This is a genomic window from Streptomyces sp. NPDC087901 (assembly GCF_044742205.1).
Lineage (GTDB): Bacteria > Actinomycetota > Actinomycetes > Streptomycetales > Streptomycetaceae > Streptomyces.
The window spans coordinates 170,556-225,562 of sequence record NZ_JBIUUC010000002.1; the positions used below are offsets into that span (position 1 = coordinate 170,556).

55 protein-coding genes (2 of these 55 cut by a window edge) are annotated in these 55,007 nt (G+C 70.9%); 33 read left to right on the top strand and 22 right to left on the bottom strand.

Going from position 1 to position 55,007, the window contains the following annotated elements; translation table 11 throughout:
- From ACIOEW_RS06320 to ACIOEW_RS06360, 9 genes are all read left to right on the top strand, one after another.
- On the top strand, positions 1 to 277 hold the 3' portion of the coding sequence (locus tag ACIOEW_RS06320) for a GntR family transcriptional regulator (RefSeq protein ID WP_362549119.1). The gene continues 563 nt to the left of window position 1, outside the view; only the last 277 of its 840 coding nucleotides appear in the window; the start codon falls outside the window, past its left edge; its stop codon occupies positions 275 to 277.
- Between the two features lie 127 nt (positions 278 to 404).
- On the top strand, positions 405 to 1,577 hold the full coding sequence (locus tag ACIOEW_RS06325) for a lactonase family protein (protein ID WP_401961824.1): 1,173 nt from the start codon (positions 405 to 407) through the stop codon (positions 1,575 to 1,577).
- Positions 1,578 to 1,661: 84 nt separating this feature from the next.
- The gene (locus tag ACIOEW_RS06330; RefSeq protein ID WP_362549113.1) at positions 1,662 to 1,913 is read left to right on the top strand and encodes a hypothetical protein; all 252 of its coding nucleotides are present in this window, start codon (positions 1,662 to 1,664) and stop codon (positions 1,911 to 1,913) included.
- Positions 1,910 to 2,287 carry a helix-turn-helix domain-containing protein gene (locus ACIOEW_RS06335; RefSeq protein WP_401961826.1) on the top strand — a complete coding sequence of 126 codons (378 nt, stop codon included), beginning with the start codon at positions 1,910 to 1,912 and terminating at the stop codon, positions 2,285 to 2,287. The genes ACIOEW_RS06330 and ACIOEW_RS06335 overlap by 4 nt, the downstream gene beginning before the upstream one ends.
- Positions 2,288 to 2,463: 176 nt before the next feature.
- Positions 2,464 to 2,973, top strand: a complete 510-nt coding sequence (uraD, locus tag ACIOEW_RS06340; protein ID WP_362549107.1) for a 2-oxo-4-hydroxy-4-carboxy-5-ureidoimidazoline decarboxylase — start codon at positions 2,464 to 2,466, stop codon at positions 2,971 to 2,973.
- 29 nt (positions 2,974 to 3,002) lie between these two features.
- Positions 3,003 to 3,395 (top strand): hydroxyisourate hydrolase, encoded by a 393-nt coding sequence (gene uraH, locus ACIOEW_RS06345; RefSeq protein WP_362549104.1) that lies wholly within the window; start codon positions 3,003 to 3,005, stop codon positions 3,393 to 3,395.
- A gap of 7 nt (positions 3,396 to 3,402) precedes the next feature.
- Positions 3,403 to 4,326, top strand: a complete 924-nt coding sequence (gene pucL / locus ACIOEW_RS06350; RefSeq protein ID WP_362549101.1) for a factor-independent urate hydroxylase — start codon at positions 3,403 to 3,405, stop codon at positions 4,324 to 4,326.
- A gap of 156 nt (positions 4,327 to 4,482) precedes the next feature.
- Positions 4,483 to 5,880, top strand: a complete 1,398-nt coding sequence (locus ACIOEW_RS06355; RefSeq protein ID WP_401961829.1) for an 8-oxoguanine deaminase — start codon at positions 4,483 to 4,485, stop codon at positions 5,878 to 5,880.
- A gap of 304 nt (positions 5,881 to 6,184) precedes the next feature.
- The gene (locus tag ACIOEW_RS06360; RefSeq protein ID WP_401961832.1) at positions 6,185 to 7,633 is read left to right on the top strand and encodes a nucleobase:cation symporter-2 family protein; all 1,449 of its coding nucleotides are present in this window, start codon (positions 6,185 to 6,187) and stop codon (positions 7,631 to 7,633) included.
- An 83-nt stretch (positions 7,634 to 7,716) separates the two neighbouring features.
- On the opposite strand, the gene ACIOEW_RS06365 is transcribed toward ACIOEW_RS06360, so the two are convergent.
- The 3 genes from ACIOEW_RS06365 to ACIOEW_RS06375 all read right to left on the bottom strand — a co-directional run bounded on the left by ACIOEW_RS06365 (position 7,717) and on the right by ACIOEW_RS06375 (position 10,052).
- Complete coding sequence (locus tag ACIOEW_RS06365) at positions 7,717 to 8,580, bottom strand: chitosanase (RefSeq protein ID WP_401961833.1); 864 nt, start codon at positions 8,578 to 8,580, stop codon at positions 7,717 to 7,719.
- A 171-nt stretch (positions 8,581 to 8,751) separates the two neighbouring features.
- Positions 8,752 to 9,063 (bottom strand): SH3 domain-containing protein, encoded by a 312-nt coding sequence (locus tag ACIOEW_RS06370; RefSeq protein WP_362549089.1) that lies wholly within the window; start codon positions 9,061 to 9,063, stop codon positions 8,752 to 8,754.
- Between the two features lie 188 nt (positions 9,064 to 9,251).
- A complete protein-coding gene (locus ACIOEW_RS06375; protein WP_401962943.1) occupies positions 9,252 to 10,052 on the bottom strand; it encodes a chitosanase in 801 nt (266 codons plus the stop codon).
- Between the two features lie 108 nt (positions 10,053 to 10,160).
- Between ACIOEW_RS06375 and ACIOEW_RS06380 the strand changes: the two genes are divergently transcribed.
- The gene (locus tag ACIOEW_RS06380) at positions 10,161 to 10,844 is read left to right on the top strand and encodes an alpha/beta hydrolase (RefSeq protein ID WP_362549083.1); all 684 of its coding nucleotides are present in this window, start codon (positions 10,161 to 10,163) and stop codon (positions 10,842 to 10,844) included.
- A 22-nt stretch (positions 10,845 to 10,866) separates the two neighbouring features.
- Here ACIOEW_RS06380 and ACIOEW_RS06385 read toward each other — a convergent pair whose 3' ends face one another.
- Positions 10,867 to 11,472, bottom strand: a complete 606-nt coding sequence (locus ACIOEW_RS06385; RefSeq protein WP_401961837.1) for a TIGR03086 family metal-binding protein — start codon at positions 11,470 to 11,472, stop codon at positions 10,867 to 10,869.
- Positions 11,473 to 11,776: 304 nt separating this feature from the next.
- Between ACIOEW_RS06385 and ACIOEW_RS06390 the strand changes: the two genes are divergently transcribed.
- Entirely contained in the window at positions 11,777 to 12,769 is a 993-nt protein-coding gene (locus tag ACIOEW_RS06390; RefSeq protein WP_401961839.1) for a fibronectin type III domain-containing protein, read from the top strand.
- Positions 12,770 to 12,788: 19 nt separating this feature from the next.
- Here ACIOEW_RS06390 and ACIOEW_RS06395 read toward each other — a convergent pair whose 3' ends face one another.
- The 4 genes from ACIOEW_RS06395 to ACIOEW_RS06410 are packed head-to-tail and all read right to left on the bottom strand — an operon-like array spanning position 12,789 to position 17,051.
- A complete protein-coding gene (locus tag ACIOEW_RS06395) occupies positions 12,789 to 13,817 on the bottom strand; it encodes a LacI family DNA-binding transcriptional regulator (RefSeq protein ID WP_401961841.1) in 1,029 nt (342 codons plus the stop codon).
- A 53-nt stretch (positions 13,818 to 13,870) separates the two neighbouring features.
- Positions 13,871 to 14,752, bottom strand: coding sequence for a carbohydrate ABC transporter permease (locus tag ACIOEW_RS06400; protein WP_350997810.1), 882 nt, complete (start codon positions 14,750 to 14,752; stop codon positions 13,871 to 13,873).
- Complete coding sequence (locus ACIOEW_RS06405; RefSeq protein ID WP_350997807.1) at positions 14,749 to 15,729, bottom strand: sugar ABC transporter permease; 981 nt, start codon at positions 15,727 to 15,729, stop codon at positions 14,749 to 14,751. The genes ACIOEW_RS06400 and ACIOEW_RS06405 overlap by 4 nt, the downstream gene beginning before the upstream one ends.
- On the bottom strand, positions 15,726 to 17,051 hold the full coding sequence (locus ACIOEW_RS06410) for an ABC transporter substrate-binding protein (RefSeq protein ID WP_401961843.1): 1,326 nt from the start codon (positions 17,049 to 17,051) through the stop codon (positions 15,726 to 15,728). Before ACIOEW_RS06410 ends, ACIOEW_RS06405 begins: the two co-directional genes overlap by 4 nt.
- Before the next feature lie 276 nt (positions 17,052 to 17,327).
- On the opposite strand from ACIOEW_RS06410, the gene ACIOEW_RS06415 reads away from it, so the two are divergent.
- The 5 genes from ACIOEW_RS06415 to ACIOEW_RS06435 all read left to right on the top strand — a co-directional run bounded on the left by ACIOEW_RS06415 (position 17,328) and on the right by ACIOEW_RS06435 (position 27,268).
- On the top strand, positions 17,328 to 19,334 hold the full coding sequence (locus ACIOEW_RS06415; RefSeq protein WP_401961845.1) for a beta-galactosidase: 2,007 nt from the start codon (positions 17,328 to 17,330) through the stop codon (positions 19,332 to 19,334).
- A gap of 82 nt (positions 19,335 to 19,416) precedes the next feature.
- Entirely contained in the window at positions 19,417 to 20,568 is a 1,152-nt protein-coding gene (locus ACIOEW_RS06420; RefSeq protein WP_401961847.1) for an arabinogalactan endo-beta-1,4-galactanase, read from the top strand.
- A gap of 188 nt (positions 20,569 to 20,756) precedes the next feature.
- Positions 20,757 to 21,884: a glycosyl hydrolase 53 family protein gene (locus ACIOEW_RS06425; protein ID WP_362549062.1), complete on the top strand. Its 1,128-nt coding sequence runs from the start codon at positions 20,757 to 20,759 to the stop codon at positions 21,882 to 21,884.
- A gap of 83 nt (positions 21,885 to 21,967) precedes the next feature.
- Entirely contained in the window at positions 21,968 to 24,808 is a 2,841-nt protein-coding gene (locus tag ACIOEW_RS06430) for a glycoside hydrolase family 2 TIM barrel-domain containing protein (protein ID WP_401961850.1), read from the top strand.
- Between the two features lie 171 nt (positions 24,809 to 24,979).
- Complete coding sequence (locus tag ACIOEW_RS06435; RefSeq protein ID WP_401961852.1) at positions 24,980 to 27,268, top strand: glycosyl hydrolase family 18 protein; 2,289 nt, start codon at positions 24,980 to 24,982, stop codon at positions 27,266 to 27,268.
- A 103-nt stretch (positions 27,269 to 27,371) separates the two neighbouring features.
- Here ACIOEW_RS06435 and ACIOEW_RS06440 read toward each other — a convergent pair whose 3' ends face one another.
- On the bottom strand, positions 27,372 to 28,019 hold the full coding sequence (locus tag ACIOEW_RS06440) for a hypothetical protein (protein ID WP_401961853.1): 648 nt from the start codon (positions 28,017 to 28,019) through the stop codon (positions 27,372 to 27,374).
- A gap of 139 nt (positions 28,020 to 28,158) precedes the next feature.
- Here ACIOEW_RS06440 and ACIOEW_RS06445 point away from each other — a divergent pair, with 139 nt between their 5' ends.
- Complete coding sequence (locus tag ACIOEW_RS06445; RefSeq protein ID WP_401961855.1) at positions 28,159 to 29,208, top strand: CehA/McbA family metallohydrolase; 1,050 nt, start codon at positions 28,159 to 28,161, stop codon at positions 29,206 to 29,208.
- Between the two features lie 96 nt (positions 29,209 to 29,304).
- On the opposite strand, the gene aceB is transcribed toward ACIOEW_RS06445, so the two are convergent.
- Both aceB and ACIOEW_RS06455 read right to left on the bottom strand, forming a co-directional pair.
- Positions 29,305 to 30,924, bottom strand: a complete 1,620-nt coding sequence (gene aceB, locus ACIOEW_RS06450; protein WP_401961857.1) for a malate synthase A — start codon at positions 30,922 to 30,924, stop codon at positions 29,305 to 29,307.
- A gap of 234 nt (positions 30,925 to 31,158) precedes the next feature.
- A complete protein-coding gene (locus ACIOEW_RS06455; protein WP_401961859.1) occupies positions 31,159 to 31,791 on the bottom strand; it encodes an NTP transferase domain-containing protein in 633 nt (210 codons plus the stop codon).
- Positions 31,792 to 31,997: 206 nt separating this feature from the next.
- Here ACIOEW_RS06455 and ACIOEW_RS06460 point away from each other — a divergent pair, with 206 nt between their 5' ends.
- The gene (locus tag ACIOEW_RS06460) at positions 31,998 to 32,312 is read left to right on the top strand and encodes a DUF5955 family protein (protein ID WP_362549041.1); all 315 of its coding nucleotides are present in this window, start codon (positions 31,998 to 32,000) and stop codon (positions 32,310 to 32,312) included.
- Positions 32,313 to 32,415: 103 nt separating this feature from the next.
- Here the strand turns inward: ACIOEW_RS06460 and ACIOEW_RS06465 are convergent, their stop codons facing one another.
- Positions 32,416 to 33,048 (bottom strand): response regulator transcription factor, encoded by a 633-nt coding sequence (locus ACIOEW_RS06465; RefSeq protein WP_362549038.1) that lies wholly within the window; start codon positions 33,046 to 33,048, stop codon positions 32,416 to 32,418.
- Positions 33,045 to 34,253, bottom strand: a complete 1,209-nt coding sequence (locus tag ACIOEW_RS06470; protein ID WP_401961861.1) for a sensor histidine kinase — start codon at positions 34,251 to 34,253, stop codon at positions 33,045 to 33,047. The genes ACIOEW_RS06465 and ACIOEW_RS06470 overlap by 4 nt, the downstream gene beginning before the upstream one ends.
- A 110-nt stretch (positions 34,254 to 34,363) precedes the next feature.
- On the opposite strand from ACIOEW_RS06470, the gene ACIOEW_RS06475 reads away from it, so the two are divergent.
- The gene (locus ACIOEW_RS06475) at positions 34,364 to 35,455 is read left to right on the top strand and encodes an ABC transporter permease (RefSeq protein ID WP_401961863.1); all 1,092 of its coding nucleotides are present in this window, start codon (positions 34,364 to 34,366) and stop codon (positions 35,453 to 35,455) included.
- A 97-nt stretch (positions 35,456 to 35,552) separates the two neighbouring features.
- Positions 35,553 to 36,239 (top strand): ABC transporter ATP-binding protein, encoded by a 687-nt coding sequence (locus tag ACIOEW_RS06480; protein ID WP_401961865.1) that lies wholly within the window; start codon positions 35,553 to 35,555, stop codon positions 36,237 to 36,239.
- A 69-nt stretch (positions 36,240 to 36,308) separates the two neighbouring features.
- On the opposite strand, the gene ACIOEW_RS06485 is transcribed toward ACIOEW_RS06480, so the two are convergent.
- Positions 36,309 to 37,109, bottom strand: coding sequence for an IclR family transcriptional regulator (locus ACIOEW_RS06485; protein ID WP_362549028.1), 801 nt, complete (start codon positions 37,107 to 37,109; stop codon positions 36,309 to 36,311).
- 326 nt (positions 37,110 to 37,435) lie between these two features.
- Here ACIOEW_RS06485 and allB point away from each other — a divergent pair, with 326 nt between their 5' ends.
- The 3 genes from allB (at position 37,436) to ACIOEW_RS06500 (ending at position 40,355) form a co-directional block, all read left to right on the top strand.
- Positions 37,436 to 38,779 carry an allantoinase AllB gene (allB, locus tag ACIOEW_RS06490; protein WP_401961868.1) on the top strand — a complete coding sequence of 448 codons (1,344 nt, stop codon included), beginning with the start codon at positions 37,436 to 37,438 and terminating at the stop codon, positions 38,777 to 38,779.
- Between the two features lie 2 nt (positions 38,780 to 38,781).
- Positions 38,782 to 39,897, top strand: a complete 1,116-nt coding sequence (alc, locus tag ACIOEW_RS06495) for an allantoicase (RefSeq protein WP_401961871.1) — start codon at positions 38,782 to 38,784, stop codon at positions 39,895 to 39,897.
- Between the two features lie 128 nt (positions 39,898 to 40,025).
- Positions 40,026 to 40,355: a putative quinol monooxygenase gene (locus ACIOEW_RS06500; protein WP_350997567.1), complete on the top strand. Its 330-nt coding sequence runs from the start codon at positions 40,026 to 40,028 to the stop codon at positions 40,353 to 40,355.
- A 29-nt stretch (positions 40,356 to 40,384) separates the two neighbouring features.
- Here ACIOEW_RS06500 and ACIOEW_RS06505 read toward each other — a convergent pair whose 3' ends face one another.
- The 3 genes from ACIOEW_RS06505 to ACIOEW_RS06515 are packed head-to-tail and all read right to left on the bottom strand — an operon-like array spanning position 40,385 to position 42,312.
- The gene (locus ACIOEW_RS06505) at positions 40,385 to 41,215 is read right to left on the bottom strand and encodes an aldo/keto reductase (protein ID WP_401961872.1); all 831 of its coding nucleotides are present in this window, start codon (positions 41,213 to 41,215) and stop codon (positions 40,385 to 40,387) included.
- A gap of 48 nt (positions 41,216 to 41,263) precedes the next feature.
- Complete coding sequence (locus tag ACIOEW_RS06510; RefSeq protein WP_401961875.1) at positions 41,264 to 41,521, bottom strand: hypothetical protein; 258 nt, start codon at positions 41,519 to 41,521, stop codon at positions 41,264 to 41,266.
- Positions 41,522 to 41,565: 44 nt separating this feature from the next.
- Entirely contained in the window at positions 41,566 to 42,312 is a 747-nt protein-coding gene (locus ACIOEW_RS06515; RefSeq protein ID WP_401961877.1) for an SDR family NAD(P)-dependent oxidoreductase, read from the bottom strand.
- Between the two features lie 185 nt (positions 42,313 to 42,497).
- Here ACIOEW_RS06515 and ACIOEW_RS06520 point away from each other — a divergent pair, with 185 nt between their 5' ends.
- Positions 42,498 to 43,121: a dihydrofolate reductase family protein gene (locus ACIOEW_RS06520; protein WP_401961879.1), complete on the top strand. Its 624-nt coding sequence runs from the start codon at positions 42,498 to 42,500 to the stop codon at positions 43,119 to 43,121.
- 17 nt (positions 43,122 to 43,138) lie between these two features.
- Here the strand turns inward: ACIOEW_RS06520 and ACIOEW_RS06525 are convergent, their stop codons facing one another.
- The 3 genes from ACIOEW_RS06525 to ACIOEW_RS06535 form a co-directional block, all read right to left on the bottom strand.
- A complete protein-coding gene (locus ACIOEW_RS06525) occupies positions 43,139 to 43,756 on the bottom strand; it encodes a TIGR03086 family metal-binding protein (protein ID WP_401961881.1) in 618 nt (205 codons plus the stop codon).
- Positions 43,757 to 43,841: 85 nt separating this feature from the next.
- Entirely contained in the window at positions 43,842 to 44,279 is a 438-nt protein-coding gene (locus ACIOEW_RS06530; protein ID WP_401961883.1) for a hypothetical protein, read from the bottom strand.
- 147 nt (positions 44,280 to 44,426) lie between these two features.
- The gene (locus ACIOEW_RS06535) at positions 44,427 to 45,071 is read right to left on the bottom strand and encodes a TetR/AcrR family transcriptional regulator (protein WP_401961885.1); all 645 of its coding nucleotides are present in this window, start codon (positions 45,069 to 45,071) and stop codon (positions 44,427 to 44,429) included.
- Between the two features lie 151 nt (positions 45,072 to 45,222).
- On the opposite strand from ACIOEW_RS06535, the gene ACIOEW_RS06540 reads away from it, so the two are divergent.
- On the top strand, positions 45,223 to 46,146 hold the full coding sequence (locus tag ACIOEW_RS06540; RefSeq protein ID WP_401961888.1) for a DMT family transporter: 924 nt from the start codon (positions 45,223 to 45,225) through the stop codon (positions 46,144 to 46,146).
- 11 nt (positions 46,147 to 46,157) lie between these two features.
- Here the strand turns inward: ACIOEW_RS06540 and ACIOEW_RS06545 are convergent, their stop codons facing one another.
- The gene (locus tag ACIOEW_RS06545; RefSeq protein WP_401961890.1) at positions 46,158 to 46,361 is read right to left on the bottom strand and encodes a hypothetical protein; all 204 of its coding nucleotides are present in this window, start codon (positions 46,359 to 46,361) and stop codon (positions 46,158 to 46,160) included.
- A gap of 146 nt (positions 46,362 to 46,507) precedes the next feature.
- Here ACIOEW_RS06545 and ACIOEW_RS06550 point away from each other — a divergent pair, with 146 nt between their 5' ends.
- The 4 genes from ACIOEW_RS06550 (at position 46,508) to ACIOEW_RS06565 (ending at position 50,330) form a co-directional block, all read left to right on the top strand.
- The gene (locus tag ACIOEW_RS06550; RefSeq protein WP_401961893.1) at positions 46,508 to 47,725 is read left to right on the top strand and encodes a sensor histidine kinase; all 1,218 of its coding nucleotides are present in this window, start codon (positions 46,508 to 46,510) and stop codon (positions 47,723 to 47,725) included.
- Positions 47,722 to 48,453: a response regulator gene (locus tag ACIOEW_RS06555; protein ID WP_401961896.1), complete on the top strand. Its 732-nt coding sequence runs from the start codon at positions 47,722 to 47,724 to the stop codon at positions 48,451 to 48,453. Before ACIOEW_RS06550 ends, ACIOEW_RS06555 begins: the two co-directional genes overlap by 4 nt.
- A 249-nt stretch (positions 48,454 to 48,702) precedes the next feature.
- Entirely contained in the window at positions 48,703 to 49,122 is a 420-nt protein-coding gene (locus ACIOEW_RS06560; RefSeq protein WP_362548979.1) for a PaaI family thioesterase, read from the top strand.
- 11 nt (positions 49,123 to 49,133) lie between these two features.
- Complete coding sequence (locus ACIOEW_RS06565; protein WP_401961898.1) at positions 49,134 to 50,330, top strand: cytochrome P450; 1,197 nt, start codon at positions 49,134 to 49,136, stop codon at positions 50,328 to 50,330.
- 22 nt (positions 50,331 to 50,352) lie between these two features.
- Here the strand turns inward: ACIOEW_RS06565 and ACIOEW_RS06570 are convergent, their stop codons facing one another.
- Positions 50,353 to 51,357 carry a Gfo/Idh/MocA family oxidoreductase gene (locus tag ACIOEW_RS06570; protein ID WP_401961900.1) on the bottom strand — a complete coding sequence of 335 codons (1,005 nt, stop codon included), beginning with the start codon at positions 51,355 to 51,357 and terminating at the stop codon, positions 50,353 to 50,355.
- Between the two features lie 151 nt (positions 51,358 to 51,508).
- On the opposite strand from ACIOEW_RS06570, the gene ACIOEW_RS06575 reads away from it, so the two are divergent.
- The 4 genes from ACIOEW_RS06575 to ACIOEW_RS06590 all read left to right on the top strand — a co-directional run.
- The gene (locus tag ACIOEW_RS06575) at positions 51,509 to 52,261 is read left to right on the top strand and encodes a GntR family transcriptional regulator (protein WP_401961903.1); all 753 of its coding nucleotides are present in this window, start codon (positions 51,509 to 51,511) and stop codon (positions 52,259 to 52,261) included.
- Positions 52,262 to 52,520: 259 nt separating this feature from the next.
- Positions 52,521 to 53,504 carry a sugar ABC transporter substrate-binding protein gene (locus tag ACIOEW_RS06580; protein ID WP_362548968.1) on the top strand — a complete coding sequence of 328 codons (984 nt, stop codon included), beginning with the start codon at positions 52,521 to 52,523 and terminating at the stop codon, positions 53,502 to 53,504.
- Positions 53,501 to 54,553, top strand: a complete 1,053-nt coding sequence (locus ACIOEW_RS06585; protein WP_362548965.1) for an ABC transporter permease — start codon at positions 53,501 to 53,503, stop codon at positions 54,551 to 54,553. Before ACIOEW_RS06580 ends, ACIOEW_RS06585 begins: the two co-directional genes overlap by 4 nt.
- Positions 54,550 to 55,007 carry the 5' portion of an ATP-binding cassette domain-containing protein gene (locus ACIOEW_RS06590; protein WP_401961906.1) on the top strand. It continues 403 nt past the right edge of the window, so only the first 458 of its 861 coding nucleotides appear in the window; the start codon lies at positions 54,550 to 54,552; its stop codon lies beyond the right edge, outside the window. The genes ACIOEW_RS06585 and ACIOEW_RS06590 overlap by 4 nt, the downstream gene beginning before the upstream one ends.

Below are 55,007 nucleotides of genomic sequence, written 5' to 3' on the forward strand. Positions count from 1 at the left end.
GACCCGGGCCGAGGCCCGGCTCCTGGACGTCCCGGAGCTCTCCCCGGCCCTCCTCTTCGAGCGGCTGACCTCGGACACCGCCGGCTGCCCCGTGGAGTACGTGCACTCGCTCTACCGCGGCGACCGCTACCGGATCGTCTCCCGCCTGGCACTCGGACCGGCCGCCGCCGTGGAGCCCGTGGAGGGCGGACACCACCCGGGGATCCCGCCGGGGGACTTCGCCCAACGGGACCCGATCACGTCGTCCACCCGCGGCGACATCCAGTCCGGCGACTGACCCCGATGCCACCCGCCTCCCTGCCGTTGCGCCCTGCGCAATGGCTGGTGCGTCTCTTGTGCGGGCCATCGGGGAAGGCCACTGTGGCTGACACATCCGACGCCACCAACCCCACGAGGTGCCTCGCATGACACCCCCCACCAGCCGCCGCGCCGTCCTCGGGGCACTGCTGACGGGCGGCGCCCTCGCCGCCGCCCCCACGCTTCCCCGCCGCGAAACCCGCCCCGGCCCGGCGCCGCACCCCGCGAAGCCCGGGGCACGCCGGACCGGAACGCTCTTCCTGGGCACCTACACCTCGACCAGCCCGGGCGGCACCGGCATCGGCGTCGCCTCGTACGACACGGCAACGGGCGGCATCACCTCCCGCACTGTCGTCACCGGCGTCGAGAACCCCTCGTACCTCGCGCTGCACCCCACCGGCCGCACGCTCTACGCCGTCGACGAGCAGGAGAACGGCGGCGTCACCGCCGTCGCGCTCGCCGGCAACGGAACCTTCCGCGTGCTGGGGACACGGGACACCGGCGGCGCCGGGCCCTGCCACCTCTCGGTCCACCCCGGCGGGCGGTGGCTGTTCAGCGCCAACTACACCTCCGGCAGTGTCGCCGTGCACCCGCTCGCCACCGACGGATCGGTGGGGGAGCGCACGGACCTGGTCGCCCACACCGCACCCGCGCCCGGACCGGGCCAGGACGGCCCCCACGCCCACCAGATCGTCACCGCCCCCGACGGCGGCCACGTCCTCGCCGTCGACCTGGGCAACGACTCGGTGTACACCTACCGGCTCGACGAGGACCGCGGCACCCTGGAGCAGCTCTCCTACGCCGCGCTGCGCCCCGGCGCCGGGCCGCGCCACCTCACCTTCCACCCGGACGGCCGCCACGCCTACCTGGCGTGCGAGCTCGACAACACGGTCGTCGTCTGCGGATACGACCCCGCCACCGGCGTCCTGACACCGGGCGCTCCGCAGCCCACCGGAACGGGCGGGGGCACCAGCTACCCCGCCCAGCTCCTGGTCACGGGTGACGGCCGCTTCGCCTACCTCGCCAACCGGGGCCACAACAGCCTCACCCGGTACGCCGTCGAGGGCGGCGGGGCCACGCTGCGCCTGCTGGACACGGTGCCGGTGGGAGGCGACTTCCCCCGGCACACCGCCTTCTCGCCGGACGGGACCCTGCTCTTCGCCGCCAACCAGCGGTCCGGCACGGTCACCTCCTTCCGGGTCGACGGGGAGACCGGCGCCCTGACCCCGGCGGGGACCTCGTTCGCGGCGCCGGCCGCGGTCTGTGTGCTGCCGCTGTAGGCCGTGCGGGGCCGCGCCGGTCCGTTAGGGTCGTGCCCGAGCCGCGGGTCGCCCCGGACGCGGCGCGAGCATGAGGGAGACACAGTGCGCTTGAGAGTGGAGTTCACCACCGAGCCCTTCGATCTCGACGAGGCACCGGCCCACGCGGTCGTGGCCCGCGAGGTCATCCAGTCGGCCGAGCTGGACGCGGTGGACGTCGGCCCCTTCGGCAACACGGCGGAGGGCGGCGCCGACGAGGTGCTCAACGCGGTGGACTCCCTGCTGCGCAAGGCCCTGGCATCCGGTGCCACCCGGGTCTCGCTCCAGGTCAACGTCATCGGGGAGGACCCGAAGTGACCTGGCCTGCGGACCACCCCCTCGTCAGCGCCGTCAAGCCGCTCGTCGACGCCATGGGCGCCGAGCTGCTCGGACCCGATCAGGCCCAGGTCGACGACGTCGTGCTGGCCTGGGAGGGCGTCGACGTCATAGCCGTCCGGCTGCCACAGCTCTCCGACTCGCTGGACCACATCCTGGCCGCGATGGAGCGCCGGCACGGCAAGCCGCTGGCCGAGCTGGACCGCAGGACCAAACAGGAGGTCGTACGGACCCTGGAGGCACGCGGTGCCTTCTCGGTGCGGCACGGCGTCGAGACGGTGGCGGGGGCCCTGGGGGTCAGCCGTTTCACCGTCTACAACTACCTGAACAGGGAAAACGGCGCCAAGGGTGAGTAGTTGGGCCATCGGGTGCGTGTAAACAGCACATGAACGTGCGGGCCGTCGTCCGGATCATCGGGCGACGGCTTTTTACATGAACGGAATTTCAACAAAGTGTTGACGTGGTGTTGTGGAGGGCGTTAGCTATCCGCAGCCCGACCGACGCACAGCGAAAAACAGCCACGGAGGCTCCCGTGACTTCGAGCTCCACGCCGGGCCTCGCCCGGTTCAACACCCTGGCGGACGACGAGGCGGCCACCGCGCTGCACGAGGTCTGCGCCAGTGCGGCCTGGGGAAGAGCGATCCTCTCCCGTCGCCCGTACGCCACCGCAGAAGCCCTGTTCTCCGCGAGCGACACCGCCACGGCGGCACTCGGCGCGCAGGACCTGGCCGACGCCATGGCCGGTCACCCGCCGATCGGCCGCCCGAAGCCCGGGGACCCGACCTCCTCCCGTGAGCAGCGGGGGATGGCCGGTGCCACCGAGGAGCTCAAGGCCGAGATGCTCGAACTCAACCTGGCCTACCAGGAGCGGTTCGGACATGTCTTCCTGATCTGTGCCACCGGAGCCACCGGTGAGCAGATGCGCGAAGCGGTGAAGTCCCGGATCGGGAACACGCCCGAGCAGGAACGCGCCATCGTGCGCACCGAACTGGGCAAGATCAACCGCATCCGCCTCACCCGTCTCGTCACGGAAGACTCGTAAGAGCTCGTAACAGAAGGAGAGTGAAGGTCTTGAGCACCTTCGCCACCGCATCGGTGTCCACCCACATCCTGGACACCAGCATCGGCCGCCCCGCCGCAGCCGTCCCCGTCTCGCTCGCCGCCCGCACGGGCAGCGACGGGCAGTGGGTGGCGCTCGGCGGATCCGCGACCGATGCGGACGGGCGCTGCAAGGACCTGCCGGCCCTGCCGGAAGGCACCACCCATGTACGGCTCGACTTCGAGACCGAACCGTACTTCACAGCCAAGAAGCAAGCCGAGGCGCAGCAGGACGCCCCCCGCGTAAGGGACAGCGGCGCGTTCTTCCCGGAGGTGGCGATCACGTTCGCCGTCACGCCGGGCGAGCACTATCACGTACCGCTGCTGCTCAACCCGTTCGGCTACTCCGTATACCGAGGGAGCTAGCAGACACATGCCCACGATTCTCGGCCAGAACCAGTACGGCAAAGCAGAGAACCGCGTCGTCAGGATCACGCGGGACGGCGACACCCACCACATCAAGGACCTGAACGTCTCGGTCGCCCTCTCCGGCGACATGGACGACGTGCACTACTCCGGCTCCAACGCCAACGTCCTGCCCACGGACACCACCAAGAACACGGTGTTCGCGTTTGCCAAGGAGCACGGCATCGAGTCCGCCGAGCAGTTCGGCATCCACCTCGCCCGGCACTTCGTGACCTCGCAGGAGCCGATCAAGGTCGCCCGCATCCGCATCCAGGAGTACACCTGGGAGCGGATCGCCACCTCGGACAGCAACTCCCGGTTCATCGGATCGGACGAGGTCAACCACTCCTTCGCCCGCAAGGGCCAGGAGCTGCGCACCACGCAGGTCACCTTCGACGGCGAGAAGTGGGAGATCATCTCCGGCCTGAAGGACCTCACGGTCATGAACTCCACCAACTCCGAGTTCTGGGGCTACGTCAAGGACAAGTACACGACGCTCAAGGAGGCGTACGACCGCATCCTGTGCACCGACGTCGCCGCCGCCTGGCGCTACAACTGGACCAGCGACGCCGACCGGATGCCCCACTGGGAGAAGTCGTACGAGCAGGCCAGGAAGCACATCCTGCAGGCCTTCGCCGAGACGTACTCCCTCTCCCTCCAGCAGACCCTCTACCAGATGGGTTCGAGGGTCATCAACAGCCGCAGCGAGATCGACGAGATCCGCTTCTCGCTGCCGAACAACCATCACTTCCTGGTCGACCTGGAGCCGTTCGGCCTCAAGAACGACAACGAGGTCTACTTCGCGGCCGACCGTCCGTACGGGCTCATCGAGGCCACCGTGCTGCGCGACGGTGTCGAGCCGCGGATCCCGGTGGACATGACCAACCTCTGACGCGGCGGCGCGCCGGTTCCCGCCCGTCCACGGCGGACGGGACCGGCCGGGCCAGTCTGTCCACACCATCTCGGCACCCACGGCCGCACGGCCGTGGCACTCAAATCCTCCTGGGGTCCTGCCGTGCCCGCATCACTGATGAGAGAAGGAAGCACCATGGCAGCACCGGCAGCGTCCGACCGAGTGGAACGCATCGTCATCGAGAACTGCTCGATCGCGACCGTCGACGCCGACGACACCGAGTACGCCTCGGGTCATGTCGTCGTCGCGGGCAACCGCATCGAGTCCGTCGGCGCCGGCCGGGCACCGGAGGGCCTGGAACACGTCGTACGCAGGATCGACGGCACCGGGCACCTCGTCACGCCCGGTCTGATCAACACGCACCACCACTTCTACCAGTGGATCACCCGTGGCCTGGCCACCGATCACAACCTCTTCGAGTGGCTGGTCGCGCTGTACCCGACCTGGGCGCGCATCGACGAGCCGATGGCCCGCACCGCGGCGCAGGGCTCGCTCGCCATGATGGCCCGCGGCGGTGTCACCACCGCCATGGACCACCACTACGTCTACCCGAAGGGCTCCGGCGACCTGTCCGGCGCGATCATCGGCGCAGCCCGCGACATGGGCGTACGGTTCACACTCGCCCGCGGCTCCATGGACCGCAGCGAGAAGGACGGCGGACTGCCGCCCGACTTCGCCGTGGAGAGTCTCGAAGGCGCACTCGCCGCCACCGAGGCGACCATCGACGCACACCACGACGCCTCCTTCGACGCGATGACCCAGATCGCCGTCGCGCCCTGTTCCCCCTTCTCCGTGTCCACCGAACTGATGCGTGAGGGCGCCGAATTGGCGCGTCGTCGCGGAGTGCGGCTGCACACCCACGGCTCGGAGACCGTGGAGGAGGAGAAGTTCTGCCACGAGCTGTTCGGCATGGGGCCGACCGACTACTTCGAGTCGACCGGCTGGCTCGGGGCCGACGTGTGGATGGCGCACTGCGTCCACATGAACGACTCCGACATCGCCGCGTTCGCCCGCACCGGCACCGGCGTCGCGCACTGCCCGTCCTCCAACGCCCGCCTCGCCGCGGGCATCGCCCGGGTACCGGACATGCTCGCTGCCGGCGTCCCGGTCGGCCTCGGCGTCGACGGCACCGCCTCCAACGAGTCCGGCGAACTCCACACCGAACTGCGCAACGCCCTCCTCATCAACCGCCTCGGCCCGCACCGCGAACGCGCTCTGAACGCCCGTCAGGCCCTGCGCCTGGGTACGTACGGCGGCGCCCAGGTCCTCGGCCGCGCGGACCAGATCGGCTCCCTGGAGCCCGGCAAGCTCGCCGACCTGGTGCTCTGGAAGCTGGACACCCTGGCCCACGCCTCGATCGCAGACCCGGTGACCGCCCTGGTCTTCGGCTCTGCCGCCCCCGTCACCCTCTCGCTCGTCGACGGCAAGCCGGTCGTCGAGTCCAACCGCCTCATCACCGCGGACGAGGACGCCATCGCCCGCGCCACCCGCGACGAGGCCCGCCGTCTCGCGCAGATCGCCGCCGGAGCCTGAGAGGCCGCCGGCCCGGCACCCCCTGTACAGGCCGGCCGAGGGGGACGGCCCTCGGCCGGCCGCCGTGGACCCGAGCGGGGCCCACGGCAACCGGTACGGGAGGCGCGCACCCAGACGTATGCGCCTCCCGCACCGGTGAACCAAGCTGCCCGCACCAGCTGCACGACCTGCCCCACCTGCACCAACGCACCACACGGGGCCCGGTCCGGCGGACACTTCTGGCACATGTCCCGGCGACCGGCCCCGGCACCACCTCCCTGATACCCACGTCGCCCCAGACGTGTACCCGACCGGAGGAACCGCCGTGGCAGCTACGCCCAGGTTTCGCAACGACGCAAGTGCAGCCCCCGCCCCCGACGGTGAGCCGGCAACGGCCCCGTCCGACCGGAAGCATCCGGTCGACGAGACGCTCCCCCCACTGAAGATGTTCACCAGCGGCCTCCAGCACGTGGCCGCGATGTACGCGGGCGTGGTGGCCCCGCCCATGATCGTGGGACCCGCCGTGGGTCTCACCGCCAAGGAGACCGCCTTCCTGATGGGGGCGAGCCTGTTCACCGCGGGGATAGCCACCCTGCTCCAGACGCTCGGCTTCTGGCGCATAGGCGCCCGGCTGCCGTTCGTCAACGGCGTCTCGTTCGCCGGGGTGACGCCGATGGTGGCGATCGGCAAGGACCGCGGACACGACGGCATCGCCGTGATCTTCGGCGCGATCATCGTCGCCAGCCTCCTCGGCTTCGTACTCGCCCCCTATTTCTGCAAACTGGTCCGCTTCTTCCCACCCGTCGTCACCGGCACGGTCATCACCCTGATCGGCGTCTCGCTGCTGCCGGTCGCCTTCAACTGGTCCCAGGGCGGCAACGTCACGGCCGACGACTACGGTTCCACCACCAACATCACGATGGCGGCGGTCACCTTGGTGATCGTGCTTGCCCTGCGGAAACTGCTGCGCGGCTTCCTCCAGCAGATCGCGATCCTGCTCGGACTCGTCGTCGGCACGATCGTCGCGATCCCGGTCGGCATCACCGACTTCGGCGCCATCAAGGACGCCGACGTCGTGGGCTTTCCCACCCCGTTCCACTTCGGAGCGCCGCAGTTCGAGATCGCGGCGATCGTCTCCATGTGCATCGTGATGCTGGTCTGCATGACCGAGTCGACCGCGGACATGCTGGCCCTCGGCAAGATCGTCGGCCGTCCGGCGGACGAGCGGACCATCGAGGGCGGTCTGCGCGCCGACACCCTGGGCAGTGCCGTCAGCCCGCTGTTCAACGGCTTCATGTGCAGCGCCTTCGCCCAGAACATCGGACTGGTCGCGATGACGAAGGTCCGCAGCCGCTTCGTCGTCGCCGCGGGCGGTGGCATCCTCATCCTGCTCGGCCTGTGCCCGGTGGCCGCGTCCGTCATCGCGCTGGTGCCGCTGCCGGTACTGGGCGGCGCGGGCATCGTCCTGTTCGGCTCGGTCGCGGCGAGTGGCATCCAGACGCTGGCCACCGCCGCGCTGGAGAAGGGCGAGAACGCGCTGATCGTGGCGGCGGCCGTCGGCGTCGGGCTGATACCGATCGCGGCGCCGGAGTTCTACCACGCCTTCCCCGAGGACCTCCTGGTCGTCCTCGACTCGGGGATCTCGACCGGCTGCGTCGTGGCGATCGTCCTCAACCTGGCCTTCAACCACCTGGGCCGGAAGCCGGACGCCGAGTCCGAACCGGAGCCCGGGGACCGCGAGGCGGTCAACTCCACGCCGATGGCCGTGCACTGACCGTTCGTCACAGCGCTGTGGCGCGTACGGTTCCGCCCTTGAGGGCGGCCGTACGCGCCACAGCCGATTCCTGCCCGGGTGCGTCAGCCGATGTGGAAGCTGTCGCCGTACACCTTCCAGTCGAGCGGCGGATCCAGGTTCAGATTGCCTTCGTTCAGGAAGACCCGCTGAGCGGTGTCCACCCGGCTGGTGTCCGAGTGGGCCTCCTCCTGCTGCATGGCCCAGACCCGCGCGTCCAGGAAGGCGTTGAGGTAGGTGACCTCGTCGCCGCCCTGGGCCGGCGGCTTCGCCTTCGCGAGCGCGCGCTTGCGGATGGAGCCGAAGCTTGTGCTGTCGCCGCCGTCGCCGTGCATCACGATGGCGTCGTAGTACGCGAACTGGCCGAGCGTGCCCAGCCCGTCGCTCTTGCCCCGGCTGACCGCCGGGTCGAAGTACACCCGGTCGCGCTCGTCGTTCTGTGCCTGCTGGAACGCCGGATCCCCGGCAGCGGTCTCCCAGGCCTCGCTGAAGCCGGGGTCGAGGCCCTCGTGCGAGTCGGTGCCGTCCACGTCACGCAGTGCCGGCAGGTACTCCGCGAGGGCGTTGTCCGGCTCCCGCTCGGTGTACAGCTCCACCAGGTCGAGCATGTCACCGGTGCCGGAACAGAAGCCGATGATGCCCGCCGTGTAGCCGCGGCCGTCGTCGATGTCCTCGATGTAGCCGTACTGGCCCTTCCAGTCCAGTGAGGAGTTCTCCGCGCTGGAGACCAGCTGCATGGCGATGTCCTTCTTCGCCGGATCGTCGAGCCCGGTCGCGGCTGCCTCCTGGTGGTGAACCGCCGTGGGGGCGGGATCGGTGCCGGCGAAGGCCGTGGCGGGTATCGCCGTGAGGGTCAGGCCGAGCGCGACGAGTGCGACGCGCACGGATCGGTTGTTGCGACGTGCGGTGCGCTTGTGGGGAGCGTGCACCAGTCCTCCAAGGGAGTTCGTCGTTCCGATAGTTCTGTTAGGAAGCTTTACTATCAGAGTCGAACGATGGTCGTACACCCCTTCGACGCCGGTGAGTTGGGCGAGTCCCGGAAACGCGAAGGCCCCGCACCGGGCGCCGGGGCGGCCGGTGCGGGGCGGTGGAACTCCGGTTCAGCAGTCCAGATAGGCCACGTGGATCCAGACGCCGGTGGGCCCGCCCCACAGGTCACCCATCACCCAGTTGCCCTGCTGGCCGCGGTAGTCGAGGTTCTGTCCCCGGTTCACCTGGCCCAGGACGGGGTAGTCCGTCCCAGGCCCGCCGCGGAAGTTCACCCCGTTGTCGTTGACCGTGCAGACCTGGGCCGGCGCGGCCTCGGCGCTGTGCGCGGTGGTCGTGCTCGGGGCGGCCTGGGCGGCGGGCGAGACGGCCAGTCCCAGACCGGCGGTCAGAACGGCCGCGGCCAGCAGAATCTTCTTCATCATGTCGCAAGCTCCTCAGTGATCCGGCCCACGAAGCGTGTGCCGTCCGCCCGCCTCAACGGGCGGGCCGGTCCTGCGGACACGGCCGGGGGCCGACGGTCCCCCGGAAGTGAAAGCGCAGGTCACACGTGGTGTGCACCGGCGCACACAGAACCCGGGGTCAACGCTTCGCGCGCCCGTCGATCATGGGTTTACGAACCTTCCGGATCCTTGATCACGTAGCTGTCGTCGTACACCTTCCACCGCAGCGGTGTCTCCAGACCGAACCTGCCCTGGCGCACGAACACCCGCTGGGCCGTCTCGACCCGGCTGGTGTCGGTGTGCGAGGGCTCCTTGCGGATCGCCGCGACCCGGGCGTCGAGGAAGGCGTCGAGGTATGCCGCCTCGTCGCCGCCCTCCGCGGGGGAGGCGTCCGCGGCGAGAGCCTGGCGGCGGATCGTACGGAACCCGACGGTGCCCTCCGTGTCACCGGCCCCGTGCATCACATAGGCGTCGTAGTAGATGAACTGGCCCAGCGCGCCCAGCCCGTCCTCCTTCGCCCGGCTGACCGCGGGGTCGAAGTACGACCGGTCCCGCTCGGTGTCCTGGGCCGTGCGGAACGCCGCGTCACCGCCGGCCGCGGACCATGCCTCGGTGAACGGACGGCCGAGTCCCGTGTGCGCGTCGGTCCCCTCGACCGCCCGCAGGGCGGGCAGGAACCGCTCCAGCGGATTTCCGGGCCGGGCCTTCGCGTACCGCTCGACCACGCTCAGCATGTCGCCGGTCCCGGAGCAGAAGCCGATGATGCCCGCCGTGTACCCGCGGCCGTCGCCGATGTCCTGGATGTACGTGTACTGGGCCTTCCAGTCCAGGGTCGAGTTCTCCGCGCTGGAGACCAGCTGCATGGCGATGTCCTTCTTCGCCGGATCGTCGAGCCCGGCACCGGCGGCCCCCTTGCCGGGCTGGGTGCCGGTCCCATCCCCCGTGCAGCCGGACAGCATGGCGACGGCCATGGCGAGGGCGGCGAGGGAGCTGACCAGGGAACGCGGGGTGAGCTTCACCGTCCCAGCCTGCCAGGCCGTGGGAGTGATCTTCCCTCATTCGGCTGTAGCGTCAGGGGTATGGATGATCAGTCTGTTGTGGATGTCGGCGGTGTACGTCTGGCGTACCGGACCTGGGGCGACCCGTTCGGCTCGCCCGTCGTGCTGCTGCACGATCTCGCCGATTCCGCCGCGAGCTGGGAGGCGGCCGGGAGTCTGCTCGGCCAGGAGTGGCGGGTGTACGCCCTGGACCTGCGCGGCCACGGGGAGAGTGACTGGCCTGACGAGTACGACTTCGAGCTGATGCTCGACGACCTCTTCGGCTTCCTCGAGGCGTGCAAGCTCGACCGTGTCGGCCTGGTCGGCCACGGCATGGGCGGCGTCGTCGCCCATCTGTTCGCCCAGATGCACGCGGACCGGGTGGAGCGGCTGGTGCTGGTGGAGACCCCGCCGCCGTTCCCGGGGGCGGCCGGCCCCGACGTCCCGCCCGACGGGCCGGTCGACTACGACGAGGCCGTGCTCGCGGCCGTACGGAACCAGCTGGCCGACCCCGACCCGGCCTGGGAGGAGGGCCTCGGTGAGATCGTCGCCCCGACGCTCATGCTCGCCGGCGGCCCGGCCAGCACCATGCCGCAGGAGCGGCTGCAGGACATGGCCACGCTGATCCCGGACTGTCATCTGATCACCCTCGGTGGCGGCCACCAGGTGCACCGGGTCCACGCCGACCAGGTCGCTCAGCAGATCACGGAGTTCTTCACCAGCTGACGGGTGGCAGTGGCCCCCGGGCTCAGCCCTCGGGCTGCCAGTCCGGGCGCCGCCCGCTCCGGGCGACCGCCCGGTCCACCAGGGGCGCGTCGTCCGGGACCGGGACCGGCGGGCCGAACGGGGAGGTGGGCGGCGGGTTGTCGCCGAGGTCGGCCAGCAGCGCCATGGAGGTCCGCAGATGCGCCTCCTCGGCCCGGTACGGCTGCCCGGTCGACCTCGCCAGGTCCCAGCCGTGCAGCACCAGCTCATTGAGCGCGACCATGCCGGCCACCTCTCCCGGCAGGTCCACGCTGCCCGCCCGGGTCATGCCCTGCCAGGCATCGGGGGAGCGCCAGGCCGCCACCATCTCGTCGAGGGCCACGGGCAGCGTGCTGCGCCACCCGTCCGCCAGCAGCCCCGACTCCACGGAGGGCGCCGTGTCGGTCGTCGCTCCCAGCTCCTTGCGTGCGGCATCGCGAAACGCCACGGCCAGTCCCTCGACGTGGGCGAGCAGTGCGCCCACCGTGACATCGGGGCACGGGGTCGGTCCGGCCAGCCGGGCGTCGTCGATGGCGTCGAGCATCCCGGCGATCTGCCGGGCGGCGGGTTCGAGGTCGAGGCGGGGTGCGGAGTTCGTCTGCGTATCCATACCTGTGCAGACTGCCCGGACACCCCGAACTCATCGCTCGGCGCACCACGTGTCCCCGCAGAATGATCCGGCCGGGGGACCGGGTGCCGCCGGATCGGCGATCGGACCGTTGGCGTGCGCGAGGAGCCCTGCCGGAGCGCCGTCCGCGAGTCCCGGCACGGCGCCCCGTGCGCGCGGCATCCGGCGACGGCACGTCAGGTGGCGCAAACCGCGGTGCACACCGGCACATTGCGGAACGTTCCGCTCCGTCCCCTTGTCGGCAGCCCCCACACCATGCGATACAGGTCTGGACCATTGCTGTCGGATGGAAGGCACCACCGTGCAACGCCCCCACGCAACAGCCGCGTTGGCCTGCTCCGCCGCCCTGCTCCTCGCCACGCTCACTGCCTGCGGATCGGAGGCCGAGGCGGACACCGGGAAACCGACCGCACCCCACGGGGTGACCGCCCAGGCGAGCAGCGCCACTTCCGCACACGTGATGTGGGAGCCCGCCACGGACGACAGGGCCGTCACCGGCTACGAGGTCTACCGGCAGGGCAGGAAGGTCAAGTCCGTCCCGGCGGCCAAGGTGATGACCGACGTCGACGGGCTGACCGCCTCGACCGCCTACACGTTCACCGTCCGCGCCCGGGACGCCGCCGGGAACCTCTCCGCGCCGAGCACCGCCGCGGCCGTCACCACCCCCGCGCCGACCCCCGCCGACCACGAGGCCCCCACCCGGCCGGTGAAACTGCGCGGCAAGGCCGACGGCAGCAGGGCCGCGACGCTGTCCTGGGGTGGCTCCACGGACGATGTCGGCGTCACCTCGTACGACATCTACCAAGAGGGATCCCGCATCCACAGCGTGCCCGGCACGCAGACCACCGCCCGGCTGACCGGGCTGCGCCCCGGCACCGTCTACACCTTCACGGTCCGCGCCCGCGACGCGGCCGACACGTCGTCGTCCGACAGCAACAGCTTCGACCTCACCACCGCGACCGCCCCCGGTGCGCCCGCCAGTACCGCCCCCACGGACCTGCGGATCACGAGCAGCGCCGAGGGCGAGGAGTACGCCGTGGACCTCGACTGGAAGCAGCCGGAGACCGGCGGGGAGATACCCGCCTACCAGCTCTATCTGGACGGCCGGCTCACCACCACGATCGTCTGGGGCGGCGAACCGCCCGTGGGCCGGGCGAGCTACCGGCTCACCGTCAGCGAGCCGCGCGGCACCCGCCACTCGATGAAGATCCGCGCCAGACTCCCCGACGGGAAGTGGGGCGACTTCTCGGCAGCGCGCACCGTGGTGCTCGGCGGCTGACCGGTCACGGCGCGTGCGGTCACGCGGAGTCGCGGATCACCAGTGACGTCGGGAGTATCACTGCCGCGGTGTCCTCACCGGCGATCTGGGTGAGCAGCATGCGGACCATCTCGGCGCTGATGCGGTCCCAGGGCTGCCGGATCGTGGTCAGCGCCGGGCTGACGGCCGTGGCTGCGGGGGAGTCGTCGAAGCCGCCGACCGCGATGTCGTCCGGGACGGTACGGCCGGCCTGCTGGAGGGTGAAGATGACCCCCTGGGCCATGAGGTCGGATGCGACGAACACGGCGTCCATGTCCGGTGCCCGGGCGAGGAGGAGGCGGGCCGCCTCCTCGCCGCCGGCGCGCCGGTAGTCGCCCTCCGCCACCAGCGCCGGATCGTACGGCAGGCCCGCGCTGTCGAGCACCTCGCGGTAGCCGGCCAGGCGCTCGGTGCCGCCCGGGGTGTCGAGCGGACCGGTGATCATGCCGATGCGGCGGCGGCCGGCCGTGATGAGGTACCGGACCATCTCGCGGGCGCCGTCGCGGTCGTCGGCTGCCACGTAACTGACCTTGGACCCCAGCCCGAGCGGTTTGCCGCAGGCCACCAGGGGGATTCCGGCGTCGCGCAGCTCCACGGCCACCGGGTCGCCGCTGTGGCTGGAGACCAGCAGGACGCCGTCGACGTGGCCCGAGGTGATGTAGCGGGTCAGCCGGCGCCGGTCGTCCTTGGCGGAGGCGAGCATCAGCAGCAACGGGATGTCGTGCCGGGCGAGGTGCTCCGTGCAGCCGCGCAGCAGCACGTTGAAGTTGGGGTCCTCGAAGAACTTCTCCTGCGGCTCGGTCAGGAGGAAGGCCACCGAGTCCGAACGTCCGGTGCTCAGGCTGCGGGCATGCCGGTTGACCACGTACCCGGTCTTCTTGATGGCAGCCTCCACCGCTGTGCGGGCGGCGGGTGAGACGTAGTGGCCCCCGTTCAGGAAGCGGGAGACGGTGCCTCGCGAGATGCCCGCCTCACGTGCCACGTCGTGGATGGTAGGAGGCTTGCGTCGGCCGTTCGCGCTGGGGGTCATGTTCCTCAATTGTGCCGGGTGGTACGGACGGGCTCGGTGGCCGCGCCGGGCGGTCAGGCCTTGACCGAGCCGCTCAGCAGATCCAGCGACCAGTAGCGCTGGATCACCAGGAAGAGCCCGATCAGCGGGAGGACCGCCAGCAGGCAGCCGGTGATGACCAGAGTGTAGAGCGCGGGCTGGGAGGCACCCTGGGAGAGCAGGGTGTACAGCCCGAGCGTGAGCGGGAACTTCGTGTCGTCGGCCAGCATCACGTACGGGAGCAGGAAGTTGTTCCAGATTCCGACGAACTGGAAGAGGAAGACCGTGATCAGGCCGGGCATCATCATCGGCACGGCGATGCGGGAGAAGATCCGCCATTCGCTCGCCCCGTCCATGCGGGCGGCCTCCAGGAGCTCGCCGGGGACGGCGGCCGACGCGTAGATCCTCACCAGATAGACGCCGTACGGCGAGAGGATCGACGGCAGCAGCATCGACCAGTACGAGTCGGCCAGGCCCATCTTGGAGAGCAGCAGGTACTGAGGGACGGTCAGGACGATGCCGGGCACCAGCACGCCCGCGAGGATCGTCTTGAACACGAACTCCCGCCCGCGGAAGGCGAACCGGCCCAGCGCATAGCCGCCCGCGGCCGAAACCGCGGCCGAGAGCAGGGCCCCCAGGCCGGCGTAGAAGGCGGAGTTCGCCATCCACTGCCAGTAGATGCCGTCGCGGTACGCGGTCAGGTCGCTCAGGTTGTCGAGGAAACCGCTGCCGGGGGCGAAGGTGAACGTGCTGAACAGCTCGTCCCGGCTCTTCGTCGCAGCCATGACCACCCAGATCACAGGGATCAGGCAGTACAGGGCCCCGAGCGCCAGGACGATCGTGGGAATCCAGGCGGTGCGCCGGGGGCCGCGGGAGGTCCGGTCCCCGGGCGTGCTGCTGAGGGTGAGGGCGGTCATGCCTGGTCCTCCCGGGTGAAGCGGTCGGAGACGCGCAGGAGAGTGAAGGAGAGCGCGAAGGTGGCCAGTGCGAGGACGACCGCGGTGGCGGAGGCCCCGTACATGTCGGCCTTGCCGAACGCGCTGTCGTAGATGGCCATCAGGGGGCTCCAGGTGTTGGGGACGCCGTTGGTCAGGGGCTGGAGCGTCTTGGGTTCGCTGAACACCTGGAGGGTGGCGATCACCGAGAAGAAGAAGGTGAGGACCAGGGAGGGCAGCACCATCGGGATCTTGATGCGCAGGGCGATCTGGAGGCTGGAGGCGCCGTCGAGACGGGCGGCCTCGTAGACCTCCTGGGGGATCGCGCGCAGCGCCGTGTAGATCACGATCATGTTGAAGCCCGTGCCGCCCCACACCGCGATGTTGGCGAAGGAGAAGTACAGGTTGGTTCCGTCGAACAGGTCCGGCGCCGTCACGCCGAACTTGTCGAGGACGTACACGAACGGGCTGACGGCGGGCAGGTAGAGGAAGCCCCACAGCAGTGCGGCGATGACGCCGGGCACCGCGTACGGCAGGAAGATCATGAGCCGGGAGAAGGGGCCGCCGCGGACCTTCTCGGTGTCGAGCATCAGCGCGAAGACCAGGGCGAGGCCGAGCATGGTCGGGATGACGATCATGCCGTAGCCCAGAGCGCGCAGGACGCTGTGGCCGAATTCGGAGTTGTGGAGCACGGCGGTGTAGTTGGACAGCCCGCTCCAGACCTCGGAGCGGCTTCCGGAACCGAGGCCGAGGCCCTTGACCTGGACCTTGTGGAGGCTGAGCCAGATCGCGTATCCGATGGGCACGATCGTGAAGACGGCGAACAGGACCAGCGTCGGCACCAGGAAGAAGTAGGGCGCGGTACGGCCGGGGCGGCGGACGCGGCGGGGCGCGGCGGGCCCGGCCGCCCGGGGCGCGACCCGCGTACGGGTCGCGCCCCGGGACGGAGCGGTGGTCATGCCGCGGTCACCTCGAAGCCCTGCTTCTTCATGTCGGCGAAGGACTTGTCCTGCATGGCGTCGACCGCGGTGAGGAACTGCGCGCTCTTCCTCGCCTTGGTGGCCTTGCCGAAGCCGTCGTTGAAGGCGCCGTAGGCGGTCTGTACGTTCGGGCCCCAGGCGGACGCGGCGGTCGTCGCCGAGATCTCGGCGGCCGTGTCGTAGAAGTCCTCCTGGTTCGGGAAGAACGCGGGAGTGCTGAGTACGTCGCCGGACTGGCCCTTCGTGGCCGCCGGGTAGATGCCGGCCTCCTTGACCAGGGCGGCCAGCGCCTCCGGGTCGGTGTTCAGCCAGCGCGCGAACTTGGCCGCGGCCTCCGTGTGGTCGGAGTCGGTGGAGACTCCGGTGGAGGAGCCGCCCCAGCTGCCGGTGGCCTTGGCGCCCGTGCCCCACTGCGGCAGCGGTGCCATGCGCCACTTGCCCTTGGTGTCGGGGGCCGAGCTGACCAGGACGCCGGGCGCCCACACGGCGGAGATCCAGGCGAGGTGGGTGCCCGTGTTCAGTGCCTTGTTCCACGCAGGGGTGTACATCGGCTGGTTGTCCATGACGCCCTCCTCGACCAGTCCGCCCCAGAACTCGGCGACCTTCTTGGTGGCGGTGTCGTCGATGCCGACCGTCCACTTGCCGCCGTCGACCGTCCACCACTGGGCGCCGGCCTGCTGGGCGAGGCCCGCGAACAGGCCCGGGTCGTTGGAGGAGAAGGTGGTCAGGTAGGCGTCGGGGACGGCCTTCCTGGCGGCGCGGGCGGTCTCGGCGAACTCGTCCCAGGTCGCGGGGACCTTCAGGCCGTGCTCCTTGAACAGGTCCTCGCGGTAGTAGAACATCAGCGGCCCGGAGTCCTGCGGGATCGCGTAGAGCGCGTCGGTCCCGAGTGTGGTCATGGCCCACGTGCCCTCGGCGAACTCCGACTCGGCGTCCTTGGCGTACTTGGAGATGTCGGCGAGGACGTCGTTGGAGACCAGCGTCGGCAGGGCCTGGTACTCGACCTGGATCAGGTCGGGGGCGTTGCCCGCCTTCTTGGCGGTGATCAGCTTGGAGACGATCTCGCCGCCGCCGGCCTGCTTGGAGACAGTGACCGTGATGTCGGGGTTCTTCTTGTTCCAGATGGCCGCGACCTTCTCCATGCCCGGGGCCCAGGACCAGTAGGTCAGCTTGACCGGGCCGCTGGTCTTGCCGGAGCCGCCGTCGGAGCCGCCGCAGGCGGCGAGGGTGCTGGTCAGTCCGAGGCTCATGGCCCCGGCGAGCATCGTCCGCCTGCTGATCTGGCGACGGTGGATCGACATCTTCTTCTCCCCTGACTGAGAACGAGCCGGCCTCGGAATGTCCCGCGAGCGCGGCAACCGACGTGGGGGACGGGGCTGCGGGCAGGTGACCGATGGGCTGTGCGCGAGGGCCGCGCGGCTCTGTGATCGTGCACAGTAGAAAATTGTTTCGGTCTCTTGTCAATGGATGAAACCTGGGGTTACCTACTCGTTGCTCGGGTGTGTCTCTCACGAAGAAGCCTGTGCACGCTCACAGAATCGCTGCATCACCTCGTCTAATTTGCTGGGAGTCAACGCATGTCCCCCTCCGCTCGACGCGCTCTTTCGCCACTCGCCTACGGGGGTGACTACAACCCCGAGCAGTGGCCACGGGAGGTGTGGGAGGAAGACATGCGACTGATGCGGGAGGCCGGTGTCACCCTCGTCTCCCTCGGCATCTTCAGCTGGGCCCGGATCGAGCCGCGGCCCGGCACCTACGACTGGGAGTGGCTCGACACGATCGTCGGCATGCTCCATGACGCCGGGATCCGGATCGACCTGGCCACCCCGACGGTGGTGCCGCCCGCCTGGTTCTACCGGGCCCACCCCGAGGCACTGCCGGTCACCCGCGACGGCGCCCGCCTCGCCTTCGGTTCACGCGGCGCCATCTGCCACTCCAACGCCGACTACCGGGCCGCGGCCGCACAGATCACCACCAGGATCGCCGAGCGCTACGGCGACCACCCCGCCGTCGCCCTGTGGCACGTCCACAACGAGTACGGCGCCCCCGTCCTGACCTGCTACTGCGACAACTGCGCCGCCGCCTTCCGTACCTGGCTGCAGGGCCGCCACGGAAGTCTCGACGCACTCAACGAGGCCTGGGGCACCACCTTCTGGGGCCAGCTCTACGGCGACTGGGACGAGATCACCCCGCCCCGCACCACCCCCACCGTCTGCAACCCCGCGCAGCAGCTGGACTTCCAGCGCTTCGCCGACGCCCAGGCCCGCGCCAACTTCTGTGCCGAGCGCGACATCCTGCACCGCCTGTCACCCGGAGTGCCCGTCACCACCAACTTCATGGTCGCGCCCAGCCAGTGCGAGGGCGTCGACTACTGGGCCTGGGGCGCGGAGGTGGACCTGGTGTCCAACGACCACTACCTGGTCACCGACGGGCGCCGCACCCACGTCAACCTGGCCCTCACCGCGGACCTGACCCGTTCCGTCGCGGGCGGTGCCCCCTGGCTGATACTCGAGCACTCCACCTCGGGCGTCAGCTGGCAGCAGCACAACCCGGCCAAGGCACCCGGCGAGATGGCCCGCAACTCCCTCGGCCACGTCGCCCGGGGCTCCGAGGGCGCCATGTTCTTCCAGTGGCGGCAGTCCCGCAGCGGTGCGGAGAAGTTCCACTCGGCGATGCTGCCGCACGGCGGCACCGGAACCCGCGTCTGGCGGGAGGTGGCCGACCTGGGCCGACGCGTCGGGGATCTGGCCGGCCTGCGCACCACCCGGACCCGCGCGGACGTGGCCATGGTCTGGTCCTGGGAGTCGTGGTGGGCGCAGAAACTGGAGTGGCGCCCCAGCCAGGACCTGGACGCCCGGGAACGCCTCGACGCCTTCTACGAGGCGCTGTACGACCGGAACCTCACCGTCGACTTCTTCCCGCCCAGCGGACTGGGTGACCTGGACCCCGAGCGCTACCCGCTGCTCGTCGTCCCCCAGTTGTACGCGGCACCCGCCGGTATCGCCGCCGATCTGGAGCGGTACGTCTCACGCGGCGGCACCCTGCTGGTCTCCTTCTTCTCCGGCATCGTCGACGAGAACGACACCGTGCACCCCGGCCCCGTCCCGGGGGCGCTGCGCGACGTACTGGGCCTGACCGTCGAGGAGTTCGACGCACTGCTGCCGGGCGAGAAGCTCACCGTCACCGCCGGTCCGGACACGACGTTCGAGGCGGATCTCTGGTCCGAGTTCGTCGTCCCGAACGTCCCGGACGGCTGTGAGACCGTCGCCACGTTCGCCGACGGCCGCGCCGCCGGACACCCCGCCCTCACCCGTCACGCGCTCGGCGACGGTGCCGCCTGGTACCTGGCCACCCGGCTGACGGGCGCGGACCTGGCGGCCGTGGTGGACCTGGCCGTCTCCGATGCGGGCATCACCCCGGCCGGACTGCCCCACGACGTCGAACTCGTCGTACGCGAAGGCGAGTCGGGCACGTTCCGCTTCGCCATCAACCACACGGATGCCGAGGTCAAGGTGGTCCTGCCGGACGGGACCTGTGCCGCCGTGGCCGCCGGCGCGGTCGAAATCCTCCGCGACCCGCGCTGAGGACCGGGCCCCGCCCTCCTCTCCCCGCTTTCCGTTCTCCGTCATCTCATCAGAGCCCGATTCACTGTGAAGGGACCTCGAAATGCGCAGACGCAGCGTTCTCGCCGCTGGAGCAGCCGGCGCCGCCGCGATGGCCGTACCCGCCCTGGGTGCCGCCCCCGCCTTCGCGGCCGGTTCTCCGGGACCGGCGCACCGCCGCCGCCTGGAGATCCGTGGCCTGGACATCTCCTCGCTGCCCAAGAACGAGGATCTCGGCGCCGTCTACCGCCGTGCCGACGGCCGCCGCGCCGACCTGGTCGACATCCTCGCCGACGCGGGCATCACCCACGCCCGGCTGAAGGTCTGGGTAAACCCGGCCGACGGCTACAACAACAAGGCGAGGATTCTCCCGCTGGCCCGCCGTCTGAAGCGTGCGGGCATCGCGATCTGGGCCGACTTCCACTACTCCGACACCTGGGCCGACCCCGCGCACCAGCCCAAGCCCGCCGCCTGGACCGGACTGGACGCGGCCGGCCTCACCCGTGCCGTCTACGAGCACACCGCCGACGTCCTCGGCGCGCTCAAGCGGCAGGGCACCCCCGCGGACCTGGTGCAGATCGGCAACGAGATCAACGGCGGCATGCTCTGGCCGGAGGGCGACTGGGAGCACTGGGACAACCTCGCCGCCTTCCTCAAGGCGGGTCTGCGCGCAGCGAAGGACACCACGCCGCGCATCCGTACGATCCTGCACCTGGCCAACGGCGGCGACAACGGCCTGTACCGGTGGTGGTTCGACAACGCCGTCTCGCGCGGCGTCGACTTCGACATCATCGGCCTCTCGTACTACCCGTTCTGGCACGGCCCGTTGGAGGGTGCCGCCGCGAACATGGCCGACATCACCGCCCGTTACGGAAAGCCCTGCCTGATCGCCGAGACCGGTTACCCGTTCACGCTGGACAGCGAGGACGCGACCAACGACATCATGAACAGCCCCGCGCAGCTCACCGACGGCTACCCCGCCACGCCGGAGGGCCAGGCCGCCTGGATGCGCGCCGTCGCCGACCTCGCGGCCGCGGTCCCCGGCAAGCAGGGCCTCGGCTACTGCTACTGGGAAGGGGCCTGGACCTACCGCGCGGGCAGCGGCTGGAACGAACAGGACCCGGCGTCGGGCAACGCGTGGGAGAACCTCGCCCTGTTCGGCTTCGATGACCGGGAACTGCCCGCCCTGAAGGCCCTGGGGCGCTACCGCGGCTGACCCGGCCCGGCTGTCCTGCCGGCCCGGCCGGACCGACAGGACAGCCGGTCTCTTCGGCCGTCCCCCGGGACGCCCGCCGGGACCCCCGCACCACCTCGTCCGAACTCTGGACCCCGCGCCCCGAGCCCTGCCCCCGAGCTCTGCCCCCGTACCTCCGCACCCCGCACCCCCGTACCGGAAGGAACCCCATGCGTCGTCGCGCTCTGCTCAAGGCCGCCGTTGCCACCGTGGCCGCCCCTGCCGTTCTCAGTGCCCTCGCGACCCCGGCCTCCGCCGCCACCGCCCTGTCGGTCCGCGGCATCGACATCTCGTCCCTGCCCAAGTCCGAGGCGCTGGGCGGGGTCTACTACTCGTCGAGCGGGACCCGGACCGACGCCGTGGCGCTCATGGCCACCGCCGGCGTCAGCCACGCCCGCCTCAAGGTCTGGGTCAACCCGGCCGACGGGTACAACAACAAGGCGAAGATCCTCCCGCTGGCCCTCAGGCTGAAGGCCAAGGGCATCAAGCTGCTCGTCGACTTCCACTACTCCGACACCTGGTGCGACCCGGCCAACCAGGCGAAGCCGGCCGCCTGGTCGTCGTACTCCGTCGCGCAGCTGTCCACGGCCGTCTACAACCACACCGCCGACGTCCTCGGTGCCCTTGTCGCCCAGGGCACCCCCGCGGACCTGGTGCAGATCGGCAACGAGATCAACGGCGGCATGCTCTGGCCGACCGGCGACTGGAACAGCCTGGACAACCTGGCCACGTTCCTCAAGTCCGGCATCAGCGCCGCCCGCGCCACCACCTCCGGCGTCCGCACGGTCCTGCACCTGTCCAACGGCGGCGACCAGAGCCTGTACCAGTGGTTCTTCGACGCCATGAAGGCACGGGGCGTGGCCTGGGACGTCATCGGCCTGTCCTTCTACCCGTACTGGCACGGCACCCTCGCCGAGCTCTCCGCCAACCTGGCGTTCGTCACCGCCCGGTACGGCACCCCCGCCCTTGTCGCCGAGACCGCCTACCCCTGGACCCTCACCGGCAAGGACGGCTTCGCCAACCTGGTCAGCACCTCCAGCCAGCTCACCTCCGGCTATCCGGCCTCGTCCGCCGGTCAGGACGCCTGGGTCAGGGCGGTCGCCGACACCGTCGCGGCCACCCCGAACGGCATGGGTCTCGGCTACGTCTACTGGGAGGGCTTCTGGACGGCCGTCACCGGCAACGGCTGGGACCCGACCGACTCGTCCTCCGGCAACAACTGGGAGAACCAGGCCCTGATCGACTACAGCAACAAGGCCCTGCCCGCGCTGACCTCGATCGGCTCCTACCGAGCCTGAGCACCCGGAGGGCGCCTCCCGCACGAGGCGCCCTCCCTCGCCCTCACCATGCGGCCCACCCGGCCCACCCGCCAAGGAAGTTCATGTCCTTCTCCTACGTCGAAGACTTCGCCCCGGGCACCGGCACGCTCCCGCCGCGCGCCCGCTACGCCGCATCGGACGCGGACCGCCTCTCGCTGAACGGTGAATGGCGGTTCCGGCTCTCGCCCACGGCGGACTCCGAGGACGAGTCGTTCGCCGTACCCGGCCACGGGGCCGAGGACTGGGCGCGGATCACGGTCCCGGGCCACTGGGTCCTCCAGGGCGAGAACGGCGCGTACGGTCTGCCCGCCTACACCAACCACCTCTACCCGTTCCCGGTGGACCCGCCGCGGGTGCCCACCGAGAACCCGACCGGCGACCACCTGCACACCTTCGACCTGCCGGAGAGCTGGCCGCAGGACGGGGACGCGGTGCTCCGCTTCGACGGCGTGGAGTCGTGTGCTCGCGTCTGGCTCAACGGCGTACTCCTCGGCGACTTCAAGGGCAGCCGGCTGCCGCACGAGTTCGCGGCAGGGCACCTGCTGAAACCGGCCGGGAACGTGCTGGCCGTCCGCGTCCACCAGTGGTCGTCCGGCTCGTACCTGGAGGACCAGGACCAGTGGTGGCTGCCGGGCATCTTCCGGGACGTGACGCTGCTGCACCGTCCGCCGGGCGCGATCGGGGACTTCTTCGTGCACGCCTCGTACGACCACACGGCCGGAACCGGGACGCTGCGGGTGGACAGCGGTGTCGCGGGGCGGGTGACGGTGCCGGAGCTCGGCATCGACGTGGCGACGGGTGAGTCCGTGACCGTGTCCGTCGCGCCGTGGACGGCCGAGACGCCCCGGCTGTACGACGGTGTCCTGGCCGCCCCCGGCGAACGGGTCCCGCTGCGCGTCGGATTCCGTACGGTGGCGGTCGAGGACGGGCTGATCAAGGTCAACGGGCGCGCCGTCCTCCTCCGGGGCGTCAACCGGCACGAGTGGCATGCGCGGACGGGCCGCACCCTCGACCCGGAGACGATGTGCGAGGACGTGACGCTGATGAAGCGCCACAACATCAACGCCGTCCGTGCCTCCCACTACCCGCCGCACCCCGACTTCCTCGACCTGTGCGACGAGCACGGTCTGTGGGTGATCGACGAGTGCGACCTGGAGACCCACGGCTTCGTCGAGCAGGACTGGCGCGACAACCCCGTCGACGACGACCGCTGGACCCCCGCTCTGCTGGACCGGGCCGCCCGCATGGTCGAGCGCGACAAGAACCACCCCTCGGTGATCATCTGGTCGCTCGGCAACGAGGCCGGCACCGGCCGCGGCCTGACCGCCATGGCCGAGCAGATCCGCGACCGCGACCCGGACCGCCCGATCCACTACGAGGGCGACCCGAGCTGCCGCGACACGGACCTGTACTCCCGGATGTACGCCACCCAGGAAGAGGTCGAGCGCATCGGGCGCGGCCTGGACGGCGGCACGGACAAACGCCGCGGGCTTCCCTTCATCCTGTGCGAGTACGCGCACGCCATGGGCAACGGGCCGGGCGGACTGGCCGACTACCAGCGGCTGTTCGAGGCATACCCCCGTAACCAGGGCGGCTTCGTCTGGGAGTGGATCGACCACGGCCTGCGGCACGAGACGTACGGCTACGCCTACGGCGGCGACTACGGCGAGGAACTGCACGACGGGAACTTCGTCTGCGACGGGCTGCTCTTCCCCGACCGCACCCCGTCCCCCGGCCTGGCCGAGTTCAAGGCGGTGATCGCCCCGGTCCGGATCGGGCCCCCCGCCGAGGGACACGACTCCGTACGGATCTCCAACCTCTACGACTTCCGCGACCTTTCGCACCTGGCCTTCGAGTGGTCCTACCTGGTCGACGGGGAGACGACGGCCGGCGGCCCGCTCCCGGTACCGGCGCTCGCCCCGGGCGCGAGCGCCGACGTGCCCCTCCCGCCGCGGCCCGCGCCGGGCACCGCGGCAGGCGAGCAGATCTGGACCGTGCGGGCCCTGGAGGACGGCCATGAGGTGGCGTCCGGCCAGGTGACGGCCGTGGCTCGCGGCCCGCTGCCGCCCGTGCACGGCGCCCGCCCGCGGCGGGAGACCAGCCGGATCACGCTCGGCCCGGCCACGTTCGACGCCCGCACCGGTGGCCTGCTCACGATCGGGGGAATCGAGCTGCGATCCGGCCCCCGCCTGGACGTGTGGCGCGCCCCGACGGACAACGACAACGGCGCGGACTGGCAGCCCCGCCTCCAGTACGGGCTGCACTGGCGCAAGCTGGGCCTGCACCGGATGCACCACCGTCTGGATGCGGTGGAGGTGACGGACGAGGCGCTGACCGTACGCACCAGGGTCGCTCCGGCCGCCCGTGATCTCGGCCTGGCCACGGTCCACCGGTGGACCTCGGACGGTGACCGGCTCCGCCTGACGGTGCACGTCACCCCCGAGGGCGACTGGAAGGTGCCGCTGCCCCGGCTCGGGGTACGCCTCGGCCTGCCCGGCTCGGCGCACGCGGTGCGCTGGTACGGCGGCGGCCCCGGCGAGGCGTACCCGGACAGCCGGGCGGCGTCCCGGCTCGCGCGCCGGGACAGCGACGTGGACGCGTTGCAGACGACGTACGTCCGGCCGCAGGAGAACGGCGCCCGTGCCGACGTGCGCTGGGCGGAGATCGGTGGCCTGCGGGTCGAGGGCGAGCCGGAGTTCTGGTTCTCCGCGCGCCGCTGGACCAGCGAGCAGCTGGACGCGGCCCGGCACCTCAGCGACCTGGTGCCGGGCGACACGGTGTGGGTCCACCTGGACCACGGCCTGACGGGCGTCGGATCGCAGGCCTGCGGCCCCGGCCCGCTGCCGCAGGACCTGTTGCGGGCGGAACCGGCACAGTTCTCCTTCACGTTCCGGGAGTTGTGAACACGGGTCCGGGCGGTCGGAGGTGAGGGCGGGCACCGCAGGCGGCGATAAATGGTCTGTACCTATTGACGAGTTGGTCCAGACCAATTAGTTTCCCCTGTGCTCCATGGCACCAAGTGCACTTGCTCCCCCCGAGGACCGCCTCACCGGTCCCAGTCCCCAGGGAGAACCATGTTCGAGCACATGCCCCTCAGACGGAGAACGGCGACCGCACTGCTCGCCGTTCTCGCCCTCCTCCTCGCGCTGCTGTCCCTCCAGACGGGCCCCGCGCACGCGGCGGGCAAGCTGACGGCGACCTTCACCTCGGCCGACAACGGCCCGTGGTGGAAGGGGACCTACGTCCTGCGCAACGACACCGACACGGCCGTCACCGGCTGGAGCCTTGAATTCGACCTGCCCGCCGGGGTCGCGATCAGCTCCTCGTACAACGGCACCGTCACCACCCAGGGCAGCCACCTCACCGCGGTCAACGCCCACTACAACGGCACGGTCGCCGCACACAGCACCACCGAGCCGTACAGCTTCTGGTTCGTCGCCACCGGCCCGATCACGGCGCCGACCGGCTGCCGGATCAACGGCGACAAGTGCGACGGCTCCGCGGATGCCCCGCCCGGCGCGCCCGGCGGGCTGAAGCGGACGGACGTCACCGCCCGCACCGTCTCACTGTCCTGGACGGCCGCCGCCGCGGGGGACTTCCCCGTCGCCTCGTACGACATCCTGGCCGGCGGCAAGGCCGTCGGCTCGGCCACCGCGACGACCTCCGCCACCGTCACCGGCCTCGCCCCCGGCACCGCCTACTCCTTCACCGTCCGGGCCAAGGACACCCGGGGCAACACCTCCGCCGAGAGCGCCCCGCTGGCCGTCACCACCGTCGACCCGGCCAGCGACACCTCCCCGCCGACGGCCCCGGGCGCCCTGCACGCCACCGCGACCGACTCCTCGTCCGTCACGCTGGCCTGGACCGCCGCGACGGACAACCAGCGGGTCGCCGCGTACGACCTCTACCGCGGCTCCGCCCTGGCCACCACGGTCTCCGGCACCACGACCACCGCCACCGTCGGCGGCCTGTCGCCCTCGACCTCGTACACCTTCACGGTCAAGGCCCGTGACGCGGCCGACAACGCCTCGCCCGCGAGCAACACCCTCACGGTGAAGACCGACGACATCGTCGGCGCGGGCAACTACGCGAAGGTCGGCTACTTCGTCCAGTGGGGGATCTACGGCCGCCAGTACTTCGTCAAGAACCTCCATGACTCCGGCGCCGCCGGGAAGCTAGACATCGTCAACTACGCCTTCGCCAACATCGACCCCAACAACCTCACCTGCCTGAACGGCGTCACCAAGGGCACCACGGCCGACCCGCAGGACCCCGAGCAGGGCACCGGTGCCGGTGACGCGGACGCCGACTACACCCGCCCGTTCAGCGCCGCCCAGTCCGTGGACGGGGTCGCGGACGACGGCTGGGGCAAACTGCGCGGCAACTTCAACCAGTTGAAGAAGCTGAAGAAGCTCCACCCGGGCCTCAAGATCGTGGTCTCGCTCGGCGGCTGGACCTACTCGAAGTACTTCTCCGACGTCGCCGCCACCGATGCCGCGCGCAAGAAGTTCGTCTCCTCCTGCATCGACATGTACATCAAGGGCAACCTGCCCGAGTACGGCGGCGCCGGCGGCCCCGGCACCGCGGCAGGCATCTTCGACGGCTTCGACATCGACTGGGAGTGGCCGGGCACCGGCACCGGACACCCCGGCAACCACTACTCCCCGAACGACAAGAACAACCTCACCCTGCTGCTCGCCGAGTTCCGCAAGCAGTTGGACGCGCTCGGCGGCGGCCACCGCCTCCTCACCGCCTTCACCCCTGCCGACCCGCAGAAGATCGGTGAGGGCTGGGACCTGGGCAGGGTCTTCGACTCCCTCGACGTCGCCAACGTCCAGGGCTACGACTTCCACGGCTCGGGCAGCGACAACTCCTGGGAACCGAACCGCACCGGCCACCAGGCCAACCTCTACACGGACGCGCAGGACCCGTACGACTTCCACTTCAGTGCGGACGCCGCCATCAAGGCGTACACGGACGCGGGCGTCGAACCCCGCAAGCTGACCCTCGGCATCCCGTTCTACGGCCGCGGCTGGCAGAGCGTCACCGACGGCGGAGCGGCCGGCGAATGGCAGCCGGCGGGAGGCGCCGCGCCGGGCCAGTTCGCCGAGGAGGCCGGCACCCGGGGCTACTCCAACCTCATCGGCGCGTACCCGACGATGACGGTCCACCACGACGAACAGTCCGTATCGACTTACGGATATACCGGCAACCAGTGGTGGTCGTTCGACGACACCTGGTCCATCGGCAGGAAGACCGCCTATGTGAAGGACAAGGGTCTGCTTGGCGTCATGGTCTGGGAGATGTCGGGGGACACCCCGCAGGGCACGCTGATGGGTGCGCTCGACACCGGGCTCAAGTAGTGCCACCGGTAACGGGCCGGCCGGCCCGCGGAGTTCCGGCGGACTCCGTGGTCCGGTCACGCGCGAGCGTCCGCCGGGCTCCGGCGTCCGCTCGCGCACACCGTCACAGGATGATGCGGTCCCGCACCCATCGCAGACAGTCCTCGTCCGCGACGGGCAGCTCCTCGCCCGCCGGCCAGGGGTGCACGGTCAGGACCAGGTGGGTCAGATAGCCGTAGGGGCCGCCGTCCTCGCGCGGGGCGAGCACGACGCCGTGCTCGCCCATGCGCCATATACGGCACTGCAGATGGGGCCCCAGACTGAGCCATCCGTCGGAGCGCAGCGTCCGCAGGGGTGGACCGAGCTCGGCGGCGAGGACATCCGCCGCCCGGTCGAGCACGGCGTCGCACTCCGCTTCGGAGGGTGTATCGAGAAGGACCCAGCCCGGAAGTCCGGCCCAGTCCTCGACGAGCTCGACGAGCGAGTCGTGGCCGTATTCGTCGGGATCCGGGGGATTGACGGGATACGCCTCACCGAACGTCAGGACCAGCGTGCACTCCGCGTCGCCCAACGGGGTGCCCTCGTACCACAGGACGTGATGGTGCCTGGTGAGGACCGCGTCGCAGACGAGATCGGTGTACGCCCAGCCGAGTTCCCTCTCGCTGTACTCGTCGAACTCCTCCTCGGGGACGGCCTGCATGGCGGGCATCGCCAGCAACTCCTGTACCACGGTGCTGGAGAGCGGCGAGTGGGCCAGAGAATGCACGGGCATGGGGCGCGGTGCTCCCTTGGGTCGATGCGTGACGGGGCGGGGGCCGAGGGCCGAGGGCCGAGGGCCGACGCGGGGATGATTTCACAGGAGCCGGTCAGGTGTTCGTGCGATCTTCTTCATGAGACGGCAGGGAGAACGCATGTCCGAGTCGGAACCTTCAGAGTCTTCAGCAGCGTCGGTGGCCGGCCGGGGGCGCGGCTGGTACCGAGGTGACTGCCATGTGCACTCGGCCGTCTCGAACGGCGGCGAGCTGACGCCGGAGCAGCTCGTGACTGATGCGCGGGCGGCGGGGCTGGACTTCCTCGCGGCCACCGAGCACAACACGTCCGCGACGCACGGCGCCTGGAGTCGGCTCAGCGGCGACGGTCTGCTGGTGATCCCGGGCCAGGAGGTCGTCACCCGGACCGGGCACTGGCTCGCGCTGGGGATCCCTTCAGGTCACGTGGTCGAGTGGCGCTACGGCGTGCGGGACAACATGATCGACCGGTATCTGGACGAGGTCCACGGAGCCGGTGGGCTCTGCGTCGCCGCCCACCCTCACGCGCCGTACTCCTCAGGCACGTTCATGTACCCGTTCCAGGGCTTCGACGTGGTCGAGGTGTGGAACGGGCCGTGGAGTTCGGACGTGCCGTGGCAGGCGGACAACGAGGCCGCCCTGGCCGAATGGGGGCGAAGCCTGGCTGCGGACATCCACCAGGGACGGTGGCGGCCGGCGATCGGCAACAGCGACACCCACCTCAAGAACCAGATCGGTGTCCCGCACACTGCCGTGTTTGCCGAAGGCCTGAGTCCCGACGACATCCTCGCCGGGATCCGAGCGGGCCGGACCTGGATCACCGATTCGCTCGCCGTCGAGCTCTCGTTCACGGTCTCTGCGGGTGACCGGAGCGCCGGGATCGGTGAACGGCTGGAAGCCGGCGATGGGTCAGCCGTGGTCGCGAGAGCGGAGGTACGCGGTGTGCCGTCGGGCACTGTCAGCTTTCACACCGAGCGAGGGATGGTGCACCGGGCGCCGCTCACCCGCTCGGGACCGGATGCCGTGGAGTGTCGCGTCAGCGCGGCGGATTCGGCGTTCGTCCGCATCGAGGTACGCCATCGCGAAGGGCACATGGCGGCGCTCAGCAATCCGATCATCCTGGACTGGAGTGAACTGGACCGGACTGGACTGAACTGGAGTGGAGTCAGCTGAGCTGAACCGAACGGGGATCAGGTGCATCGGATGCACGATGACACCGCTCCCGGTGCCGACGGACGGCACCGGGAGCGGTCGCGTACGCCAGGGTTGTCAGCGCAGCTGCTCGTACGCCGGCAGCGTCAGGAAGTCCGCGTAGTCCTGGTCCAGGGAGACCTGGAGCAGCAGGTCGTGGGCCTGCTGCCACTTGCCGGCGGCGAAGGCCTCGTCGCCGATCTCGGTGCGGATCGTGGTCAGTTCCTCGGCCGCGATCTTGCGGGCCAGCTCCGCCGTGGCGTGCTCCCCGTTCTCGAAGACCACGTCCGCGTTGATCCACTGCCAGATCTGCGAGCGCGAGATCTCGGCGGTGGCCGCGTCCTCCATCAGGTTGAAGATGGCGACCGCGCCCATGCCGCGCAGCCACGCCTCGATGTAGCGGATGCCGACGGCGACGGCGTTGCGCAGACCGTCGTACGTGGGCTTGGCGTCCAGGGTGTCGACGGCGATCAGATCGCCCGCCGCCACCGAGACGTCCTCGCGCAGCCGCTCCTTCTGGTTCGGCTTCTCACCGAGGACCGCGTCGAAGGAGGCCATGGCGATCGGGACCAGGTCGGGGTGGGCGACCCAGGAGCCGTCGAAGCCGTCGTTCGCCTCACGGTCCTTGTCGGCCTTGACCTTCTCGAACGCGACCTTGTTGACCTCGGCGTCCCGGCGCGACGGGATGAAGGCCGCCATGCCGCCGATGGCGTGGGCGCCGCGCTTGTGGCAGGTGCGGACCAGGAGTTCGGTGTACGCCCGCATGAACGGGGCGGTCATCGTGACCAGGTTGCGGTCGGGCAGGACGAACTTAGGGCCGCCGTCACGGAAGTTCTTGACGATGGAGAAGAGGTAGTCCCAGCGGCCGGCGTTCAGCCCGGAGGCGTGGTCGCGGAGCTCGTAGAGGATCTCCTCCATCTCGTACGCGGCGGTGATCGTCTCGATCAGGACCGTGGCGCGGACGGTGCCCTGCGGGATGCCGGTGTAGTCCTGGGCGAAGACGAAGATGTCGTTCCAGAGGCGGGCCTCCAGGTGCGACTCCGTCTTGGGGAGGTAGAAGTAGGGGCCCTTGCCGAGATCGATCAGGCGCTGCGCGTTGTGGAAGAAGTAGAGGCCGAAGTCGACCAGCGCGCCGGGCACCGGGGTGCCGTCGAGTTGGAGGTGCCGCTCGTCCAGGTGCCAGCCGCGGGGGCGGGTGACGACCGTGGCGAGCTCGTCGGCGGGCTTCAGGGCGTACGACTTGCCGGACTTCGGGTCGGTGAAGTCGATGGCGCGGTTGTACGCGTCGATCAGGTTGAGCTGGCCGAGGATGACGTTCTCCCACGTCGGGGCGGAGGCGTCCTCGAAGTCGGCGAGCCAGACCTTGGCGCCCGAGTTCAGGGCGTTGATGGTCATCTTGCGGTCGGTCGGACCGGTGATCTCCACCCGGCGGTCGTTCAGAGCGGCGGGCGCCGGTGCGACCTTCCAGGAGTCGTCCGCACGGACAGCGGCGGTCTCCGGCAGGAAGTCCAGCGTGGAGGTGCGGGCGATCTCGGCGCGGCGCTCACCGCGCCGGGCGAGCAGCTCATTGCGCCGGGGCGTGAACCGGCGGTGCAGCTCGGCCACGAACGTGAGGGCCGCGGGGGTGAGGACCTCGTCCTGCCGGGGCAGGGGTTCGGCATCGACGATGGCCAGCGAGGACGGCGCTGGTGCGGACATGAGCTGTCACTCCTTCAGCGGGCGGTGCGGGCGACGTCTCACGGTCGCCGGGTCGCCTGAAATGGCACGGCGTGCCATGGCTCCGGGATGCGGCCGTGGGCGCCGTCTGAGGTGCAGAGGGCTTCTGACCAGTGGATAGTAGTTTCCTCATGGTGGAAGTTCAATGGTTTGTTGATGTCGAGACTCTCCGGGTCGACAGAAGTGGGAGCTTGCTGGCGCAGCGTGCCAGTACGTTCACTCAAGGTGGGAGAGGTCCTCCGCCGTGTCGATGTCGTAGGCCTGAGCCACATCCGAACACTCGACGAGCGTGATCGCATCGCGGTGCGCCCGCAGATACGCCCGGGCCCCCTGATCGCCCACCGCGCCCACCGCGATGTCCGCCCACAGATCGGCCCCGAAGAGCACCGGATGGCCGCGCTCCCCGCCGTACGAGGCCGCCGCCAGGCTCGTCCGCGAGCGGTACGCCGCCCGCACCCGGGCCACCGCTTCGGCGCCGATGCCGGGCTGGTCGACCAGGAGGACGACAACCGCGTCCGCACCCGTACCGGTGAGGGCGGTGAGCCCCGCCCGTAGCGAGGAGCCCATGCCCTCGGCCCACTCCGGGTTGACCGTCAACCCGACGCCCGACAGTTCCGCCTTCGCGCGCACCTCGTCGGCCGACGCGCCCAGCACCACCTGTACCGGCCCGCAGCCGCCCGCCCGGAGCGTCTCCACCGCGTGGTCGGCCAGCAGGCGGCCGCGGTGCTCCAGCAGGGCCTTCGGGCGCCCGCCGAGCCGGCGCCCGCCGCCCGCCGCGAGCAGCAGTCCGGCAATGACGGGGGAGGCGGACGGGGAGGGTGAGGAGGGCGCGTGCGGTGTGCTTGTCATGCCGCCTGGATACCCCAGACGGGCCGTTCCCGCACGGACCGGACCGGCCCGCCCGCCCGCGTCAATGTGCGGGACACTCCGAGTTCCGTCCGCGGAGTGGCGCCCGGCACCTGTCATGGCGTTAACTTGCCCGCACCCCCGGACACTTGACCACGGTACGGGGCTTGGTCGAAACACCGGCACAAAGATGTGCGAGGGGGAGTGCTTTGTTGAAGAGCGTGGGGCAGGCGCGGGTGACCAGCAGTGATGAGGACCCGAGAGTGACGGAGTTGCGTACGGCCGTCGCCCGGCTCCGCCGGGAGCTGGCCGGACATCCGGCGGAGTTCCCGGACCGCGCCATCGCCGAGGACGAGCTGGCGGCGCTGGACGCGATGGCGGCCGGCGGCGCGCCCGAGATTCCCCGGCTCCGCCGGTCACTGCTGCTGATCGCGGGGGCGGTCGGTTCGGTCAGCGCGCTGGCGTCGGCGCTCAGGGACGTACGGATCGCCGTCGATCTGTTCGGCGAGCCGCCGCGCCGCTGATTCTGCGGGCTGCCGCGCGTTGACGTGTGAGCGCCGCGCCGCCGATGTGTGAGTCGCCGCGCCGTTGAAGCCGCTGGAGGGGCCGGGGGCCACCTCAGTGGCTTCAGCGGCGGATCAGCCTGCGGGCCGTCGCCGCCGCGACGGCCGCGGTGCGCGAGTCCACGCCCAGCTTGGCGTAGATGTGCACCAGATGGGACTTCACCGTCGCCTGGCTGAGGAAGAGCTTCTTGCTGATCTGCAGGTTCGACAGCCCCTCGCCGACCAGTTGCAGCACCTCCAGCTCGCGCTTGGTGAGCGCCTGGGCCGGCATCCGCATGCGGTCCATCAGCCGGTGCGCGACGGCCGGCGCCAGGGCGGAGCGGCCGGCAGCCGCCGTACGTACCGCGGCGGCCAGCTCCTCCGGCGGGGCGTCCTTGAGCAGATAGCCCGCCGCGCCCGCCTCCACCGCCGCGAGGATGTCGGCGTCGCTGTCGTACGTCGTCAGGATCAGCACCCGGGGCGCGTCCGGCGCCGCGGTGATCGCGGCGGTGGCCTCCGAACCGTGCAGACCCGTACCGAACTGCAGGTCCATCAGGACGACGTCGAACTCACCGGTCGCTGCCAGGGCCACCGCCCGTTCGGCGGTGGCGGCCTCGGCGTCGACGCGGAAGTCCGGCTCTGTGTCCAGTACGGCACGCAGCCCCGCCCGGACCACCGGGTGGTCGTCGGCGAGCAGCAGTCTGATCGGAGGCGTCATGCGGCGTCCTGTCCGGTCCGGCCGACGGGGAGCGGCAGCGGCAGGGTCAGGGCGACGGCCGTGCCGTGGCCGGGCGCCGATTCGACACTCAGGGTGCCGCCCAGCGAACGGGCCCGGGACCGCATGGCCGGCAGGCCGAAGCCTCCCGTTCCGGTGCCCGTGCTCGCGGCGGAGCCGTCCGTGAAGCCGTGGCCGTCGTCGACCACGTCCAGCGCCACCGAGGTGTCCATGAAGCTCAGGGTGATCTCCGCCCGCCGCGCGCCGGCGTGCTGCACCGTGTTGGCGAGCGCCGACTGCGCGGTACGCAGCAGTGCCACCTCGTACGGCGTGGGCAGCTCCACCGGGGTGCCGCTGACCGCGAAACTCACCGCGAGCGCGGGAGCGGTGGTGCGGGCCGAGAGCCGCTCCAGGGCGGCGGCCAGGGAGCCGTTCTCCAGATCGGGTGGAGTCAGGGCGCGCACGAACCGACGGGCTTCGGCGAGATTGTCCTGGGCCGCCTCCCGGGCCTGGCGGACATGGGCCGCGGCGGGGGCGTCCGCCGGAAGGGTGCGCTCCGCTGCGCGCAGCAGCAGCTGGATGCTGGAGAGGCCCTGCGCGAGGGTGTCGTGGATCTCGCGGGCCAGCCGTTCGCGTTCGGCGAGCGTCCCCGCGGTGCGCTCGGCCTCGGCCAGCTCCGCACGGGTCGAGACGAGCTCCTCGATGAGCTCGCGCCGCCGCTCGCTCTCGCGGAACAGCGCGTCGTACCCGAGGACCATGGCGACCGCGACGGCCGCCCCGAGCAGCGGGCCGATGAACGTGCCGGCGGTGACCGGTTCGCCGTGCAGCAGGAAACTGGTGATCGCGGCCACCGCCGTCGCCACGACGGCGGGCAGGCTCCAGCGGATCGGCAGCAGGTGAAGCTGGAGGAAGTAGAGCGGGAACGCCAGCCACAGCGCGTCCGGCGACAAGGCCAGCAGCACCAGCCACAGAGCCCCGAGTACCGCGAGCCAGAGCGCCCCCGCCCGGGTCCGGGGCTGGACGGACGGGGCCAGTGCCCCCGCCGCGTAGACCGCGGCCAGCACGCCCGCGACCACGACGACGGCACCGGAGTGCGGGGCGTCCCCGCTCACGGCCTTGACCGCGGCGAGCGCCAGCAGTCCCAGCAGCAGGGCATGCAGACACAGCCGCAGTGCGGCGGCGACCGGGGGATGGACACGCGTTTCCATGATTCGTCCAGCGTAGACGCGGGGTGTGCGGGGCCGGTCAATCGAAAGGTTGATGTCGGGACCGGCCCGCGGGCGATGTTTCCGCGGCGGTGAATGCCGAGGCTGGAGTCATGTTCGTCGCATGGAGAGATCTTCGGTTCGCCAAGGGCCGGTTCGCGCTCATGGGCACGGTCGTGGTCCTGATCACGCTGCTCGTGGGCCTGCTGTCCGGCCTCACGGCCGGGCTGGCCCGGGAGAACACCTCGGCCGTCACGGGGCTGAACGCCGACCACCTGGCGTTCGCCGCCCCGCCCGACGGCCAGTCGGTGTCCTTCACCAATTCGACCGTACGCGAGACCGCCTGGCGGAGCTGGGAGAAGCAGCCGGGGGTCGAGGCGGCGCAGCCGCTCGGCATCCGCACGCTGAACGCCGCCGCGGCGGCGGGGGAGCGGACGGCGGCCGTCTCGGCGTTCGGTGTCGAACCGGGCAGCGGCCTGGCGCCCTCGGGCACCCCGGTCGGACCGGGCACGGTCGTGCTCTCCGAGCAGGCCGCCGAGGACCTGGCTGCCGGCGCGGGTGAGCGGCTGCTGCTCGGCGGCGACGAGGTCACCGTCGCAGCGGTCGCCGGCGACGCCTCGTACAGCCATACGCCGGTCGTGTGGACGGCACTCGCCGACTGGCAGCGGTTCGGGGCCGACGGCGAGGGCGGCGCGGAGCACGCCACCGTGATCGCGCTGACCACCACCGGCGGGGCCGATCTGGCCGCCGGTGACCGGGCGGCGGGCACCAGCACGCTCACGCTCGACGGCTCCCTCACCGCCATCGGCTCCTACCAGGCCGAGAACGGCTCGCTCCAGCTGATGCGTGGCTTCCTCTTCGCCATCTCCGCCCTGGTCATCGGCGCCTTCTTCACCGTCTGGACGATTCAGCGCAGCGGCGATGTCGCCGTTCTCAAGGCGCTGGGTGTCTCCACGCCGTATCTGCTGCGGGACGCACTCGGGCAGGCCGTGGTGATGCTTGCGATCGGTACGGGGCTGGGCACCGCGCTCGCCTCCGGCATCGGTGCGCTCGTCGGCGGCGGAGCCGTGCCCTTCGTCCTGGAGGCGTCGACCGTCCTCGTCCCGGCGGCTGTGATGATCGCCCTCGGAGCGGTCGGGGCGGCCCTGTCCATCAGGCGGATCACCGCCGTCGACCCGCTCACCGCGCTCGGGAGCGCGCGATGACGGCCGCACCGCCGCTCACTCCCGCGCACCACACCCCGGAGCGCCCGATGAAAGCCACGCCGACTCCCACCCCGCGCACCACACCCCGGAGTGCCCGATGACCCTCACGCTCACCGACGTCACGCTCACCTACCCCGACGGCGACGGGCGGCTCACCGCCCTGGACCGCGTCGTACTCGATGTACCTGCGGGCACGCTCACCGCGGTCGTCGGCCCCTCCGGCTCCGGGAAGTCGAGTCTGCTCGCCGTGGCGGCCACCCTGGTCACCCCCGACGAAGGCGCTGTCGTCGTCGCCGGCACGGACACCGCGGGGCTGGGCCGGGCCGACAAGGCGGCGCTGCGCCGCGAACGGATCGGCATCGTCTTCCAGCAGCCGAACCTGCTGCCGTCCCTGACCGCGGCGGAACAGCTCCAGGTCATGGCCCACCTGTCCGGAGGTGCGGCCCGGACCGCCCGCGCCCGCGCGCTGGAACTGCTCGACGCCGTCGGTCTCGCCGACAAGGCCGACCGCCGGCCCCATCAGCTCTCGGGCGGTCAGCGTCAGCGGATCAACATCGCGAGGGCCCTGATGAACGACCCCGCGGTGCTGCTCGTCGACGAACCGACCAGCGCCCTGGACCACGAACGGGGCGCGGCGGTGCTCGATCTCCTCGTCTCGCTGACCCGTCAGCGGTCCACGGCGACCGTCATGGTCACCCACGACCGGACCCATCTGGACCGGATGGACCTGACGGTCACGATGGAGGACGGCAGACTGACCGCCCCGGCCCCGGCACCGGCCTGAGTGCCGTGGGGGCGGATACGGCGAAGGGGCGGCCGGAGCACGAAGGCTCCGGCCGCCCCTCCTCGCGTCTCAGCCGGCCGACCCGCTGCTGGCCAGGGCCTCGGACAGCTCCTTCGCGGCCTGCTGGAGGATCGGCACGATCCGCTCGGTGGCTGCCTCGGTCACCCGGCCTGCCGGGCCGGAGATCGAGATCGCGGCGGAGGTGGGGGAGTTGGGCACCGAGACCGCCAGACAGCGGACCCCTATTTCCTGCTCGTTGTCGTCCACCGCATAGCCCACCCTGCGGACCTGCTCCAGGGCGTCCAGGAAACCGTCCGGGGTGGTGATCGTCTTCTCGGTCGCGGCCGGCATCCCGGTGCGCGTGAGCAGGGCCCGCACCTCGTCCGGCGGGGTGTGCGCCAGGAGTGCCTTGCCGACGCCGGTGGAGTGCGGCAGCACCCGGCGGCCCACCTCGGTGAACATGCGCATCGAGTGCTTGGACGGCACCTGCGCCACGTACACGACCTCGTCGCCGTCGAGCAGCGCCATGTTGGCCGTCTCGCCGGTCTCCTCGACCAGCCGGGCCAGATAGGGGCGGGCCCAGGTGCCGAGCAGTCGCGCGGCGGACTCGCCGAGCCGGATCAGGCGCGGGCCGAGCGCGTAGCGCCGGTTGGGCTGCTGGCGTACGTAGCCGCACACCACGAGCGTGCGCATGAGCCGGTGAATGGTGGGCAGCGGGAGTCCGCTGCTCGCGGAGAGCTCGCTCAGGCCGACCTCGCCCCCCGCATCGGCCATCCGCTCCAGCAGGTCGAAGGCGCGCTCAAGGGACTGCACACCGCCGCTGGAACCGGCGGGCTTGGAGGCGGAAGTGCTGGCGTGGGACGGCGGCACGTCAACGGTCCTTTCGAAGCGGAAGAGCAAGGCAGCAGCCTACCGGGCACTTCCCGATCGGCCCACTGTCGCAAGGGCACCGTCCTGGCCGGTCAGGGCCCGTTCGTCCCAGGTGCCGCGGCCGGGCCGGCGGTCTGCACGGCGTCGCGCACAGCCCATTCTACATTCCGCACTGCGAAATCAGTCTTTTACTCTGTGGAAATCTCCAGTCGGTGGCACGCGTGGTCGGCTGAGTGTCCCGAGCGGAGGATGGGGTCTTGACGGGTCGCATTCGCGAGTGAAGACTCCTTCAACAGTTCGTTGAATTCATGAAGTGAGGAGCACCGGTGTCGGGTACGGACGTGGAACTGGTACTGCGCTCGACGCGTGTCGTCACCCCCGGGGGCACGCGTCCCGCCGCGGTCCATGTCGCGGGCGGGACGATCGACGCCGTCCTGCCGTATGACGCCGAGGTGCCGGAGGGCGCCCGGGTGGAGGACCTCGGTGACGACGTCCTGCTGCCCGGACTCGTGGACACGCACGTCCATGTGAACGATCCGGGCCGCACCGAGTGGGAAGGGTTCTACACCGCGACCCGCGCCGCCGCGGCCGGCGGGATCACCACCCTGCTCGACATGCCGCTCAACTCCCTCCCGCCGACCACCACCGTCGAGCACCTGCGCGTCAAGCAGCAGGTGGCGGCCCCCAAGGTCCACGTCGACACCGGCTTCTGGGGCGGCGCCATCCCTTCGAACGTCAAGGATCTGCGCCCCCTGTACGAGGCCGGGGTGTTCGGCTTCAAGTGCTTCCTCTCGCCCTCCGGCGTCGAGGAGTTCCCCGAGCTGGACCAGGAGCAGCTGGCCCGGTCGATGGCCGAGATCGCGGGCTTCGGCGGCCTGCTGATCGTGCACGCCGAGGACCCGCACCACCTGGAGGCCGCACCGCAGCGCGGCGGCCCCGCCTACGCCGACTTCCTCGCCTCACGGCCGCGCGACGCCGAGAACACGGCGATCGAGGGACTCATCGCCCACGCGAAGCGGCTGAACGCGCGCGTCCACATCCTGCACCTCTCCTCCAGTGACGCACTGCCGCTGATCGCCGCCGCCAAGCGCGAGGGTGTCCGCGTCACCGTCGAGTCCTGCCCGCACTTCCTCACCCTCACCGCCGAAGAAGTCCCCGACGGGGCAACCGAGTTCAAATGCTGTCCGCCCATCCGTGAGGCCGCCAACCAGGACGCGCTGTGGCAGGGGCTCGCCGACGGCACCATCGACTGCATCGTCTCCGACCACTCGCCCTGCACCACCGACCTCAAGACGCCGGACTTCGCGTCCGCCTGGGGCGGCATCTCCTCCCTCCAGCTCGGGCTGCCCGCCATCTGGACCGAGGCCCGCAGGCGGGGTCACTCCCTCGACGACGTCGCCCGCTGGATGTCGGCCGCCCCCGCCGCACTGGCCGGTCTCACCGCCAAGGGTGCGATCGAGGCGGGCCGCGACGCCGACTTCGCCGTCCTGGCACCCGACGCGACCTTCACCGTCGACCCGGCCGAACTCTTCCACCGCAACCAGGTCACCGCATACGCCGGCCGGACCCTGCACGGCGTCGTGCGGTCGACATGGCTGCGCGGCGTACGGATCGCCGCCGAAGGCATCCTCGCCGAGCCCACCGGCCGCCTCCAGACAAGGAACAAGTGACCATGACGGCGACAGCGCACTTCACCGGCGACGCGAACCCGTACGGCGGTGGCGACCCCTACGCCGACTACCGCACCGCAGCCTTCCCCTTCACTCACCTCGTCGACCTCGCCGACCGGCGGCTCGGCGCGGGTGTGATCGCCGCCAACGACGAGTTCTTCGCGGAGCGCGAGAACCTCCTGAAGCCGGAGCCCGCCCACTTCGACCCCGAGCACTTCGGGCACAAGGGCAAGATCATGGACGGCTGGGAGACCCGCCGCCGCCGCGGCGTGAGTGCCGTACAGCCCCACCCGGTGGACGAGGACCACGACTGGGCACTGGTCCGCCTCGGTGCCCCGGGTGTCGTACGCGGCATCGTCGTCGACACCGCCCACTTCCGTGGCAACTACCCGCAGGCGGTCTCCGTCGAGGGTGTCTCGCTGCCCGGATCGCCGTCCCCCGACGACCTCCTCGCGCCCGGCGTGACGTGGACGACGCTCGTCCCCCGTACGGCCGTCGGCGGCCACGCGGCGAACGGCTTCACCGTCGAAGCCGCGCAGCGCTTCACCCACCTGCGGGTCAGCCAGCACCCCGATGGGGGCATAGCCAGGCTCCGGGTGTACGGGGAAGTCGCCCCGGATCCCGCCTGGCTGACGGCGCTCGGCACCTTCGATCTGGTCGCGCTGGAGAACGGCGGCCGGGTCGAGGACGCGTCGGACCGCTTCTACTCCCCGGCGACCAACACCATCCAGCCCGGCAGGTCCCGCAAGATGGACGACGGCTGGGAGACCCGGCGCCGGCGCGACAAGGGCAACGACTGGATCCACTACCACCTCGTCGAAGAGGCGGAGATCCGTGCCGTCGAGATCGACACCGCCTACCTGAAGGGCAACTCGGCGGGCTGGGCTAGCCTTTCGGCCCGGGACGCCAAGGGTGGCGGCTGGGTCGAAATCCTGCCCAGGACCCGGCTGCAGCCCGACACCAACCACCGCTTCGTCCTGGCCGAGGCAGTGCGGGCCGACGAGGTCCGCGTCGACATCTTCCCGGACGGTGGCATCTCGCGGCTGCGCCTCTTCGGCTCGCTGACCCCACAGGGTGCCGCGCGGCTGGCTGCCCGTCACATCGAGCTGGGCGGCTGAACCGCTCCCTGCCCGAGGCTTTCCGGCGGGGGCTGACCGCCCCTGTTGAAGGCTGTCCGTATTCGGGCGATACCGTTGGGGATGTGGGACCCTGCCCGGGTTCACTCGCATCCCCCACAGGAGTCGCCATGATCTTCATCGCCGTCAAGTTCACCGTCCGCACGGCCGAGCGCGACAACTGGCTTCCGGCCGTCGAGGAATTCACCGTCGCCACCCGGCAGGAGCCCGGGAACGTGTTCTTCGACTGGTCCTGCAGCGTCGAGAACCCGGACCAGTTCGTGCTGCTGGAGGCGTTCGCCTCCCCCGAGGCCGGTGCGGCCCACGTGCAGTCGGCGCACTTCGCGGCGGCGATGGACACGATGGCGGACCTGGTGGCGGAGGTGCCCGAGATCATCAATGTCGAGGTACCGGGCGAGGGCTGGTCCCGTATGGCAGAGGTGCAGCCGCGGTCCAGCTGAAACGGAGGGCGGTTCGCCGCCCTCCCGCCTCAGAACTCCTCGTGCACCTCGGGGTCGCCGCCGAACCGCTCCTGCGGACCGGCGGAGATGCGGGCCAGCTCGTCCGGTGTCAGCTCGAAGCCGAACAGGTCGAGGTTCTCGCGCTGCCGGCCCGGGTCGGCCGACTTGGGGATCGGGACGGCACCCAGCTGCGTGTGCCAGCGCAGCACCGCCCGGCCCGGCGTCACCCCGTGCGCTGCGGCGATCGCGACGAGCTCCGGGTCGGCCAGCAGGTCGCGGCCGCGCCCCAGTGGGCTCCAGCTCTCCGTCACGATGCCCTTGGCGGCGTGCACGGCCCGCAGCTCCTCCTGCGGCAGCCGCGGATGCATCTCGATCTGGTTGACGGCGGGCAGCACGCCCGTCTCCTCCTCCAGCCGCGCGAGATGGGCCGCGGTGAAGTTGGAGACCCCGATCGAGCGCACGAGCCCGTCCTCGCGCAGCCGGATCAGTGCCCGCCAGGTGTCCACGTACAGATCGACGCGGGGCAGCGGCCAGTGGATGAGATACAGATCCACGTAGGAGAGCCCGAGGTGGCGACGGGACTCCTCGAACGAGGCGAGGGTCTTCTCGTAACCCTGGTGCCGGCCCGGCACCTTGGTGGTGACGAGGATGTCCTCCCGCGGCACGCCGCTGCGGGCGATGCCGCGGCCCGTACCGGTCTCGTTGCCGTAGTTCAGCGCGGTGTCGACGAGCCGGTAGCCGAGACCCAGCGCCCCGGCGACCGCCTCCTCGGCCGCGTCGTCGTCCAGTGGCCAGGTGCCGAGCCCCACCACGGGGAGCGTACGGCCGTCGTTGAGGGTGTGTACCGGGGTCGCGGGCATGATCGTCCCTTCTCGGCGGATCACTGCCCGGCCAGCCTAACGAGCTGGTCAGGTCTGACCGCCCCGGCCCGCCGCCTCGCCGTGCAACCGGGTGATGACCTCGTCGACCCGGTCCCGCTCGTAGCCGCGGCGGACCAGTTCGAAGGCCGGGGCGCCGACCGGCGGGGCGCCGCCGAGGAGCCGGGTGAGGTAGGCCTCGACCTGATCGCGGTCGTATCCCCGCCTGGCGATGCGGAATCCGAACCGCTCGTACAGTGGACGGTCGTCCTCCGGCATACGGTCGTCCTCTTCTCCCGGTGCGGACATGAGCGCCTCCTCAGGCCGGAATCATCGTCCTCACCCTGCCACGGTCAGGCCGTGTGGCCACCGTCCACGACCATTTCCGCACCGGTGATGTACGCAGCCTCGTCACTGGCCAAGTACGCGATCATCGCGGCCACTTCGCCCGGCACGGCGAACCGGTCCAGCGCGTTCGCCGCCCGCTGCCCGGCGGCGTACGGGCCGTCGGCAGGGTTCATGTCCGTGTCGACCGCACCGGCCTGGACCAGATTGACCGTGATGCCGCGCGGGCCGAGCTCGCGGGCGAGCGGCTTGGTCAGTCCGGACAGCGCCGACTTGCTCATCGCGTAGAGGGTGGAGCCGGGACCGCCCGCGTACCGGCTCAGGGCCGTACCGACGGAGATGATGCGGCCCCCTTGCTCCAGTACACCGGCCGCTGCTCGGCAGGCCAGGAAGACCGCCCGTACGTTGACTGCGAGCACCCGGTCGACATCGGCGTCGGTGAGGTCGCCGATCGGGCCGAGGACGCCGATGCCGGCGTTGTTGACCAGGATGTCGAGCCGGCCGAAGGTCTCCGCCGTCCGGTGCACCGCCGCGGGGACGGCCTCCGGGTCGGCCGAGTCCGCGCGCAGGGCGACTGCGCGGCGGCCGCCCGCCTCGATCTTGCGCACGACCTCGCGGGCGGCGTCCTCGTCCTGTACGTAGGTCAGCGCCACATCGGCGCCGTCCTGGGCGAGCCGCAGGGCGGTCGCGGCGCCGATGCCGCGGCTGCCGCCGGTGACGAGTGCGGTGCGGTTCGTGCTGACGGTGCTGTTCATCAGGGTTCCTGTCCGTTGCCGGTCGTGCTGACAGGACCAAGCAAAGTCCTTCGGCGCACCGGACACCGGCGGGAAACGGACGCCGACTCCGGTACGGCGGCGGGTCCGGCCGATGAGTTCCGGCCGCGGGCGGGGTCGGAACTGATGGAAGCGGAATCGTCAGGAGTTCCCGAAGGAGCAGGACCATGGCAAAGCTGACGCTCACCACATTTCTGACCCTCGACGGCGTCATGCAGGCCCCCGGCGGGCCCGAGGAGGACACGAGCAGCGGTTTCGAGTACGGCGGCTGGGTCGCGCCGATCATGGACGAGGACATGGGGCGGTTCATGACCGAGGTCTTCGACCGTGCCGCTGCGTTCCTGCTGGGCCGGCGTACGTACGACATCTTCGCCGGGTACTGGCCGGGGGTCACCGACCCCGACGACCCGATCGCCTCCCGCCTCAACGCTCTTCCCAAGTACGTCGTCTCGACCACGCTGGAGAAGGCCGAGTGGGAGAACACCACGGTGATCTCCACCGGTGTCACAGAGGAGGTGGCCCGGATCAAGGACCGCACGGAGGGCGGCGAACTGCAGATCCACGGCAGCGGCGCCCTCGCCAGGTCCCTGATGGCGCACGACCTCATCGACGAGTACAACCTGCTCATCCACCCCGTCGTGCTCGGCCGGGGGCTACGCCTGTTCCCGGACGGCGGGCTGCCGACGGCCTTCGAGCTGACCGCCTCCCGGACGACGCCCAACGGCATCGCGATCCAGACCTACCGGCCCGCCGGACGGGCCACCTTCGGCTCGGTCCCGGCCGGCTCGTGAGCCGAGACCCGATCCCGTCAACCACCCTGCGGAGGACGCCACTTCGGTGAACGACCGAGCGTCGACAGGATGAGCCCCAGCGTGCCGGACCCATCGGCTCCCGCGCGCTCTCCGGGATCCAGGGCCGGCCGGAAGGCCGCGCCCGGCAGTTCACGCCGCGCCCCGCCCGGCACGCGCTGGGCGATCGGCAGCGCGGCCTCGACGACGGCCGGGGGGAGGGCCGTGCGCACACCCAGGGTGGCGGCCACATCCCAGGAGTGCACGACGTAGTCGATGAAGTGGAACCCGATCGCGGTGGTCGCGGCGAATGTCGCCTCCGCGCTGATCTCCGGAAGGGTGAACCGCCCCTCCATCACGCCTGGCCGAGCGAAGCCGTCCAGGACGGCGTGGGCCGTCCCGCGGTACCACGCCACCGGATCGTCGCCGGCCGGACGGGGCTCCCAGGCGGACGCGTCGGCCCCTTGCCCCCGCGCGGCGGCGGCGAACCCGATGTGCTGGGCGCCCATGTGCTCCACGAGGAGTCGCAGGGTCCAGCGGTCGCAGGGTGTGGGCCGGTCCCAGTCGCCGGGGGCCGCGCGTTCCACGACGCGGACGGATTCCAGGACGGCGGCCCGGTTGAACTGCACGATGTCCATGGTGGGGTTCCTTTCGCGAGATGCGCCTGAGCGGGTGGGGACGAGGGGTGGGGATGAGGGAGTGAGGGGGTGGGGATGAGCGGGTTCAGGACTCGGATGCGGGCGGCCACGGCTCGTCACCGGAGAGCAGGCGCCAGGCGGACTCGCGCAGCGCGGTGCGGCCGGTGAACGGGGTGTGCCAGGTGGCCGAGCGCAGTGTGCCCCGGCCCCGGTACGCGTGCACGATGCGCCGGTGGTCGGGGCGCGCCACGAATCCCAGCAGGTGTTCGCGGGCGGTCCAGACCGTGATCGATCCCGAGCGGTTCATCCGGGGGCCGACGTCCGCCCAGAGCCACATGCCGACCGCGCCGGGCGTCTGCGGCCAGGTGCGGCGCAGCCGCATGCCGGCCGCCCCGACGGTGAGGGTGGTCCAGGGGCGGTGGGTGACGAACTCGGTGACGGAGACGACCACTTCGGTGCCGCGGCCGGGCGGCTCGGCGGCCGGGCCGTCCTGCCATGCCGTGCTCCAGAGGGTGTGCGGCACGAGTGACCCCTTCCATGGTTCGGCACAGCCGTCCGCGCCGGATGCCCGTAAGAGTACAACTGGACGAACGATCGTGCTGTTTGTTTTGGCGGACAGGCAGTCCGTACCGGCCCTGCCGACCCTGCCGGAGTCGAGTGGTGCAGGTCTCTACAGCGCGGCCGGCAGTGACGAGGCGTCCACCGCCACCGTCCGCAGCCGGCTCAGGATCGCGCGCGCGGCCCTCGGATAGCTGTCCGAGCTGTCACGGAGCACGGAATCGCCGTTGGCCAGCTCCAGGAACGCGATGATCTCGAAGGCGAGTTGCGGGACATCGCAGTCCTCACGGACCTCGCCCAGCGTCACCGCCTCCTCGATCCGCCGCTCCACGAACGCGACCCAGCCGGCCTGCGCGGCCGCGACCGCGTCATGCACCGCCCCCTCGCGGGCATCGAACTCGGCGATGGCCGCGTAGAAGAAGCAGCCCCCAGGGAAGACCCGCCCCTGGGAGTACGCGATCCAGCGCTCGCACATCCGCAGGATCCGTCCGAGGCCGGCGGGCGTGGCGCGGGTCGGCTGCACGACATGCTCGTCGTACACCGCGACGGCGGTCCGCACGGTTGCCAGCTGGAGCTCCTCCTTGGAGCCGAAGAGGGCGAACACACCGCTTTTGCTCAGTCGGAGGTCGGTGGCCAGCCGACCGAGGGACAGGCCGTCCAAGCCCTCGACCGAAGCGACCGCCGCCGCCCGGGCGAGGACCAGCTGCCGGGTGCGATTGCCCCGTTCGACCCTTCCGTCCTGGCGCTCTCCCGCCATCTGGCGACTCCGTACTCCGTGAGGTGGGGGCGGTTGCCGTCGGACCGGTCCCGGGGCTCGCCATTGTAGGAGGGGGCCCGGTAGCGTGATCGCTCCGCGTGCGAGCCAGTGAGGTCTCCACATCAGTCCTGTGGAGAACCAGGAGTTCCGGGTGTCCTCTGTCGCCGTGCCCGTCCTCGCCCCGCCGCGCCGGGCGTGGGTCACCGATCTGCCGGTCCTGCTCGTCGCGGTGGTCTGGGGTTCCAGCTATCTGGCCGCCAAGGGCATCACCACGTCGCAGACCGTCATAGCCGTCCTCGTGCTGCGGTTCGCCGTCGTGCTGCCCGTCCTGGTGGCTGCCGGATGGTCCCGGCTGCGGGTGCTGAGTGCGGCCCAGTGGCGGGGTGCGGGACTGCTGGGCCTGGTGCTCAGCGGGATCTTCCTGGTGGAGACGTACGGCATCGTGCACACCTCGGCGACCAACGCCGGGCTCATCATCAGCCTCACCATGATCTTCACCCCGCTGGCCGAGGCCGCCGTGACGCGGACCCGGCCGACCGGAGCCTTCCTCTCGGCTGCCGGGCTCTCCGTCACCGGAGTGGTGCTGCTGACCCAGGGGGGCGGATTCACCAGCCCCTCGGCGGGCGATCTGCTGATGCTGGTCGCAGCACTCGCCCGCACCCTCCATGTGCTCCTGATGGCGCGCATCAAGTCCGTCCAGTCGGCGGACTCGCTGTCGCTGACGACGGTCCAGCTCGGCAGCGCCGTCGCGGTCTTCGCCCTGCTGGCCGCCGCTCCCGGCACCGGGGAGTCGCCCTGGTCGGTCGCCGCCGGGTTCGGCGTCCGGGAGTGGGCCGGGCTGCTGTTCCTGTCAGTCTTCTGCACGCTCTTCGCGTTCTTCGTGCAGATGTGGTCCGTACGCCGCACCTCACCGTCCCGGGTCAGCCTGCTGCTCGGCACGGAACCGCTGTGGGCCGCCGCCGTCGGTATCGCGATCGGCGGTGAACGGCTCGGCGTCCTCGGGGTCGCGGGCGCGGTGCTCGTACTGGCCGGAACGGCGTGGGGGCGCCGAAGCGCGGACGCCGTCACCCCTTGACCTCCGCCGGCTCACTCCTTGATCGAGTCCGACGCGATCATGATGGCGACCCCCGTCACCACCAGCACGATGCAGACGAACAACGAGTGGTCACCGAGGAACGGCAGCCGCCGCACCACGCTGAGGAACCTGAACCAGTCGAACCATTCGTGGAGCAGCCCGGCCGCACCCTGGACGAAGACCAGGAAGCCGACCGTCTCGCAGAGCTTCTTCATGGGAACGAGCCTGGCGGGCCGCGCACGGGCGCCGCGTCGGCCAGTGGTCTGCGCGGGAGGTCCGAAAGTCTCCGCTTCCGCGACTTTGGTCGCTTCGCGGACCGGAACGTCCGGAAGCCCCGCCCCGGCTGCGTAGCTTTGTCGATATGACGCGCACCGAATACCCCTGGCTGCTGCCCTCGGCGATGGCCGACCCCGAGCTGCCGGGCGACCGAGGCGGCCGGACGCGCCGCACTGTGCGCGACTGGATTGTCGACATCACGGCCTTCCTGTGCGCGGCGGGCATCGGGCTGGCGGCCGTCGCCGCGATCGACGCCGACGAGACCACCCGCGACGTCTTTGTCCTCATCGACTCGCTTGTCGGCGCCGCGGCCTGCTGCGCGCTGTGGGTCCGGCGCCGGTGGCCCGTCGGCCTCGCGGTCGCGCTGACACTCCTGTCCGTCGTCGAACCGGTCGCGGCGGGGGCCTGGCTGGTGGCGCTGTTCAGCGTGGCCGTCCACCGGCCGTTCCGCCCCGTGGCCTTCATCGGCGCGGGAGCCCTGCTGGTCGCCCCCGTCCAGCCGTATCTGCGCCCGGACCCGTCCACCTCGTATGTCGCGTCCACCATCATCGGGGTGCTGCTGGTCCTGCTCGTGCTCAGCTGGGGCATGGTCGTACGGTCCCGGCGCCAGCTCGTCGTCACGCTGCGCGAGCGCGCCAGGCGGGCCGAGACCGAGGCCGGACTCCGCGCGGAGCAGGCGCAGCGGCTGGCCCGCGAGGACATCGCCCGCGAGATGCACGACGTCCTCGCCCACCGGCTGACCCTGCTCAGCGTCCACGCGGGCGCCCTGGAATTCCGTCCCGACGCACCCCCGGCCGAAGTCGCCCGCGCCGCCGGAGTCATCCGGGACAGTGCGCACGAGGCACTCCAGGACCTTCGCGAGATCATCGGCGTCCTGCGCAGCCCCCGTGACGGCGACGGCGACCGGCCGCAGCCGACTCTCGCCACGCTGGACACCCTCGTCGACGAATCCCGGCTGGCCGGCATGAAGGTCACCCTCGACAACCGCATCGCCGACCCTGCCGCCGCCCCCGCCGCCACCGGCCGCACCGTCTACCGCATCGCCCAGGAGGGCCTGACCAACGCCCGTAAGCACGCGCCCGGCACCGAGGTCACCGTCACGGTGGGCGGCGGCCCGGGGCAGGGGATCACCGTCGAGGTGCGCAACCCGGCCCCCACCGAACCCTTCGAGCAGGTACCGGGATCCGGCCAGGGCCTCATCGGCCTGACGGAGCGGGCCACCCTCGCGGGGGGCCGCCTCGGCCACGGACCGGAACCGGACGGCGGGTTCGGGGTGCGGGCCTGGCTACCGTGGTCCTCATGACCGACCCGACGCCCACGCCCAAGCCCCGGCCTGTCCGGCTGCTCATCGTCGACGACGACCCGCTGGTACGCGCGGGGCTCACCCTCATGCTCGGCGGCGCCGACGACATCGACATCGTGGGGGAGGGGGCCGACGGCAGCGAGGCCGCCGAACTCGTCGACCGACTCCGGCCGGACGTGGTCCTGATGGACATCCGGATGCCGGTCATGGACGGGCTGACCGCGACCGAGGCGCTGCGCAGCCGCCCCGACGCCCCCGAGATCGTCGTCCTGACGACGTTCCACGCCGACGAGCAGGTGCTCCGCGCCATCCGTGCCGGAGCCGCAGGCTTCGTCCTCAAGGACACCCCGCCCGCGCAGATCGTCGACTCCGTGCGGCGCGTGGCGGCCGGCGACCCCGTCCTGTCGCCCGCGGTCACCCGTCAGCTGATGGCCCGCGCAGCGGGCTCCGGCCAGGAGGAGCGGGCGGGCCGCGCCGAACGGGCGCGGCAGCGCATCGCGTTGCTGGCCGTCCGGGAGCGCGAGGTGGCGGTCGCCGTCGGGCACGGCCGCTCCAACGCGGAGATCGCCGCAGCCCTCTATCTGAGCGTGGCCACGGTGAAGACCCAGGTGTCACGGATCCTCGCCAAGTTCGACTTCAACAACCGTGTCCAGATCGCACTGCTGGTCCATGACGCGGGCCTCCTCGACGGCGATGGTGACGGCGACGCTGACACCGGCCTGTCCTGAACTCCTCGTCCTGAGGGACCGTGCGGCTCAGGGCGACCGGCACACGGAGCGCCGCATCGCGATCCGTACACTGCTGGAACGCTGCCCCGACTCGCACTCGCACTCGCACTCGCACTCGCCCCGGACGCCGGGGAGCCGGACCGGCTGCCGGGCATGCTGATCCGCGGAGCGCGCAGGCTCCCCGAGGGCCGGTGACGCAGGTTCGCTTCCCGGACGCTGTCGCCGGCGAGACAGAGAGAGGACCCCGTCATGACCGGACTCGACCTGCAGATGGCACAGAAGGTGCTCGACAGCCAGCCGTTCAGCGTCCTCGTCGGCGCCCGGATCACCGCCTTCGGCGACGGCGCGGCCACGCTGGAGATCGACAGCCGTGAGGCGTTGCGGCAGCAGAACGGATTCCTGCACGGCGGCGTGCTCGCCTACGCAGCCGACAACGCCCTCACCTTCGCCGCCGGAACGACGCTCGGCCCGGCGGTACTGACCGGCGGCTTCTCGATCCAGTACCTCCGCCCGGCCACCGGCGCCACACTGGTCGCGCGTGCGGAGGTCGTCCACACCGGCCGCCGGCAGGCCGTGGCGCGCTGCGATCTGTTTGTCGTGGGTCAGGACGGCGCAGAGACACTGTGTGCCGTCGCCCAGGGCACCGTGCTGAGCGCCACCTCGTCCTGAAGGAGCTCCACATGACGACCGAAGCGATACTCGACCTCGGGGCGCTCGGTGAGCGCTTCACCCGTGACCCGTACCCCGTCTACGCGGACTTACGGGCTCGTGGCCCCGTCCACCGGGTCCGGATCCCCGAGGGCACACCCGCCTGGCTCGTGGTCGGGTACGAGGAGGGCCGGGCCGCACTCGCGGACCAGCGATTCTCCAAGGAGTGGCGCAACGCCTCGCCCTCCCTCGGCGTCAGCCAGGTCGCCTCGGGGACCTCCATGCTCAGCTCGGACGCACCTTCGCACACCCGTCTGCGTAAACTCGTGACCCGCGAGTTCACCGCCCGCCGGATGCAGCAACTCGTCCCGCGCGTCCAGCAGATGACGGACGATCTGCTCGACACCATGCTGGCGGGCCCTGACCGCAGGACCGATCTCGTCGAGTCCCTGTCCTTCCCGCTGCCCATGTCCGTCATCTGCGAACTTCTCGGCGTACCGTTCCTCGACCGCCGGGCCTTTCGTGAGTGGTCCAACACCGTGGTGTCCTCCATCGACGGCGACGCGCGCCGCGCCGCGACCGCCGAGATGTCCGGCTATCTGGCCGGGCTGCTCGACGACAAGCGCAAGCAGCCGGGCGACGACCTGATGAGCGCGCTGATCCACACAGCCGACGAGGAGGGTGACCGGCTCTCCGCCGGCGAACTGATGGGCATGGCCTGGCTGCTGCTCGTCGCCGGGCACGAGACCACGGTCAACCTGATCTCCAACGGTGTGCTGGCCCTGCTCATGCACCCGGACCAACTGGCAGCTCTGCGAGCCGACTTCGGCCTCATCGACAACGCAGTGGAGGAGATGCTCCGTTACGCGGGCCCGGTGGAGACACCCACGTACCGGTTCACCACCGAAGCGATCGATGTGGGCGGCACGGTGATTCCGGGCGGCGGCGAGCTCGTCCTGGTCGCGATGTCGGATGCCAACCGAGACCCGCACCGCTACCCGGAGGCGGACCGTTTCGACATCACCCGGGACGCCCGCGGGCACCTGGCCTTCGGACACGGCATCCACTACTGCCTGGGTGCGCCGCTGGCCCGCATCGAGGCGGCGGTGGCCATCAGATCGCTGCTGGAGCGCTGCCCGGAGCTGGCACTGGACATCGATCCGTCCGAGCTGACCTGGCGTACGGGGATGCTCATCCGGGGGCCGGAGGGGCTGCCGGTCAAATGGTGAACGGGCAGGCGGTGTGCCCGGGTCAGGCGGACGGGATCTCCGTCAGCTCCACCGGGCGCCGCTCGCGCCGCGAAACCTCGCACGCCTCCGCGACCCGCAGCGCGTGCAACGCCTCCCGGCCGTCGCAGGGATTGGCCGCCTCGCCGCGCACCAGGCGGACGAAGGCGTCCAGTTCGGCCTCGTACGCGGGGGCGAAGCGCTCAAGGAACCCGGTCCAGGGTCCGGCCGGGGCGCCGGGGCCCTTCGGTTCGGCGGAGGTGAGGGGTGTGCGGTCGTCGAGGCCGACCGCGATCTGGTCGCGCTCGCCCGCGAGCTCCATCCGTACGTCGTACCCGGCGCCGTTGCAACGGGTCGCCGTCGCCGTGACCAGGGTGCCGTCATCCAGCGTCAGCAGCGCCGCCGCCGTGTCCACGTCGCCTGCAGCCCGGAACATCTCGGGCCCGGCGTCCGACCCGGTCGCGTACACCCGCGTCACCTCACGGCCCGTCACCCAGCGCACCATGTCGAAGTCATGGATCAGACAGTCCCGGAACAGCCCGCCGGAGAGCGGAAGGTACGCGGCGGGCGGCGGCGCCGGATCGGACGTCACCGTCCGTACGGTGTGGAGCCGGCCGAGCGCCCCGCCGCGCACCGCGGCGCGTGCCGCCGCGTATCCGGCGTCGAACCGGCGCATGAAGCCGAGCTGGAGGACGCTGTGCGCACGCTCCGCCGCGCGGAGCGCCCCGAGTGTGCCCGCCAGGTCCAGGGCGACGGGCTTCTCGCAGAACGTGGGCAGCCCCGCGCGGGCGGCCCGGCCGATCAGCTCGGCGTGGGCGGATGTGGCGGAGGCGATCACCACGGCGTCCACACCGGCGTCGAAGACCTCCGTCGCCGTGGCCACGGCCCGCGCACCGGTCCGGTCGGCGACGGCGGCCGCGCGGGCCGGGTCGGGGTCCGCCACCACCAGGGCCTCCACCGCGGGATGGCGGGCGAGGACTCCCGCGTGGAAGGAGCCGATCCGGCCGGTGCCGAGGAGTCCGATGCGCATGGTCCCAACGTGCCGTCAACCGGTGACGGTGTCAACCGTATGTCCTGACAAATTGGGGCCCGTTTCGGCAGGTTGATCTCAGATCGACTCTGTCCGGACAACAGGACGACCGGACTACCGGAGATGCGAACGTGCGCGTTACGCTCCCGACGTGCCGAAATCCACCGCCGACGCCACGGTCCTCAACCTCGGCGTGGACCGATCCAGCCCGGTCCCGCTCTACTACCAGCTCGCTCAGCAGCTGGAGGCGGCCATCGAGGACGGCCGGCTCGCCCCCGGTGGACTGCTGGGCAACGAGATCGACCTCGCCGCCCGGCTCGGGCTGTCCCGGCCCACTGTCCGCCAGGCCATCCAGTCGCTCGTGGACAAGGGGCTGCTCGTCCGGCGCCGCGGCGTCGGCACCCAGGTGCTGCGCAGCAAGGTCAGGCACCCGCTCGAGCTCAGCAGCCTCTACGACGACCTGGAGACCGCGGGCCGGCACCCCTCGACCACCGTCCTGGCCAACACCGCCCGGCCCGCCACGGCAGCGGTCGCCGCGGCGCTGGGCGTCCCGGAAGGCGCCGAGGTCCAGTACATCGAGCGGCTGCGCCATGCGGACGGCGAACCCCTCGCCCTCCTGCGCAACCACCTGCCCGCCGGACTCCTCGACCTCTCCGGTGACCGGATCGCAGCCACCGGCCTCTATCGGATGATGCGCGGCGCCGGCATCACCCTGCACAGCGCCCGCCAGACCGTCGGCGCCCGCCTGGCCACCGCCGCGGAGGCCGGCCCGCTCGGCGAGAGCGCCGCCCTGCTCACGATGGAGCGCACCACCTTCGACGACACCGGCCGGGCGGTCGAGTTCGGCTCCCACCTCTACCGTGCCTCGCGCTACGCCTTCGATTTCCAGCTCCTCGTACGGTGACACGGGGCCCCGGCTCTCGTACGGTGTCACAGGCTTCTCGGCTACTCGTACGGTGACGACGGCCGCACCAGGTCGCCCCGCTGCCGTACACGCTCCCTTCCGACACACGCGCCGCGCCCCTCCGGGTGGCGGGGTCTCGGGCTCGGGGATACTTGCCCAGCCGGGCCGGGACCGCATGGCCCCGGCTCCACCAGCAGCACAGCGAGCAGCACAAGAAGGGCACGGCGTCGTGGCAAGGGTTCGGACAGGGGTACGTGCGATGGGCGCCGTGCTAGCGGCGGTGCTCGGGGCCTCCCTCATGGGATGCAGCAGCACCGGCGGCAAGCGGGCGGAGGAGCGTGCGGCGCAGGCCGCGGCCGAGGGCCGGTCCGCGGTGAACACGCCCCGCTGGACCTTCGCCATGGTCACCCACTCGGGCGACGGCGACACCTTCTGGGACATCGTCCAGAAGGGCGCCGACATGGCGGCCAAGAAGGACAACATCAACTTCCTGTACTCGCACAACGACGAGGCGCAGCAGCAGGCCCAGCTCGTCCAGGCCGCCATCGACAAGAAGGTCGACGGGCTGATCGTCACGCTCGCCAAGCCCGACGCCATGAAGGACGTCGTCGCCAAGGCCGTCAAGGCCGGCATCCCGGTGATCACGGTGAACTCGGGCTCTGCCGAGTCCAAGAGCTACGGCGCGCTCACGCACATCGGCCAGGACGAGTCGATCGCCGGCGAGGCCGTCGGCGACGAGCTCAACAAGCGCGGCCGCAAGAAGGCCCTGTGCATCCTGCACGAGCAGGGCAACGTCGGCCATGAGCAGCGCTGCGCCGGGGCGAAGAAGACCTTCGACGGTCAGATGCTGAACCTGTACGTCGAAGGCACCAACATGCCGGACGTCCAGGCCTCCATCGAGGCGAAGCTCCAGGCCGACAAGGACATCGACGCGGTCGTGACCCTCGGCGCGCCGTTCGCGGACGCCGCCGTCAAGGCGAAGCAGACCGCCGGCAGCAAGGCGGAGATCGACACCTTCGACCTGAACGCCAAGGTCGCCGCCGAGCTCCAGGCCAAGACCCTCGGCTTCGCCGTCGACCAGCAGCCCTACCTCCAGGGGTACGAGGCCGTCGACCTTCTCTGGCTCTACCGCTACAACCGCAATGTGCTCGGCGGCGGGCTGCCGGTCCTGACCGGTCCGCAGGTCATCACCTCCGCCGACGCCGCCCAGCTGGCCGAGTACGCGGACCGGGGAACCCGATGACCGCGGCCTCGGGCTCGTCCGCCCCGCCCGGTGCGGACGAGAGACTGCTGCGCACCTCGCCGCTGCGCAAGCTGCTCGGCAGGCCCGAACTGGGCTCGATCGTCGGCGCGGTCGCCGTCTTCCTCTTCTTCGCGATCGTGGCCGACAGCTTCCTGCGCGCGACCAGCTTCGGCACGGTGCTGTACGCGGCCTCCACCATCGGGATCATGGCGGCGCCGGTGGCGCTGCTGATGATCGGCGGAGAGTTCGACCTCTCCGCGGGTGTGATGGTCACCAGCTCCGCGCTGATCTCGTCGATGTTCAGCTACCAGATGACGGCCAACGTGTGGGTCGGCGTCTTCGTGTCCCTGCTGGTCACGCTCGTCATCGGCGCCTTCAACGGCTTCATGCTGACGCGTACCAAGCTCCCGAGCTTCATCATCACGCTCGGTACGTTCCTGATGCTGACCGGCCTCAACCTGGGACTCACCAAGCTCATCAGCGGCACCGTCTCGACGAAGACCATCGGCAACATGGAGGGCTTCGACTCGGCCCGCAAGGTCTTCGCCTCGCACTGGACGGTCGGCGGCGTCGAGCTGAAGGTGACCATCCTGTGGTGGGCCGTCCTCGTCGCGGTCGCCACCTGGATCCTGCTCCGCACCCGTTTCGGCAACTGGATCTACGCCGTGGGCGGCGGGGCCGACGCGGCCCGCGCGGTCGGCGTCCCGGTGATCCGGACCAAGATCGGGCTCTACCTCGGGGTGGCCTTCGCCGCCTGGGTCTCCGGGCAGCACCTGCTGTTCAGCTACGACGTGGTGCAGTCCGGCGAGGGCGTCGGCAACGAGCTCATCTACATCATCGCGGCCGTCATCGGCGGCTGCCTGATCACCGGCGGCTACGGCTCCGCGATCGGCTCGGCGGTCGGCGCCGTCATCTTCGGCATGACCAGCAAGGGCATCGTGTACGCGGAGTGGAACCCGGACTGGTTCAAGTTCTTCCTCGGAGCCATGCTGCTCCTGGCCACCCTGCTCAACGCATGGGTACGCAAGCGCGCGGAGGCGACGAAATGACGGCCCCCCAGGCATCGAGCGGGTCGGCGGACACCGGCCGGCGGGCCCTGGTCGAGCTCGACCACGTCAGCAAGTACTACGGCAACATCAAGGCGCTCCAGGACGTCTCGCTGGAGGTCCACGCGGGGGAGATCTCCTGTGTCCTCGGTGACAACGGTGCCGGCAAGTCCACCCTGATCAAGATCATCGCGGGCCTGCACCGGCACGATGCCGGGAGCTTCCTGATCGACGGCGAGGAGACCGCACTCGCCAATCCGCGCGACGCCCTGGACCGGGGGATCGCCACGGTCTACCAGGACCTCGCCGTCGTGCCCCTGATGCCGGTCTGGCGCAACTTCTTCCTCGGCTCCGAGCCGACGACCGGCGCCGGTCCCTTCAAGCGCCTCGACGTCCGGCTGATGCGGGAGACGACCCGTTCCGCGCTGCTGCGGATGGGCATCGACCTGCGCGACGT

What these genes read in the sequence shown, in the direction of transcription:
- ACIOEW_RS06325 (WP_401961824.1), top strand. Translation starts at nt 405, where the DNA reads ATGACACCCCCCACCAGCCGCCGCGCCGTCCTCGGGGCACTGCTGACG.
- pucL (WP_362549101.1), top strand. Translation starts at nt 3,403, where the DNA reads ATGCCCACGATTCTCGGCCAGAACCAGTACGGCAAAGCAGAGAACCGC.
- ACIOEW_RS06355 (WP_401961829.1), top strand. Translation starts at nt 4,483, where the DNA reads ATGGCAGCACCGGCAGCGTCCGACCGAGTGGAACGCATCGTCATCGAG.
- ACIOEW_RS06370 (WP_362549089.1), bottom strand. Translation starts at nt 9,063, where the DNA reads ATGATGAAGAAGATTCTGCTGGCCGCGGCCGTTCTGACCGCCGGTCTG.
- ACIOEW_RS06375 (WP_401962943.1), bottom strand. Translation starts at nt 10,052, where the DNA reads ATGGCCGTCGCCATGCTGTCCGGCTGCACGGGGGATGGGACCGGCACC.
- ACIOEW_RS06380 (WP_362549083.1), top strand. Translation starts at nt 10,161, where the DNA reads ATGGATGATCAGTCTGTTGTGGATGTCGGCGGTGTACGTCTGGCGTAC.
- ACIOEW_RS06385 (WP_401961837.1), bottom strand. Translation starts at nt 11,472, where the DNA reads ATGGATACGCAGACGAACTCCGCACCCCGCCTCGACCTCGAACCCGCC.
- ACIOEW_RS06390 (WP_401961839.1), top strand. Translation starts at nt 11,777, where the DNA reads ATGGAAGGCACCACCGTGCAACGCCCCCACGCAACAGCCGCGTTGGCC.
- ACIOEW_RS06395 (WP_401961841.1), bottom strand. Translation starts at nt 13,817, where the DNA reads ATGACCCCCAGCGCGAACGGCCGACGCAAGCCTCCTACCATCCACGAC.
- ACIOEW_RS06400 (WP_350997810.1), bottom strand. Translation starts at nt 14,752, where the DNA reads ATGACCGCCCTCACCCTCAGCAGCACGCCCGGGGACCGGACCTCCCGC.
- ACIOEW_RS06405 (WP_350997807.1), bottom strand. Translation starts at nt 15,729, where the DNA reads ATGACCACCGCTCCGTCCCGGGGCGCGACCCGTACGCGGGTCGCGCCC.
- ACIOEW_RS06410 (WP_401961843.1), bottom strand. Translation starts at nt 17,051, where the DNA reads ATGTCGATCCACCGTCGCCAGATCAGCAGGCGGACGATGCTCGCCGGG.
- ACIOEW_RS06415 (WP_401961845.1), top strand. Translation starts at nt 17,328, where the DNA reads ATGTCCCCCTCCGCTCGACGCGCTCTTTCGCCACTCGCCTACGGGGGT.
- ACIOEW_RS06420 (WP_401961847.1), top strand. Translation starts at nt 19,417, where the DNA reads ATGCGCAGACGCAGCGTTCTCGCCGCTGGAGCAGCCGGCGCCGCCGCG.
- ACIOEW_RS06425 (WP_362549062.1), top strand. Translation starts at nt 20,757, where the DNA reads ATGCGTCGTCGCGCTCTGCTCAAGGCCGCCGTTGCCACCGTGGCCGCC.
- ACIOEW_RS06430 (WP_401961850.1), top strand. Translation starts at nt 21,968, where the DNA reads ATGTCCTTCTCCTACGTCGAAGACTTCGCCCCGGGCACCGGCACGCTC.
- ACIOEW_RS06435 (WP_401961852.1), top strand. Translation starts at nt 24,980, where the DNA reads ATGTTCGAGCACATGCCCCTCAGACGGAGAACGGCGACCGCACTGCTC.
- ACIOEW_RS06440 (WP_401961853.1), bottom strand. Translation starts at nt 28,019, where the DNA reads ATGCCCGTGCATTCTCTGGCCCACTCGCCGCTCTCCAGCACCGTGGTA.
- ACIOEW_RS06445 (WP_401961855.1), top strand. Translation starts at nt 28,159, where the DNA reads ATGTCCGAGTCGGAACCTTCAGAGTCTTCAGCAGCGTCGGTGGCCGGC.
- aceB (WP_401961857.1), bottom strand. Translation starts at nt 30,924, where the DNA reads ATGTCCGCACCAGCGCCGTCCTCGCTGGCCATCGTCGATGCCGAACCC.
- ACIOEW_RS06455 (WP_401961859.1), bottom strand. Translation starts at nt 31,791, where the DNA reads ATGACAAGCACACCGCACGCGCCCTCCTCACCCTCCCCGTCCGCCTCC.
- ACIOEW_RS06465 (WP_362549038.1), bottom strand. Translation starts at nt 33,048, where the DNA reads ATGACGCCTCCGATCAGACTGCTGCTCGCCGACGACCACCCGGTGGTC.
- ACIOEW_RS06470 (WP_401961861.1), bottom strand. Translation starts at nt 34,253, where the DNA reads ATGGAAACGCGTGTCCATCCCCCGGTCGCCGCCGCACTGCGGCTGTGT.
- ACIOEW_RS06475 (WP_401961863.1), top strand. Translation starts at nt 34,364, where the DNA reads ATGTTCGTCGCATGGAGAGATCTTCGGTTCGCCAAGGGCCGGTTCGCG.
- ACIOEW_RS06480 (WP_401961865.1), top strand. Translation starts at nt 35,553, where the DNA reads ATGACCCTCACGCTCACCGACGTCACGCTCACCTACCCCGACGGCGAC.
- alc (WP_401961871.1), top strand. Translation starts at nt 38,782, where the DNA reads ATGACGGCGACAGCGCACTTCACCGGCGACGCGAACCCGTACGGCGGT.
- ACIOEW_RS06500 (WP_350997567.1), top strand. Translation starts at nt 40,026, where the DNA reads ATGATCTTCATCGCCGTCAAGTTCACCGTCCGCACGGCCGAGCGCGAC.
- ACIOEW_RS06505 (WP_401961872.1), bottom strand. Translation starts at nt 41,215, where the DNA reads ATGCCCGCGACCCCGGTACACACCCTCAACGACGGCCGTACGCTCCCC.
- ACIOEW_RS06510 (WP_401961875.1), bottom strand. Translation starts at nt 41,521, where the DNA reads ATGTCCGCACCGGGAGAAGAGGACGACCGTATGCCGGAGGACGACCGT.
- ACIOEW_RS06515 (WP_401961877.1), bottom strand. Translation starts at nt 42,312, where the DNA reads ATGAACAGCACCGTCAGCACGAACCGCACCGCACTCGTCACCGGCGGC.
- ACIOEW_RS06520 (WP_401961879.1), top strand. Translation starts at nt 42,498, where the DNA reads ATGGCAAAGCTGACGCTCACCACATTTCTGACCCTCGACGGCGTCATG.
- ACIOEW_RS06525 (WP_401961881.1), bottom strand. Translation starts at nt 43,756, where the DNA reads ATGGACATCGTGCAGTTCAACCGGGCCGCCGTCCTGGAATCCGTCCGC.
- ACIOEW_RS06535 (WP_401961885.1), bottom strand. Translation starts at nt 45,071, where the DNA reads ATGGCGGGAGAGCGCCAGGACGGAAGGGTCGAACGGGGCAATCGCACC.
- ACIOEW_RS06545 (WP_401961890.1), bottom strand. Translation starts at nt 46,361, where the DNA reads ATGAAGAAGCTCTGCGAGACGGTCGGCTTCCTGGTCTTCGTCCAGGGT.
- ACIOEW_RS06550 (WP_401961893.1), top strand. Translation starts at nt 46,508, where the DNA reads ATGACGCGCACCGAATACCCCTGGCTGCTGCCCTCGGCGATGGCCGAC.
- ACIOEW_RS06555 (WP_401961896.1), top strand. Translation starts at nt 47,722, where the DNA reads ATGACCGACCCGACGCCCACGCCCAAGCCCCGGCCTGTCCGGCTGCTC.
- ACIOEW_RS06560 (WP_362548979.1), top strand. Translation starts at nt 48,703, where the DNA reads ATGACCGGACTCGACCTGCAGATGGCACAGAAGGTGCTCGACAGCCAG.
- ACIOEW_RS06565 (WP_401961898.1), top strand. Translation starts at nt 49,134, where the DNA reads ATGACGACCGAAGCGATACTCGACCTCGGGGCGCTCGGTGAGCGCTTC.
- ACIOEW_RS06570 (WP_401961900.1), bottom strand. Translation starts at nt 51,357, where the DNA reads ATGCGCATCGGACTCCTCGGCACCGGCCGGATCGGCTCCTTCCACGCG.
- ACIOEW_RS06580 (WP_362548968.1), top strand. Translation starts at nt 52,521, where the DNA reads ATGGGCGCCGTGCTAGCGGCGGTGCTCGGGGCCTCCCTCATGGGATGC.
- ACIOEW_RS06585 (WP_362548965.1), top strand. Translation starts at nt 53,501, where the DNA reads ATGACCGCGGCCTCGGGCTCGTCCGCCCCGCCCGGTGCGGACGAGAGA.